General features: G+C 61.2%; 49 protein-coding genes (2 of these 49 running past the window's edge). 24 read left to right on the forward strand and 25 right to left on the reverse strand.

Annotation, left to right across the window (positions count from 1 at the left end):
• On the reverse strand, positions 1 to 1264 hold the 5' portion of the coding sequence (locus tag CAF74_RS10370) for an ABC transporter permease (RefSeq protein ID WP_085746310.1). Its footprint begins 335 nt before the window's first position; 1264 of the gene's 1599 nt are visible here — the first part of the coding sequence; its start codon is at positions 1262 to 1264; its stop codon lies beyond the left edge, outside the window.
• Between the two features lie 304 nt (positions 1265 to 1568).
• On the opposite strand from CAF74_RS10370, the gene CAF74_RS10375 reads away from it, so the two are divergent.
• Positions 1569 to 2582 carry an ABC transporter substrate-binding protein gene (locus CAF74_RS10375; RefSeq protein ID WP_011331920.1) on the forward strand — a complete coding sequence of 338 codons (1014 nt, stop codon included), beginning with the start codon at positions 1569 to 1571 and terminating at the stop codon, positions 2580 to 2582.
• A gap of 39 nt (positions 2583 to 2621) precedes the next feature.
• On the opposite strand, the gene CAF74_RS10380 is transcribed toward CAF74_RS10375, so the two are convergent.
• Positions 2622 to 3542, reverse strand: a complete 921-nt coding sequence (locus CAF74_RS10380; protein WP_041475105.1) for a LysR family transcriptional regulator — start codon at positions 3540 to 3542, stop codon at positions 2622 to 2624.
• Positions 3543 to 3722: 180 nt separating this feature from the next.
• On the opposite strand from CAF74_RS10380, the gene CAF74_RS10385 reads away from it, so the two are divergent.
• A complete protein-coding gene (locus tag CAF74_RS10385; RefSeq protein ID WP_085746311.1) occupies positions 3723 to 4631 on the forward strand; it encodes a TauD/TfdA family dioxygenase in 909 nt (302 codons plus the stop codon).
• A gap of 222 nt (positions 4632 to 4853) precedes the next feature.
• On the opposite strand, the gene CAF74_RS10390 is transcribed toward CAF74_RS10385, so the two are convergent.
• A complete protein-coding gene (locus CAF74_RS10390; RefSeq protein ID WP_085746312.1) occupies positions 4854 to 6464 on the reverse strand; it encodes an alkaline phosphatase family protein in 1611 nt (536 codons plus the stop codon).
• Between the two features lie 101 nt (positions 6465 to 6565).
• Positions 6566 to 7510 (reverse strand): LysR family transcriptional regulator, encoded by a 945-nt coding sequence (locus tag CAF74_RS10395; RefSeq protein ID WP_039764502.1) that lies wholly within the window; start codon positions 7508 to 7510, stop codon positions 6566 to 6568.
• Positions 7511 to 7675: 165 nt separating this feature from the next.
• On the opposite strand from CAF74_RS10395, the gene CAF74_RS10400 reads away from it, so the two are divergent.
• The 13 genes from CAF74_RS10400 to CAF74_RS10460 all read left to right on the forward strand — a co-directional run bounded on the left by CAF74_RS10400 (position 7676) and on the right by CAF74_RS10460 (position 20418).
• Entirely contained in the window at positions 7676 to 10036 is a 2361-nt protein-coding gene (locus tag CAF74_RS10400) for a TonB-dependent receptor (protein WP_085746313.1), read from the forward strand.
• Between the two features lie 23 nt (positions 10037 to 10059).
• Entirely contained in the window at positions 10060 to 11403 is a 1344-nt protein-coding gene (locus CAF74_RS10405; protein ID WP_085746314.1) for an aryl-sulfate sulfotransferase, read from the forward strand.
• 181 nt (positions 11404 to 11584) lie between these two features.
• Positions 11585 to 11911, forward strand: coding sequence for a hypothetical protein (locus CAF74_RS10410; protein WP_039764506.1), 327 nt, complete (start codon positions 11585 to 11587; stop codon positions 11909 to 11911).
• A 379-nt stretch (positions 11912 to 12290) separates the two neighbouring features.
• Positions 12291 to 13103, forward strand: coding sequence for an energy transducer TonB (locus CAF74_RS10415; RefSeq protein ID WP_085746315.1), 813 nt, complete (start codon positions 12291 to 12293; stop codon positions 13101 to 13103).
• Positions 13104 to 13148: 45 nt separating this feature from the next.
• The gene (locus CAF74_RS10420; protein ID WP_007952775.1) at positions 13149 to 13874 is read left to right on the forward strand and encodes a MotA/TolQ/ExbB proton channel family protein; all 726 of its coding nucleotides are present in this window, start codon (positions 13149 to 13151) and stop codon (positions 13872 to 13874) included.
• A gap of 1 nt (position 13875) precedes the next feature.
• On the forward strand, positions 13876 to 14277 hold the full coding sequence (locus CAF74_RS10425) for a biopolymer transporter ExbD (RefSeq protein WP_003220570.1): 402 nt from the start codon (positions 13876 to 13878) through the stop codon (positions 14275 to 14277).
• Positions 14278 to 14446: 169 nt separating this feature from the next.
• Positions 14447 to 15028 carry an alpha/beta hydrolase gene (locus CAF74_RS10430; protein ID WP_007952774.1) on the forward strand — a complete coding sequence of 194 codons (582 nt, stop codon included), beginning with the start codon at positions 14447 to 14449 and terminating at the stop codon, positions 15026 to 15028.
• 56 nt (positions 15029 to 15084) lie between these two features.
• A complete protein-coding gene (locus tag CAF74_RS10435) occupies positions 15085 to 16017 on the forward strand; it encodes a sigma 54-interacting transcriptional regulator (protein WP_085746316.1) in 933 nt (310 codons plus the stop codon).
• Between the two features lie 166 nt (positions 16018 to 16183).
• A complete protein-coding gene (locus CAF74_RS10440) occupies positions 16184 to 16981 on the forward strand; it encodes a MetQ/NlpA family ABC transporter substrate-binding protein (protein ID WP_085746317.1) in 798 nt (265 codons plus the stop codon).
• Between the two features lie 462 nt (positions 16982 to 17443).
• Positions 17444 to 18109: an amino acid ABC transporter permease gene (locus tag CAF74_RS10445; RefSeq protein ID WP_074689410.1), complete on the forward strand. Its 666-nt coding sequence runs from the start codon at positions 17444 to 17446 to the stop codon at positions 18107 to 18109.
• A complete protein-coding gene (locus CAF74_RS10450; RefSeq protein WP_007952770.1) occupies positions 18090 to 18749 on the forward strand; it encodes an amino acid ABC transporter permease in 660 nt (219 codons plus the stop codon). Before CAF74_RS10445 ends, CAF74_RS10450 begins: the two co-directional genes overlap by 20 nt.
• On the forward strand, positions 18746 to 19543 hold the full coding sequence (locus tag CAF74_RS10455; RefSeq protein WP_085746318.1) for an amino acid ABC transporter ATP-binding protein: 798 nt from the start codon (positions 18746 to 18748) through the stop codon (positions 19541 to 19543). The genes CAF74_RS10450 and CAF74_RS10455 overlap by 4 nt, the downstream gene beginning before the upstream one ends.
• Positions 19540 to 20418 carry a transporter substrate-binding domain-containing protein gene (locus CAF74_RS10460; RefSeq protein WP_085746319.1) on the forward strand — a complete coding sequence of 293 codons (879 nt, stop codon included), beginning with the start codon at positions 19540 to 19542 and terminating at the stop codon, positions 20416 to 20418. The genes CAF74_RS10455 and CAF74_RS10460 overlap by 4 nt, the downstream gene beginning before the upstream one ends.
• A gap of 245 nt (positions 20419 to 20663) precedes the next feature.
• Here the strand turns inward: CAF74_RS10460 and CAF74_RS10465 are convergent, their stop codons facing one another.
• The gene (locus tag CAF74_RS10465; RefSeq protein WP_085746320.1) at positions 20664 to 21824 is read right to left on the reverse strand and encodes an AAA family ATPase; all 1161 of its coding nucleotides are present in this window, start codon (positions 21822 to 21824) and stop codon (positions 20664 to 20666) included.
• Positions 21825 to 21968: 144 nt separating this feature from the next.
• Between CAF74_RS10465 and CAF74_RS10470 the strand changes: the two genes are divergently transcribed.
• The 4 genes from CAF74_RS10470 (at position 21969) to CAF74_RS10485 (ending at position 29538) form a co-directional block, all read left to right on the forward strand.
• The gene (locus CAF74_RS10470; RefSeq protein ID WP_085608591.1) at positions 21969 to 23072 is read left to right on the forward strand and encodes an efflux RND transporter periplasmic adaptor subunit; all 1104 of its coding nucleotides are present in this window, start codon (positions 21969 to 21971) and stop codon (positions 23070 to 23072) included.
• On the forward strand, positions 23069 to 24133 hold the full coding sequence (locus tag CAF74_RS10475; RefSeq protein WP_085746321.1) for an efflux RND transporter periplasmic adaptor subunit: 1065 nt from the start codon (positions 23069 to 23071) through the stop codon (positions 24131 to 24133). The genes CAF74_RS10470 and CAF74_RS10475 overlap by 4 nt, the downstream gene beginning before the upstream one ends.
• Positions 24130 to 27195 carry an efflux RND transporter permease subunit gene (locus CAF74_RS10480; RefSeq protein WP_085746322.1) on the forward strand — a complete coding sequence of 1022 codons (3066 nt, stop codon included), beginning with the start codon at positions 24130 to 24132 and terminating at the stop codon, positions 27193 to 27195. Before CAF74_RS10475 ends, CAF74_RS10480 begins: the two co-directional genes overlap by 4 nt.
• Positions 27196 to 27285: 90 nt before the next feature.
• Positions 27286 to 29538 carry a glycoside hydrolase gene (locus CAF74_RS10485; protein ID WP_085746323.1) on the forward strand — a complete coding sequence of 751 codons (2253 nt, stop codon included), beginning with the start codon at positions 27286 to 27288 and terminating at the stop codon, positions 29536 to 29538.
• Between the two features lie 3 nt (positions 29539 to 29541).
• Here CAF74_RS10485 and CAF74_RS10490 read toward each other — a convergent pair whose 3' ends face one another.
• From CAF74_RS10490 to CAF74_RS10545, 12 genes are all read right to left on the reverse strand, one after another.
• On the reverse strand, positions 29542 to 30168 hold the full coding sequence (locus tag CAF74_RS10490; RefSeq protein ID WP_085746324.1) for a bifunctional 2-polyprenyl-6-hydroxyphenol methylase/3-demethylubiquinol 3-O-methyltransferase UbiG: 627 nt from the start codon (positions 30166 to 30168) through the stop codon (positions 29542 to 29544).
• Positions 30169 to 30216: 48 nt separating this feature from the next.
• A complete protein-coding gene (locus CAF74_RS10495; protein WP_085746325.1) occupies positions 30217 to 30861 on the reverse strand; it encodes a methionine ABC transporter permease in 645 nt (214 codons plus the stop codon).
• Complete coding sequence (locus CAF74_RS10500) at positions 30851 to 31975, reverse strand: methionine ABC transporter ATP-binding protein (protein ID WP_085746326.1); 1125 nt, start codon at positions 31973 to 31975, stop codon at positions 30851 to 30853. The genes CAF74_RS10495 and CAF74_RS10500 overlap by 11 nt, the downstream gene beginning before the upstream one ends.
• Positions 31976 to 31977: 2 nt before the next feature.
• Positions 31978 to 32787, reverse strand: coding sequence for a MetQ/NlpA family ABC transporter substrate-binding protein (locus CAF74_RS10505; protein WP_007952748.1), 810 nt, complete (start codon positions 32785 to 32787; stop codon positions 31978 to 31980).
• Between the two features lie 13 nt (positions 32788 to 32800).
• Complete coding sequence (locus CAF74_RS10510; RefSeq protein ID WP_085746327.1) at positions 32801 to 34165, reverse strand: LLM class flavin-dependent oxidoreductase; 1365 nt, start codon at positions 34163 to 34165, stop codon at positions 32801 to 32803.
• Positions 34165 to 35358, reverse strand: coding sequence for an SfnB family sulfur acquisition oxidoreductase (locus tag CAF74_RS10515; RefSeq protein WP_085746328.1), 1194 nt, complete (start codon positions 35356 to 35358; stop codon positions 34165 to 34167). Before CAF74_RS10515 ends, CAF74_RS10510 begins: the two co-directional genes overlap by 1 nt.
• A gap of 38 nt (positions 35359 to 35396) precedes the next feature.
• Positions 35397 to 36638: an SfnB family sulfur acquisition oxidoreductase gene (locus tag CAF74_RS10520; RefSeq protein ID WP_085746329.1), complete on the reverse strand. Its 1242-nt coding sequence runs from the start codon at positions 36636 to 36638 to the stop codon at positions 35397 to 35399.
• Between the two features lie 174 nt (positions 36639 to 36812).
• A complete protein-coding gene (locus CAF74_RS10525; protein WP_256578365.1) occupies positions 36813 to 37670 on the reverse strand; it encodes a hypothetical protein in 858 nt (285 codons plus the stop codon).
• 457 nt (positions 37671 to 38127) lie between these two features.
• The gene (gene tcyN, locus CAF74_RS10530; RefSeq protein ID WP_085746330.1) at positions 38128 to 38877 is read right to left on the reverse strand and encodes an L-cystine ABC transporter ATP-binding protein TcyN; all 750 of its coding nucleotides are present in this window, start codon (positions 38875 to 38877) and stop codon (positions 38128 to 38130) included.
• A 4-nt stretch (positions 38878 to 38881) separates the two neighbouring features.
• A complete protein-coding gene (gene tcyL / locus CAF74_RS10535; protein ID WP_085746331.1) occupies positions 38882 to 39547 on the reverse strand; it encodes a cystine ABC transporter permease in 666 nt (221 codons plus the stop codon).
• On the reverse strand, positions 39547 to 40347 hold the full coding sequence (tcyJ, locus tag CAF74_RS10540; protein WP_085746332.1) for a cystine ABC transporter substrate-binding protein: 801 nt from the start codon (positions 40345 to 40347) through the stop codon (positions 39547 to 39549). Before tcyJ ends, tcyL begins: the two co-directional genes overlap by 1 nt.
• Before the next feature lie 245 nt (positions 40348 to 40592).
• The gene (locus tag CAF74_RS10545; protein WP_007952732.1) at positions 40593 to 41597 is read right to left on the reverse strand and encodes a D-cysteine desulfhydrase; all 1005 of its coding nucleotides are present in this window, start codon (positions 41595 to 41597) and stop codon (positions 40593 to 40595) included.
• Between the two features lie 190 nt (positions 41598 to 41787).
• Here CAF74_RS10545 and epsC point away from each other — a divergent pair, with 190 nt between their 5' ends.
• Both epsC and betT read left to right on the forward strand, forming a co-directional pair.
• On the forward strand, positions 41788 to 42714 hold the full coding sequence (gene epsC, locus CAF74_RS10550; RefSeq protein WP_007952730.1) for a serine O-acetyltransferase EpsC: 927 nt from the start codon (positions 41788 to 41790) through the stop codon (positions 42712 to 42714).
• A gap of 582 nt (positions 42715 to 43296) precedes the next feature.
• Positions 43297 to 45258 (forward strand): choline transporter BetT, encoded by a 1962-nt coding sequence (betT, locus tag CAF74_RS10555; RefSeq protein WP_165369568.1) that lies wholly within the window; start codon positions 43297 to 43299, stop codon positions 45256 to 45258.
• Positions 45259 to 45281: 23 nt separating this feature from the next.
• Here the strand turns inward: betT and CAF74_RS10560 are convergent, their stop codons facing one another.
• Together CAF74_RS10560 and CAF74_RS10565 are read right to left on the reverse strand one after the other, a co-directional pair.
• Complete coding sequence (locus CAF74_RS10560; protein ID WP_007952727.1) at positions 45282 to 45542, reverse strand: hypothetical protein; 261 nt, start codon at positions 45540 to 45542, stop codon at positions 45282 to 45284.
• 113 nt (positions 45543 to 45655) lie between these two features.
• Entirely contained in the window at positions 45656 to 46693 is a 1038-nt protein-coding gene (locus CAF74_RS10565) for a LacI family DNA-binding transcriptional regulator (RefSeq protein ID WP_085746334.1), read from the reverse strand.
• Between the two features lie 206 nt (positions 46694 to 46899).
• Here CAF74_RS10565 and CAF74_RS10570 point away from each other — a divergent pair, with 206 nt between their 5' ends.
• Genes CAF74_RS10570 through mgrA form a run of 3 tightly spaced genes read left to right on the forward strand, consistent with a single transcriptional unit; the run spans position 46900 to position 51520 of the window.
• Positions 46900 to 49122, forward strand: coding sequence for a TonB-dependent receptor (locus CAF74_RS10570; RefSeq protein ID WP_085746335.1), 2223 nt, complete (start codon positions 46900 to 46902; stop codon positions 49120 to 49122).
• Position 49123: 1 nt separating this feature from the next.
• The gene (locus CAF74_RS10575) at positions 49124 to 50443 is read left to right on the forward strand and encodes an LLM class flavin-dependent oxidoreductase (RefSeq protein WP_085746336.1); all 1320 of its coding nucleotides are present in this window, start codon (positions 49124 to 49126) and stop codon (positions 50441 to 50443) included.
• Between the two features lie 39 nt (positions 50444 to 50482).
• Positions 50483 to 51520 carry an L-glyceraldehyde 3-phosphate reductase gene (mgrA, locus tag CAF74_RS10580; RefSeq protein WP_085746337.1) on the forward strand — a complete coding sequence of 346 codons (1038 nt, stop codon included), beginning with the start codon at positions 50483 to 50485 and terminating at the stop codon, positions 51518 to 51520.
• A gap of 234 nt (positions 51521 to 51754) precedes the next feature.
• Here the strand turns inward: mgrA and tauD are convergent, their stop codons facing one another.
• From tauD to CAF74_RS10610, 6 genes are all read right to left on the reverse strand, one after another.
• A complete protein-coding gene (gene tauD, locus CAF74_RS10585) occupies positions 51755 to 52597 on the reverse strand; it encodes a taurine dioxygenase (RefSeq protein ID WP_085746338.1) in 843 nt (280 codons plus the stop codon).
• A 57-nt stretch (positions 52598 to 52654) separates the two neighbouring features.
• Positions 52655 to 53494: a taurine ABC transporter permease TauC gene (gene tauC / locus CAF74_RS10590; RefSeq protein WP_064382739.1), complete on the reverse strand. Its 840-nt coding sequence runs from the start codon at positions 53492 to 53494 to the stop codon at positions 52655 to 52657.
• Entirely contained in the window at positions 53491 to 54285 is a 795-nt protein-coding gene (tauB, locus tag CAF74_RS10595; protein ID WP_011331959.1) for a taurine ABC transporter ATP-binding subunit, read from the reverse strand. The genes tauC and tauB overlap by 4 nt, the downstream gene beginning before the upstream one ends.
• Before the next feature lie 16 nt (positions 54286 to 54301).
• Positions 54302 to 55279 (reverse strand): taurine ABC transporter substrate-binding protein, encoded by a 978-nt coding sequence (tauA, locus tag CAF74_RS10600; RefSeq protein ID WP_007952702.1) that lies wholly within the window; start codon positions 55277 to 55279, stop codon positions 54302 to 54304.
• A 346-nt stretch (positions 55280 to 55625) separates the two neighbouring features.
• Positions 55626 to 57209, reverse strand: coding sequence for a glutamate--cysteine ligase (gshA, locus tag CAF74_RS10605; protein WP_085746339.1), 1584 nt, complete (start codon positions 57207 to 57209; stop codon positions 55626 to 55628).
• A 214-nt stretch (positions 57210 to 57423) separates the two neighbouring features.
• Positions 57424 to 57671 carry the 3' portion of a PaaI family thioesterase gene (locus tag CAF74_RS10610; protein WP_085746340.1) on the reverse strand. It continues 136 nt past the right edge of the window, so 248 of the gene's 384 nt are visible here — the last part of the coding sequence; the start codon falls outside the window, past its right edge; it ends in the stop codon at positions 57424 to 57426.

The following is a 57671-nucleotide window of genomic DNA, read 5'->3' on the forward strand; positions in this document are numbered from 1 at the left end:
TGCGTTGAGTCGCGACAAACAATGGAAAGAAAGCGGCGAGGGCGACGAACACCCACTTCGCCAGTTCGCCTAGACCGAACCAGGCGGTGAGCAGCGGCACCCAGGCGAAAATCGCGATCTGGCGCAGGGCGGCGAGGGTCGGGCCGAGCACGCGTTCGCTGGTGCGCGACAGACCCAGCAGCAAACCCAGCACGAGGCCGAGGCCGCCGCCAATCAACAGACCACCTAGTGTGCGGCCCAGGCTCAGGGCCATGCCCGAGATCAACGTGCCGTCGAGCAATCCGTTTTTCGTCGCCTCAAGCACCACCCACGGACTGACCAGAATGTTGGCATCGATCCATTGCTGATCGACCGCCAGTTGCCACAGCGCAAACAGCGCCAGCGGCAGCAGCCACGGCTGTACGCGTTGCCAGCCTTCGTAGCGTGGGCCGCGACGGATTTCTGCCGTGGCCGGGTGCGGCCAGTGCACCAGTTTTTTGTCCAGCAGACCGATGCCGCGATCCATCGCCACGCCGATCAGGCCGATTACGACGATGCACACGAAGACGATGTCGAGCATGAACAGCTGTCGCGCCCAGACCATCAGGTAACCGATGCCTTCGCTGGAGGCCAGCAGCTCGACGGCAAGCAATGAAGTCCAGCCAGCGGCGAGCGCCAAGCGTACGCCGGCCATGAATGCGGGGAGGGCGGCGGGCAGCACCAGTCGGCGGATCAACAGTCGTGGAGGCAAACGTAAAACAGCGGCGGCTTCGCGCAGCTTGGGTTGCGCATCGCGCACGCCGACCAGCGTATGCAAGGTCACCGGAACCACGATGGCCTTGATCAGCACCACCAGTTTCAGCGTTTCGCCGATGCCGAAAAACACCATGAACAGTGGAATCCACGCCAGCGTCGGCACCTGGGCCAGGCCGGCGAAAGTCGGGAAGATCAAGCGTTCGAGACGACGGCTGAAACCCAGCGCCGCACCGAGTACCGCGCCGGCGGTAACGCCCGCCAGCAAGCCCCAGAACAACCGTTGCAGGCTGATCCACAAATGACTCCACAACTCGCCCTGGGACAGCTCGATCGCGCTGTTCCACACCAGCGATGGCGCCGGCAGAATCTGTTCGCTCATCCATTGATTGCGCGCCGCCAGCCACCACAGGGCGAACAGTCCGAGCGGTAATATCCAGGGTAAAACGCGGTGGCTCAGGCTTGGCCAGGTACGCCGGCTTTTCAACGGCGGTGCGGCCAGTGGCAGGCTGAGAAGGGATTCACGGGCCATGGGTGACCTCCGTTGTCGGGTTGGATCGAGTCAGCGGAATTAGCTAAAAACCAATTGTTATAAGTGAGTTAGAAAATAATCATTTTGGAGATAAGCAGCGCCATTTAAGGCCTCCAGCCCTGCGCGCATCCAATGCATTCGAAGAATATTTTCGATGCTCTCCATGCATACGGCTCTGCATGTCCCGACTTTGCTGGCTTAGCTTGAAAAGCTATAAAAATGTGCTTTTTAAGTATTTAAGCGCTGATACGGATTGCGCCTACTTTCGGCTCCTCAATGCCCGCCGTGATCAGGAGCCGCACCCATGAACCTTCCCTTCAAACGTGTCATCAGTCTGTTTGCCGCGCCGGCACTGGCGGGTCTGCTGGCGTTCTCTGCCCAGGCCGACGAGCTCAAGGAAATCAGGATTGCCGTGCCTGATCTGAGCGCCGGTACCCAGCACAGCGGCGGGGGCATCGTGGACGTGCTGCGCGATCAGCAGATTTTCGAAAAGGCTTTCGCCGATCAGGGCATCAAGATTCAGTGGAGCTTCTTCAAGGGCGCCGGACCTGTGATCAACGAGGCGTTCGCCAACGGTCAGGTGGATCTGGCCTATCTCGGAGATCTGGCGGCCATCATCGGCAAGTCCAACGGTCTGGATACGCGCCTGCTCAGCGCCAGCGCCCGGGGTGTGAAGCAATACCTGGGCGTGGTGCCGGGTTCGGGGATCAAGACGCTGCAGGATCTCAAAGGCAAGCGCGTGGCGATCTTCCGGGGCACCGCGACCCAGTTGTCGTTCGATGCGGCGCTGGCCAGCGTGGGCCTGAGCGAGAAGGACGTGAAAGTGATCAACCTCGATTTCAACGCAGCGGTAGCGGCGCTGGCGGCGAAGCAGATCGATGCGTCGTGGGGCAGCTCCGGGCTGACTGCATTGCAGGCCAAAGGCTTGGCCGAGTTGCCGCTTAACACCAAAGACCTCGGTGGCGCCGGCAGTGTGCAGTCGGTGCTGGTGGGTACCGGCAAGTTTGTCGATGGGCATCCGGAAGCCGTGGCAAAACTGCTCAAGGCGCAGCAGCAGGCGGTGGAGTGGTTGACTCAGGACAGCAACAAGGACGCTTACGTGCAGCTTGTGTCGGGACTGGCTAGTTATCCGCCAGTGATCCTCACCCAGGATCTGAAGGATCAGAATCTGAGCGAAGTGTTCCCGTCGACACTGGACCCGCTGTTCCTCGAAAACCTGCAGGGCAAGGTGGACCTGGCGGCGCAGCAGAAGCTGATCCGCAAGCCGTTCAAGGTGAACGAGTGGGTCGCGCCTGAGCTGGCGGCTGCGAAGCTCTGAGTCATGTGGTCATTCCCGCGCAGAGCGTGGGAATGACCCTCAAACCGCGACGCTGATCGCCTGTTTATCCACCGCCACCAACGTCTCGATCATCGCCCGCGCTGCCGGTGACAGCCGGAATCCCGTGCGGCTCACAATCCCGCACCGCGCATTCATGCTCTCCAGATTCTGCGGCAGATTGCGCCAATGCAGCAGCGCCAGCGAGCCTTGGGCGATGTCCTCGACAAACGCCTCTTCAGTGCCGACACCAATCGCGTTGGATTGCAGCACCACTTTCACCAGCGCCGGAAAGTGCTCGGTCTCGATGGTAGGCGAAAAGTCGATCCGTCCGCTGAGATTCGCCAGCAGTTTGCGAATGCCGGGCGGGATCAGCGTGGTCGCCAGCGGGTAGTCGAACATGTCGTTGGTCGACAGGCTTTCCTTGGCCAGCAGCGGATGCCCCGGCCGGCAGAAAAACACCCCGCGCTTGGGCGTCAGCGGCTGGGTCTGGAAGTTCGGGTCGGACTCGAAATGGCGGATGTCGGCGATGAAGAATTCGATCTCTTCGCGGCTCAGGGCGCGGCTGAGTTTTTCCCAGTTATCCACCTGAAAACAGGTGCGCACTTTCGGGTGCGCATTGATGAATTGCGCCACCGCGTCCGGCACCAGTTTCACCGCCGGCGCCGGGCCGCAACCGAAATGCAGTTCGCCGGCGTCGAGCTTGGTCATCTGCGTCACTTCGGCGCTGAGCAACGCCGCGCCCTGCACCAGGGTCAGGGCGTGTTGCAGCACCACTTGGCCTTCGGGTGTCGGGCGCAGATCCTTGTTGCCGCGATCCACCAGCACGCAGCCGAACTCCTGCTCCAGCCCTTGGATGCTGCGGCTGAATGCCGGTTGAGTGATGCCCATGGCGTCGGCTGCGCGGACAAAACTGCGGTGTTCGTTGAGGGCGATGAAGTAGCGCAACTGGCGAAGATCCATATGCTTTTCCGGCATCCTAAAAATAGCTCGAAGGCATTTGCGACGAGGTTGCTTGAGGTTTTAAATGCAAGCTCTTATTCCGTCAACGAAGCATGTGAATATCTATTAGATGTAAATGGAATATAGATAGAGCGTTGTTTCGCTGCCGTCCAACCGCAAGCAGTCGATGAGGGTCTACCCATGAGCAATGCCGCACTCGCTGTAAAACCCGCTGTCCACACGCTGGACATTCATCCGGTGGCCGGCCGTATCGGCGCCGAAATCCGTGGCGTGCAGCTGTCCGGTGAGCTGGATGCCGCGACGGTTGAAGCCATTCAACAGGCGCTGATCCAGTACAAGGTGGTGTTCTTTCGCGAGCAGACCCAGCTCGACGATCAACGTCAGGAAGCCTTCGCGCATCTGCTCGGCGAGCCGGTGGCGCACCCGACCGTGCCGTCCCGCGAGGGCACCCGTTATCTGCTGGAGCTGGACGGCGCCGAAGGGCAGCGCGCCAATTCGTGGCACACCGACGTGACCTTCGTCGATGCCTACCCGAAAGCCTCGATCCTGCGCTCGGTGGTGGCCCCGGCGTTCGGTGGCGACACGCTGTGGGCGAACACCGCGACCGCGTACAACGAACTGCCGACTGAATTGCGTGAGCTGGCAGACAAACTGGTGGCCGTGCACAGCAACGAGTACGACTACGCCTCCGTGAAGCCGGACGTGTCGGCGGAGAAGCTCGAGCGCTATCGCAAGATCTTCACCTCGACCGTCTACGAGACCGAGCACCCGGTGGTGCGTGTGCACCCGATCAGCGGCGAAAAGAGCTTGCTGCTGGGGCATTTCGTCAAACGCATCAAGGGCTATTCCCAGGCCGATTCGGCGCACCTGTTCGGCTTGCTGCAAAGTCATGTGATCCGCCAGGAGAACGTCGTGCGCTGGCGCTGGAAGGCCGGTGATGTGGCGATCTGGGATAACCGTTCGACGCAGCATTATGCGATTGATGATTACGGCACTCAGGATCGTGTGGTGCGTCGGGTGACGCTGAAAGGAGAAGTGCCGGTCGGGGCGAATGGGCAGCGTAGCCAGACCATCAAAGGGCGTGAGTAAGAGCAGAAGATCAAAAGCCCCTCACCCCCGCCCTCTCCCGGAGGGAGAGGGAGCTGACCGAGATGTCTGGCGCCATACATCGACCTGAAGGATCAAGTCGATTATGGATTCAGCAAAGCTCATACAGGTCAGCGCAAATCACCAATATCCCGCGGTCAGTCCCCTCTCCCTCCGGGAGAGGGTTAGGGTGAGGGGGCTCTTGCTCTTGCCTTCGCTCGATCACTACCAAACGCCAATCTGAACGAGCTTCTCGGTCTCGGGCTCCCCATAGCGAAACCGCTGCCCGCGCAAATCAATCTCCTGATGACTGATCGTCGTGCGCCGCTTCAGCCCGCGCACCCACTCGAACAGATACCCCGCATGCTCCTCGCGCACCGCCGCATACGCCGGATCCGCGCCCAGATCCTGCAGCTCCTGCGGATCATTCAACAGATCAAACAACTGCGGCCTAAAGCCGTCGTACCCCAGGTATTTCCAGCGTTCGCTGCGCACCATGGTCATGCGGCAACGGTCGATCGGCTGGCCCAGTCGCTCCCGCGCCGGGGCCTGGAAGGCGTAGTCGTATTCGCTGATCGCATAGCGGCGCCAGTCCGGGTTTTCACCGTGCAGCAGCGGAATCAGCGAGCGACCTTCCAGGCGATGCTCGGCCCCCGTCACGCCCAGCGCTTCGAGAAAGGTCGGCACGCCGTCGATGGTTTCCGCCAGTCGCTCGTCCACGGTGCCCCGTGTGACATCCGCCGCCGCACGCGGGTCGCGCACGATCAATGGAACGCCCACCGCCTGCTCCAGCAAAAACTCCTTCTCGCCCAGCCAGTGATCGCCCAAGAAATCGCCGTGATCGCTGGTGAACACGATCAGCGTGTCCTCCCAGCGGCCGTTGCTTTGCAGGAAATCGAACAGCCGCCCCAACTGATCATCGACCTGTTTGACCAGACCCATGTACGTCGGGATCACGTTCAGTCGTACCGGATCTTTGGAGAAATTCAGGCTTTCCTCATGCTGGCGAAAGGCCTGATAGACCGGGTGGTCGCTGGGAGAGGCATTACGTACCGGTTCGAGAATCGATTTCGTACTGTACAAAGTGTGGTACGGCGCCGGTACGATGTAGGGCCAGTGGGGTTTGATATAGGACAGGTGTAAAAACCACGGTTTTTCACCTTGCTCACCGATGAAGTCGATGGCCCGATTTGTAGTGTAGACAGTCTCAGAATGTTGCTCGGGAATTCGTGCCGGCAAATGGGCATTACGCATTTTCCAGCCGCTGAGGATTTCGCCGTTGTCGCCTTCGGCCGCGTTGGCCCAGTCATGCCAGGGGTTACGCCCTTCGAAACCCTGCTCGCGCAGGTAATGGGTGTAGGGCGCGGATTCGCGTTTGTCATCGAACAGCGGGTCGTCGGGGAAGATGCCGTCGTGACGGAAGTACGGCTCGAAGCCGACTTCGTTGAGCACTTCGGCCTGGGCGCTTTCGGGGTTGATCGCCAACCGCTGCAAGGCATCGACGTTGGCCGTGGCGTGGGTCTTGCCGACCAGCGCAGTACGAATGCCGTGGGGGCGCAGGTAATCGCCGATGGTCAGTTCTTCCAGCGGCAGCGGCACGGCGTTCCACGCCACTTGATGGCTACTGACATAGCGCCCGGTGTAGGCCGACATCCGTGATGGGCCGCAAATCGTGCCCTGTGTATAGGCGCGGCTGAAGCGCACGCCGGCGGCGGCCAGGCGATCAATGTTCGGGGTGTGCAGGTGCGGGTGGCCGTAGCACGACAGGTAATCGCGGCGCAGCTGATCGCACATGATGTACAGCACATTGCGCACGGGGTTTTGCGGGTTGGACATGGGGTTCACCAGTCAGAAAGACAGGCGAGGTTTTTCGCTTTCGGCGAGGGTGTTCGGCAAGTGCATTCGGGGAATGCTTGCCATGCATGAAACGCATGGGCTCAGACGGCGAGGTTCGCCAGTGAACACACCTCCTCATCCACCGCATCGATCGCCTTGATCTGCTCGATCATCGCCTCGGCCAACGGTGACAACCGATACCCGGCGCGGCTGACAATTCCGTAACGGGTGTAAAGCTCCTCCAGATCATCCGCCAACCCTTCGACCTTCAAGCACACCAGTTCACCCCGCGCTTGATGCAGTGCATCCGAATAGGCACCGACGATGCCGATCGCATCGGAGCGCAGCACCACGCCGAGCAGGCTGGCGCTGTTCTCGCACTCCACGTTCGGAACGAAATCCGGGCGGCCACTGAGGTCAACGATGACCTTGCGCAGGTTTGGCGGGCGAATGCTGACGGCCAGTGGATAACTCATCAATTGCTCGGCGGTGACCCGATCCGATGCGGCCAGCGGATGCCCGGCGCGGCAGCAGAAATGCCATTTGCGCGGCCTCAACCGGTGGGTCAGATAATCCGGATCTGCCTCGAAGTGCCGAGTGTCGGCAACGAAGAATTCGAACTCTTCGCTCAGCAGCCGTTTGCTCAGGCTCTGCCAGTCATCGACCTGGTAATGCACTCGCGCTTTCGGGTAGCGGCCGATGAAGCTGCCGATCGCTCGGGGGATCAATCCTGCCGCTGGCGCCGGGCCACAACCGAAGCGCAATTCCCCCGCCTCCAATCCGTTGAACTGGCTGATCTCGTTGGCCATCTGCTGCGCACCGCTGACCAGTCGCCGCGCGTGTTCAAGCAGCACCTGGCCCTGTTTGGTCGGCGGCAATTCCTTGCGTCCGCGATCCACCAACTGACAACCGACGCTGTGTTCCAGCGCCTGAATGCTGCGGCTGAATGCCGACTGCGACAGGTTCACCGCCTGCGCGCCCGCGACGAAGCTGCGTTGTTCGGCGAGGGCGATGAAGTGTCTGAGTTGGCGCAAGTCGATATGCATTTTTCACATAAAAAATATCCGGGAAATGCATTGGATATGCATTAGGTCGACTCCTTATAAAGGCAATCTCTTATGCAGTAAATCTTTGTAAAAACATAAATAAATAACTCAAAAGAATATGCGGCACGGAAGATGTCTGCGTGTTTTTTGACCAGGAGCAGCCCCATGAGTCCGTTGAACCTCGCTTCACCGCCGCCGCCACGACGGCTCAAACGTCTGCCTCTGGCCCTGTTGCTGGCGGGGAGTGCCAGCTGGACCCACGGCTACGCCGCTGAAACGCAAACCCCTGTGCCAGCACCGGCCGGCAAGACCGCGACCGCCACTTCGCAACTGGAAACCGTGACCGTCACCACCCGCCGTCGCGAAGAAAGCTCTCAGGATGTGCCGACGCCAATGAGCGTGGTGAGCGGCACGACTTTGGAGACGCAACGGGTCTACCGAATCCAGGATCTTCAGCAACTGGTGCCCAGCGTCAACGTCGCCTACATGCATGCGCGTCAGTCCAGCGTGTCGATCCGGGGGCTGGGCAACAACCCGGCCAGCGATGGTCTGGAAGGCAGCGTCGGCCTGTACATCGACAACGTTTACCTGGGTCGCCCGGGGATGGCGGTGTTCGATCTAATGGACATCGAACAGCTCGAAGTCCTGCGCGGGCCGCAGGGGACGTTGTTCGGCAAGAACACTACCGCTGGGGTAATCAACATCAGCACCCGCGCGCCGAGTTTTACCCCGGAGCGCAGCATCGAAACCTCGGTCGGCGAGGACGGTTATTTCCAGACCAAGGGCACGATTTCCGGGCCGCTCAACGATGTGCTGGCCGGGCGTTTGTCGGCCTATCGCACTCGTAGCGCCGGCGACATCAAGAACGAATTCAACGGCCATGATCTGAACGGCGGTTCCCGCGACGGTTTCCGTGCGCAGTTGCTGTTCAAGCCCAACGAAAACTTCAACCTGCGCTGGATCGGTGATTACAACGAAGAGGATTCCAGCGCCGGCACCCGCGTGCTGTACAACACCGGGCCGACCATCAATGGCGTCAATCTCTACTCGGCCCGCGCCGCCGCTGCCGGCGCGACGCTGGTCAACGGCTCGCACCGCAAGGTCAATCTGGACAATGACCAGCACGTCACCGTGCATCAGGGCGGCACGTCGGTGGAGGCCAACTGGACCCTGCCGAGCGACTTCACCCTGACCTCGGTCAGCTCCTACCGCTTCTGGAATTTCACCCCGCGCAACGATGATGGCCTCAACGTGCCGGCAACCTACAACGCCGGGGTGTCGGTGGAGGACAAACAGTATTCCCAGGAATTTCGTCTCGCCTCGCCCAAGGGCGAGTTCTTCGATTACGTCCTCGGTGCCTACTATTTCGGCTCGGACCTGGACAACAAATCCTTCGCCTATTACGGCCCGCAGGCAGACATCTGGAACGGCACGCCACGGGGCGCGCTGGCCAACGTCAACAGCGTCGGCCGTGGCCATATCAAGACCGACAGCTTCGCGCTGTTCGCCCAAGGCACCTGGCACCTGACCCCGCGTCTGGATTTCACCGCCGGGGTGCGTGGCACCTATGAAGAGAAGAACGCCTGGGTCAATCGCGACGCGCCGGTTGGTGGTGCTGCTGTCACGGGTGCCGCCGCCACCGCGCGACGCGGCCGGACTGGCGCCTACGATTCCGGCGACCTGAACCAGTACAGCTCCAGCCCATCCGGATTGCTCAACCTCAGCTATCGCTTCACCGATGATCTGCTCGGCTACGCCACCTTGTCTCACGGTGAAAAATCCGGTGGGGTCAACCTTGTGGTCGGCTCGGCCCCGACCGCTGGTGCCGACTCGTTGCTTATCGGTACCGAGCGCGCCAACAACGCCGAACTCGGTTTCAAGAGCACGCTGTGGGATCGCCGTTTGCAGCTCAACGCCAACGTGTTCTGGACTCAGGTCAACGCTTACCAGACCAACGCCTACGACGACGTCAACCGTGTGCAATACCTGACCAACGCCGGTTCGGTGCGCTCGCGCGGCGTGGAGTTCGAGAGCACCGTGATCCCGTTGCGCGGCCTGACGCTGAACTTCAACGGCTCGTACAACGACGTCAGTTACCTCTCGTACAAGGACGCGCCGTGCCCGCCGGAAGTCAGCCAGGCACCGGGTGCTCCGGCCTCTTGCGACCTCAGCGGCCATCAGGTGGTCGGCGCCTCGAAGTGGATCGGCAACGCCAACGGCAAGTACGAATGGAATCTGGATAACGGCCTGCAGCCTTACGTCACCGGCAGCTACGCGTTCCGCTCCAAAGCGGTGGGCACGGTCGAAGATTCCGACTATGGCCAGATCCCGAGCTATGCGGTGGTCAATCTCTCCACCGGCCTGCGCGGCGATTTCAACCAGGGTCAGTGGGACATCTCGCTGTGGCTGAAAAACGCCTTCGACAAAACCTACTACACGACCCTGTGGACCGGCGGCAACGGCGGCTATGAAGGTTTGCTCGGAACGCCGCGCACCCTCGGCGTCACCGGTCGCTACGACTTCTGATCGATCCTTCAAGGAGCTGCATCATGTTGCGCATCAAAACCGCTATACCGGTGTTGTTGTCCGGCGCAGTGCTCAGTGCCGGGGCGCTCGCCGCGCCCAGCGTCTACCCCACCGGCGTCACCCGTTACGACCCGGCCAAGGCCTTCAATCAATATGTGATCTTCAGCGGTGCCGACAAGCAGACGCACCTGATCGACATGAACGGCCACGAGGTGAAGAACTGGCCGCAATCAGGTTTTCCCTCGGCGATCATCGACCCGCAACTGGTCGGTGGCGAGCGCGGTCATGTGTTGCTGCAACTGAGCGAAAAGGATCCGGGCAAGCTCGGTTCCGCCGGCAACGGCCTCGGCAATCAGAGCGTCGGTGAACTGGACTGGAACGGCAAAGTCGTCTGGCAGTGGGGCGACAAGGCCCCCGGTGGCGCTGCGCAACAGCATCACGATCAGCGTCGCCTGAGCAACGGCAACACCGTGGTGCTGGCGAACAAGGTGCACCAGGTCAAAGGCTTCAAAGTGCCCGAGGTGATTGACGATGCGATCTATGAAGTCAGCCCCGCCGGCGAGGTGAAATGGCAGTGGCTGGCGTCGGATCACTTGAACGAATTCGGCTTCACCGCCGAGCAGTTGAAGCTGGTTCGCGCCAGTGAAAATCCGGATTACCTGCACATCAACAACCTCAGCCTGGTCGGGCCGAACAAATGGTTCGATGCCGGCGACAAGCGCTTCAATCCGGACAACCTGCTGATCGATTCGCGCAACGCCAACTTCATCGCGATCATCGACAGGCACAGCGGCAAAGTGGTCTGGCGCCTGGGGCCGAATCTGCCGCTGGCCAATCCGAAAACCGCGCAGAAAATCCCGCGCCCGGTGGACCAGTTCGTCGGCCAGCATGACGCGCACATCATCCCGGCCGGACTGCCCGGCGCGGGCAATCTGCTGGTGTTCGACAACCAGGGTTCGGCGGGTTACCCGAACGTCACGCTGGGGCTGATTTCCGGCTCGCGGGTGCTGGAGATCGACCCGGTGAAAAATGAAATCGTCTGGCAGTACAGCGCGGCGAATTCGAAGCAGCCGGGGTGGGCGTTCTACAGCTCGTTCATCAGCAGCGCGCGGCGCTTGCCCAACGGCAATACGCTGATCGATGAAGGCATGAACGGGCGGTTCTTCCAGGTGACAGCCAGCGGTGAAAACGTCTGGGAATACGTCAGCCCTTATCTGGGCAAGGCGCCGGGCAGCGACGCGATCAGCAACTGGGTCTATCGGGCCCTTCCTGTGAGTTATGACTGGGTGCCGGCAGGAACGCCGCGCTCGGAAACGGCAGTGATTGCGCCGGCCATTGGTGTACAGCAGACCAATGCCAGTCGTTAGTTATTAAGAGTCTTCCGAATCGAAATAAGTTATGAGTGACATGAATAGTGCATATAGCAATTTCGTTGAAAAGTCGCGTGGACAATAAATGAATGTCCAACCATCCTGAGTGTCGTGAGTTTCCAGGAGGAAACTTGCTCTCATCGGAAGACACTTATCCAACGATAAAGGAAATCTCGTTATGTCGAGCATTAATGGCACTTATGTGAATGCCAACTCTGGCGCCAAGCTGGTTATCACCGACGGTAATGATTCCAATGGCAGCTTCAGCGGCACCCTCAGCCAGGGTGGCGTGAATTACGACATCCGTTACGGGAACTACCACTTCCAGAACAGCACCGGCAACCCGACCACAATCGCGGTGCTGGCTCAGAACGGAAATAGTGGTTATCAGACCTGGACGCTGTTTTCGCCTGATCACAACTACGCGAAACTCCGGGCTACCGGCTCCCGCGTGAACTTCGATGGTGAAGTTGTGAACTTGGGTGGTGAGTTTCTGAAGCAATAAGAAATTCCGTAAATCGAAGGCCGATGCATTAAACATGCATCGGCCTTTTTGTTTGCCTTTTAAAAAGTTCGTCAACTATCAACTTGGTATTAGTTGTCACTGAATCCCGGGTCACCGATAACCCGATGCCTTGGATGAATACTTTTTATGCCGGGAAAGCATGTCGATTCCGGCGAATCGCTGAAAGCCTTGCGGGCCGTGGCTTTGGCGGAAATGACTGTTTCGTATATTCCATAAACATCTATTCATAACATGAAAGATTACTTTCGGAGATAAGCGTCTAGCCCAATGATTGACCCATCGATCACGCCGTGGGGGATTCAACAAGCGGCGAATCGGCTACGCGAAAAAACGCAAAGAGACCGCAGGGAGTAAAGCAATGGGCAATGTCCAGACCGCCGCCAGTGCACAGGAGGTGCTGTGGCGCCAAGCGCCGAGTGGCGAGTTGGTCGATCTCGGCCGGCCCCATCGCGTGCCGTTGGGGCAGCTGCGTTTGCAGCGCGCGCCCAAGGGCATTCTGAGCCGCCGCGAAACGATTCTGCTCGGCGTTCTGGCGCTGGTGGTGCACGGCGCGGTGATCTACTGGATCAACCAGCATCCGACACCGGCGCTGCCGATCGTGCCGCCGGAAATTCCTCCGATGACCATCGAATTTTCGCGCCCGGCGCCACCGGCACCACCTGTGGTTGTACCGCCGCCACCGGCACCGGTGGTCGAGCCTCCGCCACCGGTGGAGGACGAACTGGCAACCAAGCCGCCACCAAAACCGAAGCCGATTCCCAAACCGAAACCGGTCGCCAAACCCGTACCGAAACCGGCGCCAAAAGCCGTCGAGCAACCACCGGCTCCGCCACAACCGGCAGACCCGGTCGCCGCGCCCGCGCCACCTGCACCACCGGCACCTGCTCCGGTGACGCCGGCCTCGGCCAACGCGGCGTACCTGAAGAACCCGGCGCCGGAGTATCCGTCGCTGGCCCAGCGTCGCGGTTGGGAAGGCACGGTGTTGCTCCGGGTGCACGTACTGGCCAGCGGCAAACCGGGCGAGATCCAGATTCAGAAAAGCAGTGGCCGGCAACAGCTCGACGACGCGGCGCTGGACGCCGTGAGGCGCTGGAGCTTCGTGCCGGCCAAGCAGGGTGATGTCGCCCAGGACGGCTGGGTCAGCGTACCCATCGATTTCAAGATTCATTAAACCGAAACCAATTTCGCGCTAAACGTTTACACGAGGGAATACATCATGACGTTACTGGCATCTCCACTGGAATCCATCGAAAGCGCGGTGATCTGGCTGCTGGTGGTCTTCTCTGTCGCCACTTGGGGCCTGGCATTGCTCAAGGCTTTGCAGTTCGGCCGGTTGAAGGCGCAGGACCGAAAATTTCACAAACGCTTCTGGGCGGCGTCGAGTCTGGACTCCGCCGCCGAGTTGAGCGAAACCCAGCCCGGCGCGGCAGCGCGGGTGGCACAGGCCGGTTATGCGGCGATACAAGTGGGCGAGGCGCCGCAGGCCAATGACCTGAGCCAGGCGATCAACCATCAGGATCGCCTCGAACGTGCCTTGCGCCAGCAGATCGTCCGCGAGCGCCGTTCGCTGGAAACCGGTCTGGCGGTGGTCGCGAGTATTGGCAGCACCTCGCCGTTCATTGGTCTGTTCGGCACGGTGTGGGGAATCATGGAAGCGTTGAAAGGCATCAGCGCGGCAGGTTCGGCGAGCCTGGAAACGGTCGCAGGGCCCATCGGTGCAGCGCTGGTCGCCACCGGGGTGGGGATCGCGGTCGCGGTGCCGGCGGTGCTGGTTTACAACTACTTTTTGCGTCGTCTGAAACTGACGGCGGCGGACCTGGACGACTTTGCCCACGACTTCTACAGCCTGGCGCAAAAGAGCTCGTTCCGCGTACTGATCCACCCGACCGCGCACAAGGCTGCGGCCCAGGGCAACGCAACAAAAGTGAAGGAGGCGTCCTGATATGGCCTTCTCCACGCAAGACAGCGACGAGGTGCTGAGCGAGATCAACGTGACGCCGCTGGTGGACGTGATGCTGGTGCTGTTGGTGGTGTTCATCGTCACCGCGCCGCTTTTGACCAACGCGATACCGATCAACCTGCCGAAAACCGAAGCGGTGGCGCCGGTCGAGCAGAAAGACCCGTTGGTGGTGAGCATCGACGGTGCTGGAAAACTGTTTATCAACAAGGACGAAATCCAGCCGGACCTGCTGGAGTTCAACCTCAAGTCGGCCAAGGCCAAGGACCCGGAAGTGCGCGTGCAATTGCAGGCCGACGACGGGGTGAATTACGGCGAAGTGGCGCGAGCCATGGCTTCGATTGAGCGGGCGGGCATCACCAAGCTGTCGGTGATCACTGCACGATAAGGGTTTCACGTTTTTCCGGGGCCGTCTCCTTGGCAGGGTGCGGCCCCTTTTTTTGCCGAATGCTTAATATGCTTTTCAGGTCTTAATAAATAGCTTCTTATTCCTTAACGAATATATATCCCGTCCCTATACTCGTTCAGGAACAGACACGACGCAGGAGAGCTCCCCCATGCGCAACGAATCAATCCGTTATCTGATTGTGCCGGGCTGGCAAGGATCGCCAGAAGATCATTGGCAAACCCACTGGCAGAACAGCCTGCCCAACAGCGCGCGGGTGGAGCAGGCCGACTGGCTGACGCCGCGTCGTGAAGACTGGGTCGCGGCGCTGGCCGAGGCGATTGCCGCCGACAGCTCGCCGGTGATTCTCATTGCTCACAGCCTGGGCTGCATCACCGTGGCGCACTGGGCTGCTACTGCGCCACTGCATCATTTGCGTCAGGTGCGCGGGGCGCTGCTGGTTGCGCCGGCAGATGTCGAGCGCCCGGCGTGCGTGCCGGCACTGCGCAATTTCGCACCGATCCCGACCGATCTGCTGCCATTCCCGAGCCAGGTCGTCAGCTCCGACAATGACGCCGCCGTCAGTGCGCCGCGTGCGCTGGAACTGGCGCGCAACTGGGGCGCCGAGGCGGGGATTCTCGCGGGCGCCGGCCATATCAACGTGAAGTCCGGGCATCAACGCTGGGAGCAGGGATTCGCTTATCTGTATCGCCTGCAAAACCGCATGGAACACCACGCCCGGCGCCGTGCCTGATCACTTTTATTTTTTCAACGCCCCCGTCTCCCGGCGATTTGGGGCGGGAGTCTGCCATGAGTTTTGAAACCTTCGGCCAGCCGTTGCTGACCTTTCCCGATGCGGAAAAAAGTCCCCTGAGCATTCGCGCCAAGGCGCTGGTGTTTGTCGATCCACGCTCGCGCCAGTTGCGCGAGGAAATGGCGCAGCTCGCACCACGCTCGATCTCGGTGTTGATTCGCGGCGAGACCGGCACCGGCAAGGAATTGCTCGCCCGCCACATCCACCGCGCCAGTGATCGCAGCGGGCTGTTTGTCTCGGTCAATTGCGGCGCCATCAGCCCGACCTACGCCGATGCCGAATTGTTCGGCTACGCCGCCGGCAGCTACAGCGGCTCGGCCAGCAGTCGCGCCGGCTGGTTCGGCTCGGCCAACGGCGGCACCTTGTACCTGGACGAGATCGGCGACCTGCCGCTGCCGATCCAGATCAAGTTGCTTTCCGCCCTGGAAAACCACGAAGTCACCCGCGTCGGTGCGCATCAACCGAGCCCGGTGGACGTGCGCCTGGTAGCGGCGACCAGCATCGATCTGGCGCAAGCGGTGGCGGCAGGGAAATTCCACGAGCGGCTTTATCACTATCTCAGCGAAGGCCATCTGGAACTGCCAGCGTTGCGCGCTCGGGTCGGCGACATTCTGTCGTTGGCCGAGTACTTCCTCGGCATTTACAGCCAGCGCCTGGACCTGCCGGTGCCGCTGATCAGCGAGGCGGCGCAACAGGTGCTGGAGCAACACAGCTGGCCGGGCAACACCCGGGAGCTGGAAAACGTCATTCATTTTGCGCTGCTGGTGAGCACCGGCGACGAAATCCTGCCGGAGCACCTGAACCTGCCCGAGGTGTCTGGGCCGCTGGTTCAGATCGAACGTCAGGTGGCGAGCGTCAGCCTCAACGGCACCGTCGACGAACGTAAGGCATTGAAAGAATTGCTGTTGAGCCTGAGCGAGGCGTTGTAACCATTTTGTTCAACATGAACAAAATGGAATATGAAGCTGAATAAACGTTATTGTCCGGGAATAAAAAATCCCGGTATTGTCCGCTTCACGCCAGCAGTAGCACATCGCTGGCACACGTATTAATGCCGTCGTCGATGACGACCGTGATTTTCGATAAGGACACTGCATGAAAAAGGTTCTGTTGTTTACCGCATTGGCGGCTGCTCTGACTGCTTCCCTGGCCCAGGCCGGCGAGAAACTGGTGATTGCTGCGACGCCGGTACCGCACGCCGAGATCCTCGAACTGATCAAACCGACCCTCGCCAAAGAAGGCGTGGATCTGGAAATCAAGGTCTTCACCGACTACGTACAGCCGAACGTACAGGTGGGCGAGAAGCGTCTGGACGCCAACTACTTCCAGACCAAGCCTTACCTGGACAGCTTCAACGCCGGCAAATACAAGGACGACAAGGCCAAGTACTTGGTGACCGTGCAAGGCGTTCACGTTGAACCGTTCGGTGGCTATTCGAGCAAGTACAAGGCCCTGGCTGAACTGCCGGACGGCGCCACCATCGCCATTCCGAACGAAGGCAGCAACAGCGGTCGCGCTCTGATCCTGCTGCAGAAGGCTGGCCTGATCGAGCTGAAAGATCCGAAGAACGCCCTGGCGACTCCAAAAGACATCGCCAAGAACCCGCACAACTTCAAGTTCAAGGAACTGGAGTCGGCCCTGCTGCCGCGCGTTCTGAAAGAAGTCGACCTGGACATGATCAACACCAACTATGCACTGGAAGCCAAGCTGAACCCGACCAAGGACGCCCTGGTGATCGAAGGTGCTGATTCGCCTTACGTGAACTTCCTGGTTGCCCGTGAAGACAACAAGAACAGCGACGCCATCAAGAAACTGGCCGCTGCCCTGACCAGCCCTGAAGTCAAAGCGTTCATCGAGAAGAAGTACAACGGCGCGGTACTGCCGGCGTTCTGATCCGACGCAACAGCAACCCCCTTCAAGGTTGAAAAAAACGCCGATGATCAGCGATGGTCATCGGCGTTTTTTTTTGCGTGTGGATAACTCAGGCAGCGCTGGTTTTCAGCGCCCTGCGCAAGGCCACCAGCCATTTCACGAAATCCTGCGGGTCCGGTCGCTGCGGCACTTTTACGTCCATGTTCTCTTCCTTGTTATGGGGTTGGCCGGGGGAGTCTGGCCAAAAGCTGTTCGTCCTTGGAGGGCTTTTACGAAAAAAAGATCCGTCCTACAGCGAAAGGAAAAATAGCCTTCTTATTCTGTCGGAGCAAACCCGCAGGATAGTTTTTTGCGTGATATCAATATGCTTTAACGGTATTTAAATTCTTTTTCTTATACCTTTAAAGTCGGTGCCTGCCGGACAGTTACCCGCTGTCCATGGACTGCACCACCGTCGCTTACCGAGCGGCGTCAGGATGTTTCATGACCTTCGATTACGCATTTATCCTCAGCACCCTGCCGGCGTTTCTCAAGGCCGTGGGCGTGACGCTGCAGGTCGGTTTGATTGCCATTGGCACCTCGCTACTGGTGGCGCTGCTCAATGCGACGATTCTGGTGTTCCGCACGCCTTACCTGCAAAAACTGGTCGGGCTGTATGTGGAACTGGCGCGCAACACGCCGCTGCTGATCCAGTTGTTCTTCGTCTACTTCGCGCTGCCGGCCCTGGGGATCAAGGTTTCCGGATTCAGCGCCGCGATCATCACCATGACGTTTCTCGGCGGCGCCTACCTCACCGAAGTGCTGCGCGCCGGTGTCGATGCGGTGCCTCAGGCGCAGCTTGAATCGGGCCGCTCAATCGGCCTGTCCCACGGTCAGCTGCTGCGCTACGTGATCCTGCCGCAAGCGGGGATCCTCAGCCTGCCGTCGCTGTTCGCCAATTTCATTTTCCTGCTCAAGGAGACCACCGTGGTCTCGGCAGTGGCGGTGCCGGAAATTCTCTACACCACCAAAAGCTACATCGCGCTCTACTACAAAACCTACGAAATGCTCGCCGTGCTGACGCTGATCTGCGTGCTGCTGTTCCTGCCGCTGTCGCTGCTGTTGAGCCGTCTGGAAAGGAGGCTCCAGCATGGCCAGTTCGGGTCTTGAACTGCTCTGGGTGTCGTTGCCGCAACTGGCCAAAGGCGCCGGGCAAACCCTGTCGATCTCGTTCCTCAGTATCGCCATCAGCACCGTCGGCGGCGTGCTCTACGGCGTGCTGCGCACGCTCAACGTGACGTGGCTGAACGCGCTGCTGCGGATCTATCTGGAGCTGTTCCGGGCAATCCCGGTGCTGGTCTGGTTGTACCTGCTGTTTTTCGGCCTGCCTATTTTCTTCGGCCTGAGCCTGCCGAGCTTCTGGTGCGCGGTGCTGGTGCTGTCGCTGTGGGGCGCCAGCGAGGTTGGCGAAGTGGCGCGCGGTGCGCTGCATTCGTTGCCGCGCGGGCAGCGTGAGGCGGGGCTGTCGATCGGTCTGAACGCGGCGCAGCTCTACGGCTACGTGTTGCTGCCTCAGGCGCTGAAACGCATGACGCCGCCGACCATCAACGTCTACACGCGGATCATCAAGACCAGTTCGCTGGCGGTGCTGATCGGCGTTGTCGATGTGATCAAGGTCGGCCAGCAGATCATCGAGCGCACCTACGAATCGGTGCTGATCTACGGCGCGCTGTTTCTGTTTTTCTTTTTTATCTGCTACCCGCTGTCGGCCGCCTCGCGCGTGCTGGAGCGGCGCTGGACGCAAGCATGAGCGCATTGATCGAGTTTCAGGGTTTCAACAAATTCTTCGGCGAACAGCAGGTGCTCAAGGGCATCGACCTGCAGGTGAAGTCCGGCGAAGTCATCGTCATCCTCGGCCCCAGCGGCTGCGGCAAAAGCACCTTGCTGCGCTGCCTCAACGGTCTGGAAACCGCCCACAGCGGTCACCTGAAGTTCGCCGGCCGTGAATTGCTGGACAAGGCCACCGACTGGCGCGAAGTGCGTCAGCAGATTGGCATGGTGTTCCAGAGTTATCACCTGTTTCCGCACATGAGCGTGCTCGACAATTTGCTGCTCGGCCCGCTGAAAGTGCAGAAGCGCGAACGCCGCGAAGCACAGCAACAAGCCGAAGCGTTGCTCGCGCGCGTCGGCCTGGCGGACAAGCGCGACTCCTTCCCGCGCCAGCTCTCCGGCGGCCAGCAGCAACGCATCGCCATCGTCCGTTCGTTGTGCATGAACCCGCGGGTCATGCTCTTCGACGAAGTCACTGCCGCCCTTGATCCGGAGATGGTCAAGGAGGTGCTGGAAGTGATTCAGGGCCTGGCCCGCGAAGGCATGACCCTGTTGATCGTCACCCACGAAATGGCCTTCGCCCGCGCGGTGGCCGATCGCATCGTGTTCATGGATGGCGGGCGCATCCTTGAGCAGAACCCGCCCGAGCTTTTCTTTACGAACCCGCAAACCGCACGCGCGCAGCAGTTCCTGGAGAAGTTCTCCTACGTCGAAGCGCTGACTTCAACGACTTCGCCCACAACGTCTCAAACCAAGGAACTGGAACTGCCATGAAAACTGCGAAAGCCTTATTTGCTTTACCGCTGATCAGCCTTGCGTTGCTGGCCGGCTGCAACAAGACCGAAGAACCGGCCAAGCCGAAAGTCGCCACCGAAAGCACAGCACCGGCCGGTTACCTGGACAAGATCAAAGCCCGCGACAAGCTGATCGTCGGCGTATTCACCGACAAGCCGCCGTTCGGTTTCGTCAACGAAGCGGGGCGTTACGTCGGCTTCGATACCGACATCGGCCGTCAATTCGCCAAGGATCTGCTGGGCGATGAAAACAAGGTCGAGTTCGTGGCCGTGGAACCGGCGAGCCGTATTCCGTTCCTGCAAAGCGACAAGGTCGACCTGATCCTCGCCAACATGACCGTGACCCCGGAGCGCAAGGAAGCGGTGGAATTCACCAACCCGAACCTCAAGGTCGCGGTGCAGGCGCTGGTGCCCCAAGGCAGTGAGGTGAAAAAGCTGGATGACCTGGCGACCCGCACCACCATCGTCACCACCGGCACCACCGCCGATATCTGGCTGACCAAGAACCACCCGGACTGGAAACTGCTGAAGTTCGAGAAAAACTCCGAGTCCCTGCAAGCCCTGGCCAACGGCCGTGGCGATGCCTACGCGCAGGACAATCTGGTGCTGTTCAGCTGGGCCAAGCAGAACCCGGGCTACCGCGTGCTGGACGAAAAACTTGGCGCCGAAGCGCCGATTGCCCCGGCGGTGAAGAAGGGCAATATCGAATTGCGCGACTGGGTGAATACTGAACTGGCCAAGCTTGGTGAGGAGAAATATCTGCTCAAGCTGTATGACCAATATGTGCGTAAAGAGCTGAGTGATGACACCAAGCCCGAGAGCGTGATTGTTGAGGGTGGGAAGTGGCAGGGCTGATTGCCTGACAGGTCGGCGGTGAGGATGCAGAGCAACCCCTCACCCCAGCCCTCCCGAAACGTCGGACCGCCCGGAGGGAGAGGGAGCCGACCGAGGTGTTTTGAGAGTTACATCGACCTGAGACACCGAGTCGATTATGGATTCACAGAAGCACTTTCAGGTCGGCGTAACTCTTGAGCTTTCCCCAATCGGTTCCCTCTCCCTCTGGGAGAGGGTTAGGGTGAGGGGCTCTCCAACTGACACACCTAATCAGGCCAATTCCACGCCGGCTCATCCAGAACCCTCTGCCCGACGATCCCCGTCTGGCCGAGGGTTTTTTCCAGCACGATGCAATTGCATTCCGGGTCTTCCTGCAACGCCGAAATCAATCGCCGGGCATGGGACACCACCCACACCTGACACTGCTCCGACACCCGGATAATCAAGCGCGCCAGCGCCGGCAGCAGATCCGGATGCAGGCTGGTTTCCGGTTCGTTCAGCACCATCAGCGACGGCGGGCGTGGCGTCAGGAGCGCGGCGACCAGCAGCAGATAGCGCAACGTGCCATCCGACAGTTCCGCCGCCGACAACGGCCGCAGCAATCCTTCCTGAAAGAACTCGATAGCGAAGCGTCCGCCTGCCAGCGGCGCAATGTTCAGCCGTGCACCGGGAAACGCATCGCTGATCGCCGCCTGCAGCGCCTCGGGATCGCCGATCTCGCGGATGGTCTGCAACGCCGCCGCCAGATCGCGCCCGTCGTGATGTAGCACCGGCGTGCGCGTGCCCAGTTGCGGCTGGCGCACCGGGGCGTCGGCGTCGCTGCGAAAGTGGTCGTAGAAGCGCCAGCGGCGGATGAACTCACGCATCTGGAAAACTTCCGGCGAGGTACGCAGGCTGCCGACCTGATCGAACAGGCTGTCGAAGTTCGGCGTGTATTGCGCCAGAACATCCCAGCCACGACCTTCACGGGTACGGATCATCGGCCCGTCGCGATCCACCAGCAGACTGGCCGGACGATAGAGCGGCCCGGCCCAGATGCATTCCTTTTTGATTTCCGGGTCGAGGGAAAAAAACGAGAGGCTTGGCTCCGGCAAACCCAGGGCGATCGAATAGCTGAAATCTTCCCCGGCAAAGCCCAGACGCAGGCGTTTCACACCCTGGCGCACGGTGGACTGGATCGGCACCTCGCCGTTGCGCATGCGCCGGCTGATGGTTTCCGGTCCGGCCCAGAAGGTCGAGTCGAGACCACCCTCACGGGCCAGCGCATTGACCACGCCGCCCTGAGCGGTTTCCGCCAGCAGCCGCAGCGCCCGATAAAGGTTGGACTTGCCGCTGCCGTTGGGGCCGGTGATCAGGTTCAGACGGCCCAGCGGAATCACCAATTTATTGATCGAGCGGTAATTGGCCACCGCGAGGGTCTTGAGCATGAAAATCCTTCTTGGGTGCCCCGAAATCCGGATCAGGATACTCGCTGCACAGAAATGCATATATCGCCCGGACGAAGGTTGAACCCTGTTCTAAGCTCACAGTCGTATCGTCACTTGCACGTTCGTACACAGGAAGGAGTCTGCATGGCGAGTCCCGGATTGAAAACAGCGGTCATGCTGAGTCTGTTCGCTTTATTGAGCGCCTGCGGCGAGAAAAAGGCCCCTGCGGAATACCTGCCCCGGGTCTTCGTGCAGGAGGTGAACCCCGCCAATTACGCCGCCGCCGTGACCCTCACCGGCGATGTTCAGGCACGGGTGCAGACCGAACTGTCGTTCCGGGTCGGCGGCAAGATCATCCAGCGCATGGTCGATGTCGGTGATCGTGTCTCGGCCAAACAAGTGCTGGCCAAGCTCGATCCGAAGGATTTGCAGACCAACGTCGATTCCGCCCAGGCTCAGGTAGTGGCCGAGCAGGCGCGGGTCAAACAGAGCGCCGCCGCGTTCGTTCGCCAGCAGAAACTGTTGCCCAAGGGCTACACCAGCCAGAGCGAATACGATTCCGCGCAGGCCGCCTTGCGCAGCAGCCAGAGTGCCTTGAGTGCAGCCCAGGCGCAGTTGGCCAATGCCAAGGATCAATTGAGCTACACCTCGCTGATCGCCGATGCACCCGGCGTCATCACCGAGCGTCAGGCCGAAGTCGGCCAGGTGGTTCAGGCTACGGCGCCGATATTCAGCCTGGCCCGTGACGGCGACCGCGACGCCGTGTTCAACGTTTATGAATCCCTGCTGGCCGAACGTCCGGCGGAGCGTTCGATCGTCGTCAGCCTGCTCGACAACCCCGCCATCAAGACCACCGGCACCGTGCGCGAAATCACCCCGGCGGTGTCCGCGCAATCCGGCACGGTGCAGGTCAAAGTCAGCCTCGACAGCCTGCCGCAAGGGATGCAACTGGGCTCGGTGGTGAGCGCCACGGCCAAGGGCACCGGCAAGTCGGCGGTTGAATTGCCTTGGTCGGCGCTGACCAAGAACGTCAGCGATCCAGCCGTGTGGATGGTCGACGATAAAGGCGAAGCGCAGTTGCACAACGTCACCGTCAGCCGCTATCTGATCGGCAAGGTCATCATCAGCGAGGGCCTCAAGGGCGGGGAAAAAGTCATTGTCGCGGGTGGGCAGTTGCTGCATCCGGGCATGAAGGTCGAAATTGCCGAAAACACCTACAAGGATCTGCAACCGGGAGCACAGCCATGAAGCGTCTGGGGCTGTTATCCATTGGCGTGTTGCTCGCCGCCTGCTCGAAAAGCGAGCCACCGCCGGAGCCGGTACGGCCGGTGTTGTCGGTCAAGGTCGAAGCGATGAGCGAGGAAAACCTCGGGCGTTTCGCCGGCAGCATTCAGGCACGCTATGAAAGCAACACCGGTTTTCGTGTCGGCGGGCGCATTGCCAGTCGTAACGTCGATGTCGGTACCGAGGTGCAGAAGGGCACGCTGCTCGCTACCCTCGATCCGACCGACCAGCAGAACCAGTTGCGTTCGGCCCAGGGCGACCTGGCCAGGGTTCAGGCACAGCTGATCAACGCCCAGGCCAATGCCCGCCGTCAGCAAGCGCTGTTCGACCGTGGTGTCGGCGCGCAGGCGCAACTGGACATTGCCATGACGGACCTGAAAACCACCCAGGCTTCGCTGGATCAGGCGCGGGCGGCGGTCAACCAGAGCAAGGATCAACTCGATTACACCCAGCTACGCTCCGACCACAAGGCGGTGGTCACCGCGTGGAACGCCGAGGCCGGACAAGTGGTGACGGCGGGCCAGCAGGTGGTGACCCTGGCGCAACCGGATATCAAGGAAGCCGTGATCGATCTGCCGGACACCCTGGTCGATGAGATACCTCCTGACGTGGTGTTTCTGGTGGCCGGGCAGCTCGACCCGAGCATCAACTCCACGGCCACCCTGCGCGAGATCGAACCCCAGGCACAAAGTGCGACGCGCACCCGCCGCGCACGGTTGACCCTGGCCAATACGCCCGACGGCTTTCGCCTCGGCACCGCGATCAGCGTCACCCTCAGCTCGGCGATCAAGCCGCGTATCGAATTGCCCGTCACCGCGTTGCAGGAGGTCGACGGAAAAGCGCGGATCTGGGTCATCGACACCCAGAGCAAAACCGTCAACCCGCGCGACGTCAGCGTGATCAGCCGCACCGATAGCAGTGTTGTACTTGCGGGGGGCGTGAAGAACGGCGAGCGTGTGGTCAGCGCCGGCGTCAACAGTCTCAAACCCGGACAATCCGTGAAACTTGACGAGGACAGTCAATGAAAGGCTCTTTCAATCTCTCCGAATGGGCCCTCAAGCATCAGTCTTTCGTCTGGTATCTGATGTTCGTCGCATTGCTCATGGGGGTGTTCTCCTACTTCAATCTGGGGCGCGAGGAAGACCCGTCGTTCACCATCAAGACCATGGTGATCCAGACCAAATGGCCGGGCGCGACCCAGGAAGAAACCCTCAAGCAGGTCACCGACCGCATCGAGAAAAAGCTCGAAGAACTCGATTCCCTCGACTACGTGAAAAGCTACACGCGCCCCGGCGAATCGACGGTATACGTGTACCTGCGCGACACCACCAGCGCCAAGGACATTCCGGAAATCTGGTACCAGGTGCGCAAGAAGATCGACGATATTCGCGGGCAGTTTCCTCAAGGCATTCAGGGGCCGGGATTCAACGACGAATTCGGTGATGTTTTCGGCTCGGTCTACGCCTTCACCGCCGACGGCCTGACCATGCGCCAGTTGCGCGATTATGTGGAACAGGCGCGGGCCGAGATCCGCAATGTGCCGGGGCTGGGCAAGATCGAAATGATCGGCCAGCAGGACGAAGTGATTTACCTGAACTTCTCCACCCGCAAACTCGCGGCGCTGGGCATTGATCAGCGCCAGGTGGTGCAGAGCCTGCAATCGCAGAACGCCGTGACTCCGGCCGGTGTCATCGAGGCCGGCCCCGAGCGGATTTCCGTGCGGACTTCGGGGCAGTTCGCTTCGGAGAAAGACCTGGCCGAGGTCAATCTCAAACTCAACGACCGCTTCTATCGCCTGGCAGACGTCGCCGACATCACTCGCGGTTACACCGATCCGGCCACGCCGGAATTCCGTTTCGACGGCAAACCGGCGATTGGGCTGGCAATTGCCATGCAGAAGGGCGGCAACGTTCAGGAATTCGGCAAGGCTCTGCACAAGCGCATCGATGAACTGACGGCGGATCTACCAGTCGGCGTCGGGGTGCACACGGTGTCGGATCAGGCCGTGGTGGTGGAGGAAGCCGTCGGCGGCTTCACCAGTGCGTTGTTCGAAGCAGTGGTGATCGTGCTGGTGGTCAGCTTCATCAGCCTCGGCGTGCGCGCCGGGCTGGTGGTGGCGTGCTCGATCCCGCTGGTGCTGGCGATGGTGTTCGTATTTATGGAATACAGCGGCATCACCATGCAGCGGATTTCCCTCGGCGCTCTGATCATTGCCCTCGGCCTGTTGGTGGACGATGCGATGATCACCGTGGAAATGATGGTCACGCGCCTGGAAATGGGCGAGAGCAAGGAGGAGGCCGCGACATTCGCCTACACCTCGACCGCGTTCCCGATGCTCACCGGTACGCTGGTGACGGTCGCCGGTTTCGTCCCCATCGGTCTCAACGCCAGTTCTGCCGGCGAGTACACCTACACGCTGTTCGCGGTGATTGCCGTGGCGATGATCGTGTCCTGGATCGTGGCGGTGTTCTTCGCCCCGGTGATCGGCGTGCACATTCTCAGTACCAACGTGAAAGCCCATGAGGCCGAACCGGGGCGCGTTGGCCGCGCATTCAATGGCGGTTTGCTGTGGTGCATGCGCAATCGCTGGTGGGCCATCGGCATCACCGTGCTGTTGTTTGTGCTGGCGGTGTTCTGCATGCGTTTTGTGCAGAATCAGTTCTTCCCGTCCTCGGATCGACCGGAAATCCTGGTCGACCTCAACCTGCCGCAAAACGCCTCGATCGACGAGACCCGCAAGGCCGTCGACAAGCTCGAGGCCACGCTCAAGGGCGACGCGGACATCGTGCGCTGGAGCACCTACATCGGTCAGGGTGCGATCCGTTTCTACCTGCCACTCGACCAGCAATTGCAGAACCCGTACTACGCGCAACTGGTGATCGTCAGCAAAGACTTCGAAGCCCGCGAGGCCCTGAGCCAGCGCCTGCGCGAACGGCTGCACAAGGACTTCGTCGGCATCGGCAGTTACGTGCAGGCGCTGGAAATGGGCCCGCCGGTGGGGCGTCCGATCCAGTACCGGATCAGCGGCAAGGACATCGACCAGGTGCGCAAACACGCCATCGACCTGGCGACTGAACTGGACAGGAACGAGCACATCGGCGAGATCATTTACGACTGGAACGAGCCGGGCAAGGTCCTGCGAATCGACATCGCCCAGGACAAGGCGCGCCAGCTCGGGCTGTCGTCCGAGGACGTGGCGAACCTGATGAACAGCATCGTCAGTGGCGCGCCGCTGACCCAGGTCAACGACGACATCTACCTGATCAATGTGGTCGGTCGCGCGGTGAGTTCGGAACGCGGTACGCCAGAAACCCTGCAGAACCTGCAGATCGTCACGCCCAACGGCACGTCGATTCCGCTGCTGGCCTTCGCCACGGTTCGTTATGAGCTGGAGCAGCCGCTGGTGTGGCGTCGTGATCGCCTTCCGACCATCACCATCAAGGCGTCGGTGCGTGACGAGATTCAGCCGACCGATCTGGTGAAACTGTTGAAGCCGTCCATCGACGCGTTCGCCGAAAAACTGCCCGTTGGCTACAAGGTCGCCACCGGCGGTACGGTCGAGGAGAGTGGCAAGGCCCAAGGGCCGATTGCGAAAGTGCTGCCGTTGATGCTGTTTTTGATGGCGACTTTCCTGATGATCCAGCTGCACAGCGTGCAGAAGCTGTTCCTGGTGGCCAGTGTCGCGCCGCTTGGGCTGATCGGCGTGGTGCTGGCGCTGGTGCCGACCGGTACGCCGATGGGCTTCGTGGCAATCCTCGGGATCCTGGCGCTGATCGGCATCATCATCCGCAACTCGGTGATCCTCGTGACCCAGATCGACGAGTTCGAGCGCAAAGGCTACGCGCCGTGGGATGCGGTGGTGGAAGCCACCGAGCACCGACGTCGCCCGATCCTGCTCACCGCCGCGGCGGCGAGCATGGGCATGATCCCGATCGCCCGGGAAGTGTTCTGGGGGCCGATGGCCTACGCGATGATCGGCGGGATCGTGATTGCGACCCTGCTGACGCTGCTGTTTCTGCCAGCGCTGTACGTGGCCTGGTACAAGATTCGCGAGCCGAAGAAGGACGCTTCGCCATCGGCACAGTGAGTACGCCTGTTACATATTTGCGAAGGGCCTGACTTACAGCGTCGGCGTATTCGGTTAACGTCCCTCCTCCTTTAGGAGAAGGGACGTCTGATGCTTACCGTTACCTGCTGGCTGCGCGCGCTATTGCTGATTGCCGGTTTATGCCTGTCGTCCCTGTCCTGGGCCGACACATTATTGGAAAACTCGTTGTGGCACGTGCAACTCGATCCGGCAACGCTGGCTGTCCGTGTCACGCCTGCAAACGATGCGACGGTGCAGGTCTCGGCGGGCGTTGCCGCACATAAGGTCAGCCACTTGATCAGGCGTGGTGATCGCATCGATTGGCAATGGGATGACGGGGCCTGGACCCTCAGCGCGAGCCTGGATCAACATGAACTGTCCTTCTCGATCACCGCGCGTGAACCCGCGGAACTGGAATTTCTTCGTCAGCCCGCCAGCGTGATGGGCAAGGGACTGATCTGGCCCCTGGCCGAGGGGCACTATGTGCCGCGTGGCGATCCGGTGTGGCAGGCATTCCTTTTGAGTCAGGGCGAATTCAATACCACTCAGGATCTGAGCCTGCCGCTGTGGGGTGTTGAGCATGACGGATTCAGCCTGCATTGGCTGATGACCAATCCCTTCAACAATCGGCTGTTGTTCAGTGCCCAAGGCGAGGCTTTGGCACTTTCCGCCCGGCATCGCTTCACCTCACTCGATCCGTCCGCACCATTGACGTTCACGCTGTTCCTCGCGGCGGACGACCCGTTGGCTGGTGCCAAACGCTACCGGCAATGGCTGATCGATAACGGTCGCTATGAAACTCTGAGCAGCAAATTCGAGAAAACGCCTCAGGCGAAGCGGCTGCTGGGTGCCAGTCATCTGTACCTTTGGGGCAACGATCTGCTGGGGGCCAAAGATGTGCGCAGTTGGCCCTTGCTGCTCGACACCTTGCGTGGCGGTGGCCCACTGGCCCGTGAGCTGAAAACGGGAATGGACCGTGAGGCGTTGCAGACTCTCGTCACCGACAGGGAGTTGAGCGGGTATCAGAAAACCGTGCTTTTACGCGGTCTCAACCGTGCCGTGAATACCCTGGCGCGCAAGACCTGGCAGGCCCGAGCGGTGCCGGACATGCAGGCTCTCGTCAACGGTTACGCTGAAGTCCGCGCGAAAGTGGCGTCCGACCTCGGTGAGGCGCTGACGCCCGAACCCGAACGCTGGGGCAGCACCTTGTCACTGGATACGATCAAGCAATTACAGAACGCCGGGCTGTCCCGTTTGTGGTTGGGACTGGGTGAAGGCTGGGAGGGTGGCCTCTGGCACCCCGAGACGATCAAGGCCGGCGTGGCGGCGGGTTATCTGATCGCGCCTTACGATTCCTATGAGACGGCGCTGAGCCGCAGCGAGAACCCTGATTGGACCACTGCACATCTGGGGGACAAGGCGAATCTCGAGTGCGCAATCGTGAAGGGCGACGGAACGTTGAAAAGCGGTTTCCAGCAATCGGGGCATTACACCGACCCCCGTTGCGTGCGACCGCTGCTTGAGCAGCGCGTCGAAGCGATTCGCGACGCCGCCGGTTTCAACAGCTGGTTTCTCGATGCCTATGCCACCGGCATGCTGTTCGACAGCTACCGTCCCGGAGCAACGATGACCCAGGCACAAAATGCCGAAGGCAACATCGGCGCATCACGCTGGATCAATGAAGTATTGAAACTGCCCACCGGTTCAGAAGATGGCAACGCAACGACCGCGCAAGGCGTGCTGTTCGCCCATGGCATGCAGACGCCAGTGATCGGTTGGGGTGACGTCGAAATGAGCAAGAACACCAAGTCCAGGTATTTTGCAGGCAAGTGGTATCCGCCGGAGCAGCCAGAGGTTTTCTTCAAACCTGTGCCGATCAAAGAGTCGTTGCGGCGTATTCACTTTGATCCGGCCAGCCGTTTGCCGCTGTACCAAGCGGTTTTTCATGGCTCGGTGATCACGTCCCACCATTGGCTGTTCGATAGCCTGAAATTGACCAACGTTCGGGCGGACAACGAGCTCGCTCAGCTTCTCTACAACGTTGCGCCGCTGTATCACCTCAGTGTCGATACGTTTGCGCAGCGATTGCCGCAGATTGCCCGTCAGGATGCGTTCTTCCGGCCTTTGCATGAACGTCTGGCAACTCAGGCGCTCACCGGTTTCGAATGGTTGAGTGCGGACCGGCTGGTTCAGCAGACATCCTTTGAAGACGGCACGCGATTGCTGGCCAATTTTGATGTGCAGGCGCGTGAGGTGCAGGGGCTGACATTGCCCGCACGGAGCATCACTGTGCGCTCGCCCGAGCAAGCGCCAGCTTACTTTCAGGTTGAGACGGGGCCCTGAGTCTCAGGTCTTGCGCCAGACACTCGCCAGCCAGGGCTGCTGCTCACGCGGCAGCCCCGCCGGCCGGTAGTAGTGCTCCAGCTCGACGAACCCGGCAGCGGTCAACAATCCGCGCCACGCTTGCAGGTCGTGATACGAGCCATAACGCGGCCCGTTCCAGCCCTCACGGTTATCCCCGCGCGGATTGGAACTGAACAACACGCCGCCCGGTTTCAATGTCTCGTGCAGCTGTTTCAAGACCCGGGGCAATTCCTGCAACGGCACATGAAACAGCACCGCATTGGCGAAGATCCCGTCGAAGCGTTCTGCCGGCAGATCCAGCTTCAAAAAGTCCTGGCACCACACTTCACAGCCACTGTCTTCCCGAGCCATCTGCGCGAATTTCTCCGCGCCGTCGAGGCCGACGGCGACGTGTCCCATCCGGGTGAATGTCTGCAAATCCCGCCCCGGCCCACAGCCGAAATCGAGGATGGAAAACGGCGCCTCACCAAGGATGTGCCGCAACAGGGCGTCGATGTTCTGGCTGACATCGTGATCGCGGGTGCCTTCACGAAAATCTTCGGCCACCGCGTTGTAGTGGCCGAGGGTGGTGGAGGTGATCTGCTCCAGATCGGTGGGGGTCTGCTTCATGGTCGGGCTGCGCTGGCAAAGGAATCTGCCGACTATACGCCATGCCATTCAGCGCTTGTTCAACCCTCGCGCCAGGCGATCACCGCCCAGCTGAATCACTGCCACCAGCGCCACCAGCAACACGATCACCGTCAGCATGATCTGGCTGTCGAAGCGCTGATAGCCGTAGCGATAGGCAATGTCGCCCAGACCGCCGGCGCCGATCGCTCCGGCCATGGCCGAGGAGTTGATCATCGTCACCAGGGTGATGGTGAAACCGCCGACGATCCCCGGCAGCGCCTCGGGCAGCAGCACATGCCAGACGATGTGCCAGCGCCGGCAGCCCATGGCTTGCGCTGCTTCGATCAGGCCGTAGTCGACTTCACGCAGGCTCACTTCGGCGATCCGCGCAAAGAACGGCGTGGCCGCGATGGTCAAGGGCACGACGGCTGCCCACACGCCGTAGGTGGTGCCGACGATCAGCCGGGTGAACGGAATCAGCGCGACCATCAGGATCAGAAACGGGATCGAGCGAAACAGGTTCACGAACGCGCCCAGAGCGCGGTTCAGAAGTGGCGCTTCGTAGATCCCGCCCTTGTCGCTGGTGACCAGAATCACTGCCATCGGGATACCCGCCAGCAGTGCGATCAGCGACGACACGCCGACCATCAGAAACGTGTCGATAAAACCCTGCAGCAAGCGATCAAACCACATAACCCAGCACCTCCGTGCGTTGTGCCCACTGGCTGGCACGCTGACGCAATTGCTCGGCGTTCAGCTTTGATCCCGCCACCGCCAGCAGCAGTTGCCCGAGCGCGTGGCCCTGAATCCGTTCCACACCGCCCTGGAGCAATTTCACCCGGCCACCGAGGGCGGCGAACAGTGCGGCCAGATCCGGTTCGTCCTGCTGACTGCCGGTGAACTGCAAGCGCAGCACCACGGCCGCGTCCGCCGACAAAGGCTGTGCCTGCAAACGGCTTTGCAACTCTTCGGGCAAGGCGTGTTGCAGCGGCGCGAGCAAGGTCTGGCTGACCTCGTGCTGTGGGTTGCCGAACACTTCCCAGACCGGGCCTTGCTCGACGATGCGACCATGTTCGAGCACGACGACGCGGTCGCAGATTTCCCGGATCACCGCCATCTCGTGAGTGATCAGCACGATGGTCAGGCCAAGGCGTTTGTTGATCTCGCGCAGCAGGCCGAGGATCGACTGAGTGGTTTCCGGATCGAGGGCCGAAGTGGCTTCGTCACACAGCAGAATGTCCGGGTCATGCACCAGCGCGCGGGCGATGCCGACACGTTGTTTCTGGCCACCGGAAAGCTGCGCCGGATACGCCTTGTGCTTGGCTTGCAGGCCCACCAGTTCCAGCAGTTCGCGAACCTTTTTCTCCCGTTGTTCTTTCGGGACACCGGCGACTTTCAGTGGCAGTTCGACGTTCTGCCACACCGTTTTCGCCGACATCAGGTTGAAGTGCTGAAAAATCATGCCGATCCGCCGACGCAGAGCGACGAGGCGATCCTCGTCGTACTCGCCGATATCCACCTGATCGATCAGCACCCGGCCCGAGGTCGGTTGTTCGAGACGGTTGATGGTGCGGATCAGCGACGACTTGCCGGCGCCGCTGCGGCCGATGATGCCGAACACTTCACCGCGCTGGATCGCCAGGTCGATGCCTTGCAGGGCGGCGACCGGGCCTTGTTTGCCGTCGTAGGTTTTGCCGAGCCCGACGAAACGCACGTGGGCGCGGTTCAGTTCGGGATGCAGTTCGGTGCGTTGCGCAAGCGCGGGTGGCTCTGGAAGATCCAGTCGCCGTTGAATGGCTGCCGTCATCCTCAGCTTTCCCAACCGGCCTGGTACAGCTTGCCGTGGGCCTTGTCCAGTGCGGCGCGAACGGCCGGCGAATGCTGGTAGATGTCGACGAACTTGATCAGGCGCGGGTCGGTCTTGCTCTTCGGCTGGATCACGAACTGGATCACGTATTCCTTGTGGTCGAGGCCATCGAACAGCAGCGCGGAGCCGGCATCGAAGGTCTTCGCCAGACGGATGTAGGCCGGGTAGCCCTGGACCAGATCGGCGTCATCGTAGGCGCGCACCAGTTGCACGGCTTCGACTTGCAGGATCTTGATCTTCTTCGGATTGGCGACGATATCGTCTTCGGTAGCCTTGTAGCCGACACCCGGTTTGAGGGTGATCAGACCGGCCTTGGCCAACAGTTGCAGGCCGCGTCCGCTGTTGATCGGGTCGTTGGCGATGGCGACGCTAGCGCCTTCCGGCAGTTCGTCGAAGCTTTTGTATTTCTTCGAGTACAGGCCGACGTTGTTGATGATCCCCGGGGCGAACGGTACCAGGTCGAAACCGGAGGCGGCCTTGGCGTTTTCCAGGAACGGGATGTGCTGGAAGTAGTTCACGTCGATGTCACCGGCGGCGAGGCTGACGTTCGGTGCGATCCAGTCGGTGAACTCCACCAGCTCGACTTTCAGGCCCTGTTTGGAGGCCTCTTCGACGGCGGCTTCCAGCGGAATCGCGAAGGCGGCGGTGGTGCCGATTTTCAACGGGGCATCGGCGGCGAACACCGCCGAGCTGAACAGGCCGAAGGCCAGGGCCAGTGCTTTGACTGGGTGGGACAGGAGCTTCTTGGTCATGGTGGTTTTCCAGTCAGTGCGAGGAGGAGTGTCGGTAGTGGGCGCCGGTGTGTTGCTGCGGCAGGTGCGCTTCGCCGTGAAACAGTTTTTCCCGCAGGCTGCCGGTGTCGTACGCGGTCTTGTACGAGCCGCGCCGTTGCAGCTCCGGAATCACCAGATCGATGAAATCCACATAGCTTTCCGGGGTGACGATGCGAGTCAGGTTGAAGCCGTCGAGGCCGGTTTCGGCGATCCACGATTCCAGTTCATCCGCCACTTGCTGCGGCGAGCCGACCACGGTGATGTAGCGCCCACCCAGAGCGTGCTGGTCGAGCAACTTGCGCCGGGTCCAGTCGTTGTTCTGCAGGTTTTTGGTGGCGGACTGGATCGCGTTGCTCTTCACGTACTGGATCGGTTCGTCGATTTCGTACTGGGAAAAGTCGATGCCAGTGGACGCCGAAAAATGCGCCACGCCCGCTTCGGCGCTGGCGTAGCTCAGGTATTCGGCGTGCTTGGCCCAGGCCGCTTCCTCGGTCTCGCCGACGATCACGTTGAGACCCATGAACACCTTGATGTCCTCGGGGTTGCGACCCGCTTCGACGGCGCTGGCGCGGACCTTGTCCACCTGCACCTTGGTCGATGGCTTGTTCTGGCCGCTGATGAACACGCACTCGGCATGACGCCCGGCGAACAGCAGACCGCGATCCGAACTGCCGGCCTGGAACAGTACCGGCGTGCGCTGCGGCGACGGTTCGCACAGGTGATAACCCTCGACCTGATAGAACTCGCCCTTGTGTTCGACCTTGTGCACCTTGTCCGGCTGCGCGTAGATCCGCTGCTGCGGATCGTTGAGCACCGCGCCGTTTTCCCAGCTGCCTTCCCAGAGTTTGTAGAGCACTTCGAGGTACTCGTCGGCCTGGTCGTAACGCCGGTCGTGCTCGACCTGTTCACTGAGGCCCATGGCCTTGGCGGCGCTGTCCAGATAGCCGGTGACGATGTTCCAGCCCACCCGTCCACGGCTCAGGTGATCGAGGGTCGACATGCGTCGGGCGAACAAATATGGGGGCTCGTAGGTGAGGTTGGCGGTCAGGCCGAAACCGAGGTTTTTGGTTACCGCGGACATCGCCGATACCAGCAGCAACGGATCGTTGACCGGCAGCTGGATCGACTCTTTCAGGGTGACGTCCACCGAGTTCTGATAGACGTCGTACACGCCGACGATGTCGGCGATGAAAAGCCCGTCGAACAGCCCGCGCTCCAGCAGTTGCGCCAGTTCGGTCCAGTATTCGATGGTCTTGTATCGGGTCGAGATGTCGCGGGGATGGGTCCACAGCCCATGGTTGATGTGGCCGATGCAGTTCATGTTGAACGCATTGAGCAGGATCTTTTTCTTGCTCATCAGATGGTCCCTCGCAGCGGAGGGTTTTCATCGTTGAGGTAGTAATTGCCGATCGCGTGATACTTCCAGCGCACCGGGTCATGCAGGGTGTGCACCCGGGCGTTGCGCCAGTGGCGGTCAAGGCCGTGCTCGATCAGGGTGGCCTGGCTGCCGGCCAGTTCGAACAGGGTGCTGCCGGCGGCCAGAGAGATTTCGGTGCTGATCGCCCGTGCTTCGGCGACGGCAATCGAGGCCGCTGCAACCGTCTCGGCATTGGTCTCGACCTGGGCCGCATCGAGGAATTCGCCGGCGCGTTCGAGCAGGGCTTCGGTGGCGTGCAGGCGAATGCTCAGGTGGCCGAAGCTCTTGAGGGTCAGCGGGTCTTCGGTGGCTTTGTCGTTACCCGAATCGATCCATGGCCGGGTCTTGCTGCGCACGAAGTGCAGTGCATCTTCGTAAGCGGCGCGGGCGATGCCGGTGTCGATGGCGGCGTGAAGGATCTGCGCCAGCGGGCCGACCGGGGTCGGGCGCTCGAAAGCACTCTGGAACGGGATGACATCTTCGGCAGCGACATACACGTCTTCGAACACCACCGAACCGCTGCCGGTGGTGCGCTGGCCGAAGCCGCTCCAGTCGTCGATCACGGTCAGGCCTTTGCTATCGCGCGGGACGAAGGCCAACTGCTGCACGCCGTTTTCATCGACTACGGACGTTGGAATCCGTTGGGCGTAGATCGCACCGGTCGCATAGAACTTGCGACCGTTGATGCGATAACCGCTGCCGTCGCGTTTCAGGCTGGTGACACGGTCGTGGGCGGTCTTGGTGCCCAGCTCTGCCAAGGCGTTGCCGAAGCGCTGACCGGCGAGGACTTCGGCGTACAGCCGTTGTTTCTGCTCGTGGCTGCCGTTCACCCGAAGCACTTCCAGGGCATAGAAATGGTTCTGTGGAATCTGCCCCAGCGAGCCGTCGGCCCGGGCAATCAGGGCGATGACTTTGGCCAGGGTCACGTTGGATACGCCGGCGCCGCCGTACTCCTTGGGCACGCTGATGCCCCACAGGCCGGAGCGGGAAAACACGTCGAGCTCCGGCAGCGGCAGGCGGCGTTCGCGGTCGCGCAGGTTGCTGTCACGCTGGAAATCTTCGGCCAGGTCGCTGGCGACGATCAGGGCTTGCTCGTCGCTGGTGATGAGCGCGACGGGATGGGAAAGAGTCATGTGTTTCTCCAGAGATCTGGTCAAAAGTGTTCGGGTCGTCAGATCCAGGAATGGCGAGCCGGCAACTTGCCGTTGAGGCGATAGGCGCCGACCGCGTGGTACTTCCAGCGCACCGGGTCGTGCAAGGTGTGCACCCGGGCGTTGCGCCAGTGACGGTCGAGGTTGAATTCGGCGAGGGTCGCGCGGCTGCCGGCCAGTTCGAAGAGTTTTTCGCTGGCCAGCAGCGAGATCTCGGTGGTCAGCACCTTGGCTTCGGCCACGGCAATCGAGGCGCGGGCGGCGGATTCGGCGGTCAGTGGCGCGGCGTGCACCTGATCCAGCACCTGCCCGGCCTTGCGCAGCAGCGCTTCAGCGGCGTGCAGTTCGATTTTCAGTTTGCCGATATCGGCGATCACGTAGAGATCGTCGCTGGCGCGTTCGACGTTGGCGTCGATCCACGGCCGGGCGCGAGTCTTGACGAATTCGATGGCGTCATCGATCGCGCCACGGGCGATGCCGGCGTCGATCGCGGCCTGAATCAGCTGCGACACCGCGCCTTGGGTGTTGGGCTTTTCGTTGATCTTCCAGTTGTCCACCACGAGGCCGGCATCGACCCGCACGTTGTTCAACAGGATCGTGCCGCTGGCGGTGGTGCGCTGGCCGAAACCGGACCAGTCATCGACGATGCGCAATCCCGGCGTGCCGCGACGGACGAAGGCCAGGACTTGCTTGCCGTCATCGTTGAGCGCCTTGACCGCCACCCAGTGGGCGAACAGGGCGCCGGTGGAATAGAACTTCTGGCCGTTGATCACGTAGTCATCGCCGTCAGCGGTGATGCGCGCTTTCAGTTCCAGGGTGTCCTTGGTGCCGCGTTCAGGCCCGGCATTACCGATGCGCCAGCCTTCGAGCACGCTCTGCAACAGTTGTTTTTTCTGCTGTTCGGTGGCGCTGCCGAGGATCAGGTTGATGATGCCGAACTGGTTTTGCGGGATCTGTCCCAGTGCCGGGTCGGCCGCGGAAATGATCGCGAACACTTCGGCCAGGGTCACGAAGGAAACCTGCGGGCCGCCGTACTCGCGCGGAATCGCGATGCTGCCGAGGCCGCTGCGGGTGAACTGTTCGATTTCCGACCACGGCAGCTTGCGCTGACGGTCACGTTTGGCGGCCTGCACGCGGGCGACCTGCGCCAGCTCATGGGCGGCCTTGATGGCTTGAGCGTCGTTGCGCAGCACTTGTGCGGGCAACAACAACGGGGCGATATCCAGGTCACTCTGGACGTTTGCGTCTGCCAGACTGGACATCAGTGCCGCTCCTTGGCTGCACGCAATGCCCTGGCGATCCGCACTGGGGTGATTGTGTTCCGGACCATGTTACCTACCTCACATCTCATGAAAAACGCCGCAAAAGTGCGGCGAACGAAAGAATGTCCGGTGGTCCGGTTCATATACCCTAAGCGCGTATAAAATTTAAATAAACTAACTTTTAGGAATATGTATAGAAGGGGGCGTGGTCCGTCTGGTTAAGTTCGCGGCGGCGAGGGAGGACGCCTCTCGCCGAGCGAGGTGTGTCATTTTTTTTCGGTGCTCTGCGGCCTTCAGCGTTTCCTTGAGCGGCACCTTGAGGTAGGGATTCACACAACCGATCTTCAGTGTTCGCGGCGGCGCCCAGCGCGAGTTGTTGCCGACCCGGTCGAGGATGCAGTAGGTCACATCCAGCCGCAGGTCCTCGCCGGCCTCGGTGATGATCGCCGGCGGCACCCAGACCTGAATCGGCTTGTCGATATCGGCCGTGGTGATGCGCGCCAGATCCATCCGTACATCGCCCCAGCGCAGGGTGATGGCATCGCCTTCAGCCATGTTCAGGTACGGCTCGATGGTCAGTGGTACGCCACGCTTGATCTGGTTCGCGTTGACCCCCTGACGGCGAATGGTCTCGGGCAGGGTCACAGGGGCCAGTTGCTGGTTTTCGTCACCACACACCGCGGGGGGCTGCCCGCCGGGGCAGTCGAGTTTCACCGTGACGCGCGCCGCCGCCGACAGCGATGGCCCGTGACCCACCCGCATGACCCGGTAGTGGATGCGAGACGGACCGCTGGCGATAAAGCTCTCCGGCACACGCAGACTGACGGGGGTGGCGACGTCCTGCGCTGTCAGCACGTGAGAGGCGACATAGCAGTTGTTCCAGAACAGTTCGATCAGATCGCCGATGTCCATGTCCGGGTAGGGCGGCACATCGACCAGCAGATGAGCCGCTGCTGCGAGGTTGATGCCGTGGTTTTGGGATGGCGCCAGGCTCGGCGCGGCCAGTTCGGGGATGTGCGAAGTGCGGGTCATGAAATCCTCTCCTTGAAGCCTTGCAGCGAAATCCGTTTCTGAAAGTTCAAAAGGCCAGAATTGCCTGGTAATAAGAACAGGATCTTTCGGCCAGTCGTTATTGGGTCTTGTTGATGTAGCGGGTTGCGATGAGTGACTAGATAAAAGTTCGCCGAATGGCATGTCAACGGACAGGATTATTTAATTGAAGAATTACGGATTTATCAGAAGCTTCCTACGCGGATAAGGCACTCTACCTATTCTCCATAGCGAATCGGGCCACAGCTTTTGCCGGATTTTATTGCTCTGCCGTCGGTCGGTTTGTACAGCTGGAAATTTGGAGGGGACGAACTTTAATCGCGGGGGAGACTGTTGCAGGACATATATATGTAATGCAGTCACTTGATTAAGTTTTTATTTGGGAGGGTGTAAGCGAAACTTCCGTCCATGGAAGTTTGTATTCGGGGAAGTTTGCAGGTCAGCCGTTGTTTCTGAACTTGCTGAGGAACTGTCGAGTGCGTTCTTCTTGCGGATTGGCAAACAACGCTTTCGCTTCACCTTGTTCGACGATCACGCCTTTATCGAAAAACACCACGCGGTTGGCCACGTCACGGGCGAACGCCATTTCGTGGGTGACGATCACCATGGTGCGTTTCTCCTCGGCGAGGCCGCGGATGGTCGCCAGCACTTCACCTACCAGCTCCGGATCGAGGGCCGAGGTTGGCTCGTCGAACAGGATCACTTCCGGCTCCATCGCCAGCGCCCGGGCGATCGCCACGCGCTGTTGCTGGCCACCGGACAGGCGCCGTGGGTAGGCGTCTTCCTTGCCCGCCAGGCCGACCTTGGCCAGCAGCTTCTTGCCCAGGGCAATGGCTGCATCGCGAGGCGTCTTCTTGACCACGATCGGGCCTTCGATGACGTTTTCCAGCGCGGTGCGGTGGGGGAACAGGTTGAAGTTCTGGAACACGAAGCCCACGTGCTGGCGCAGGTTGCGCACCAGGCTCTGCTGCTGGTTCAGCGGGCGACTGGTATCGATCTCGATCTCGCCGACCTTGATCCGGCCGCTGGTGGGTTGCTCGAGGAAGTTCAGGCAACGCAGGAACGTGGTCTTGCCCGAGCCGCTGGGGCCGATGATTGCCACGACCTCGCCTTCCTTCACCTCCAGATCAATGCCGTTGAGCACGACTTGACCCTTGAACTGCTTTGTCAGTTTTTCCACGACAATCATGGGGTCAGGACTCCTGGTCGTGCCGATTGACCCGCTCTTCCAACTTGTTCTGGAAGTGCGACAGCACCGTGGCCAGAATCCAGTAGATCAGCGCGGCGGCAAGATACATGGTGAAGACTTCGAAAGTCCGGGCGGTAATCAGCTGTGCCTGACGGAACAGCTCCGGCACCTGAATGGTGGCGGCCAGTGCGGTGTCCTTGACCAGCGAAATGAAGCTGTTGCCCAGCGGCGGCAAGGCCGTGCGCATGGCCTGCGGCAGGATGGCCCGGCGCAGGGTCTGCGCGCGGGTCATGCCGATGCTCGCAGCGGCTTCCCACTGGCCGCGTTCGATCGAACCGATCGCGGACCGCAGGATTTCACAGGCGTAGGCGGCCATGTTCAGCGAGAAGCCGATCAGCGCCGCCGGCAGCGGGTCGAGTTCCAGACCCATTTGCGGCAAGCCGTAATAGATCACGAACAGCTGGACCAGCAACGGCGTGCCGCGAAAGAACGACACGTAGATGCGGGCCAGCCAGCTGACCGACTTGAAGCGCGACAGGCGCATCAACGCCAGGCCAAAGCCCAGCAGCAGGCCGAAGAACATGCCGCCCAGGCTGAGGATTACCGTGTAGTACGCGCCCTTCAACAGGAAGGGCGCGGAGTCCAGAGCGAGTTGGAAAGCTTCTTCCATTATTGGGTGACGTCAGCGTTGAAGTATTTCTTGGACAGCTTCTCAAGGGTGCCGTCGGCACGCAGTTCGTCGAGGGCCTTGTTCACGGCGGCCAGCAGTTCAGGCTCGCCTTTGCGCAGGGCGATACCGGCTTCCTGACGCGAGAAGGCTTCACCGGCGGCGACGGTTTTCGGCGCTTTCTTGGCGTATTCCAGTGCAGCCAGACGGTCGATCAGGATCGCGTCGGTACGGCCGTTGTTCAGGTCGGCGAACTTGGTCGGATCATCGTCGTAGGTGCGCACGTCGGCCCCCGGCACGTTGGCGCGGACCCATTGTTCGTAGTTGGTGCCCAGGCCTACGCCGACTTTCTTGCCGGACAGGTCAGCGGCGGACTTGATGTTCAGCGCAGCTTCCTTGTCCTTCAGCACCAGCGCCTGAATCCCGGAGATGGTGTAGGGCTCGGAGAAGTCATACTTCTTCTTGCGCTCGTCGGAGATGGTCACTTGGTTGACCACAACGTCCAGACGCTTGGATTCCAGGGCCGCGAGGATGCCGTCCCATTTGGTCGGCTGAATCTTGGCCTTCACGCCCAGCTTCTTGGCCAGGGCTTCGGACAGCTCGACTTCGAAACCCGACAGCTTGCCGTCGGCATCGACGAAGCTGAACGGTGGGTAAGTGCCTTCCAGGCCGACGTTGATAACGCCTTTGTCCTTGATCTGTTGCAGTTGCTCACCGGCAACGGCGTTGCTGATCAGACCGGCGCTCAGTGCCAGGCCCAGCGAACCTACCAGCAGATTTCGACGTAGTGCGGAAAGAATCATGACAAGCCCCTGTGTTTTCTTATGGAAGACGCTTAAGGAAAGTTGGCGAATCCGGGAATTGGACGACAGCGCTATCCTGCCTTAAAGCAGCTTATGCGTCTCTCGCGAAATTCGCCTGCGGCGAGACTATATGACGGTTCTTTTAGAATGGAAAATAATGAATTTTCCGTTTGTTATTCATGTGTGGAATATGTGTTTTTCGTATTCCGGGATGCATTCCCACGCAGAGCGTGGGAACGAGCGCGTCAGAGAAAATCCTTGTACGCAAACAGCGCCGGGGCGCCGCCGGTGTGCAGGAAGATGATCGGACCGTCGTCGAAACGCCCGCGACCGATGCCGTCGAGCAACCCGGCCATGGCCTTGCCGGTGTAGACCGGATCGAGCAGCACGGCGTCCTGACTCGCCAGCAGTTTCACCGCCGCCAGGGTTCCGGCATTCGGCTCGCCGTAGCGCGGGCCGAAGTATTCGTCCCACAACTCGACCTTGAAGCTGTCCGGCAGCGCCACGCCCAGCAGGTCGGCAGTGCGTTCGGCAAGGCCCTGGACTTTCGGGCGCTGATCTTCTTCGCTGCGCGACACCGTCACGCCGATCACCGGCAGTTGTGGCAGGGCTTCACTCAACGCCAGCGCCAGACCGCTGTGAGTGCCGGCACTGCCCGAGGCCAGGACCACGGCGGAAAATTGCAGGCCGGTGTCCTTGATCTGTTCCGCCAGTTCCAGGCCGGCACGCACATAACCCAGCGCGCCGAGGGCGTTTGAGCCGCCGATCGGCACCAGATACGGCTTCTTGCCGTTGCTGCGCAGGCGCACGGCGAGGGCGGCCAGTTGTTCGTCGGCGTTGTCGAGGTTGTCGACCAGCTCGACCTTGGTGTCGAACAGGTCCAGCAGCAGGCGATTGCCGTTGCCGGTGTAGTTGCTGTCATCGGTGCCCAGCGGGTTTTCCAGCAGGGCCACGCAGCCCAGACCCAGTTTCGCGGCCAGCGCTGCGGTCTGGCGAACGTGGTTCGATTGCAGTGCGCCGGCGGTGATCAAGGTGTCCGCGCCTTGGGCGAGGGCATCGGCGGCGAGGTATTCGAGCTTGCGCAGCTTGTTGCCGCCCATGGCCAGCGGCGTCAGGTCATCACGCTTGATGTAGACATCGCGGCCGAGCCAGGTGGACAGGCGCTCGAGTTTTTCCAGTGGGGTCGGTTGGCCGAGCAGGTCGAGGCGGTTAAAGCGGTCCAGCTGTTGTTTGATCGGTTGTGTGGACATGGTTCCGTACTGATGCAAGGAGATGTCAGGACTATAGGCACGCCGATTTACCGGGGCAACCGCCAATCGCTTATAGCCAAATGTGCTTAAGCCAGCACTATCGGTTCTTAATTCGCCCCGGTGGGCTTGCCGTAAAGTAGTCGCCGTTGACGCGGCCAGACAGTCCGGCCGCCCGTGAGGAGTCTTTACCGTGAGCGAGCGTTCCAGCCATTGGCAATTGCAGACCATCGTCAGCCAGCTGCGTACTGCGCGGGATCAGTGGCGGGCACAAAATGGCCGTGCTTCCGGAGAGCAGGGCGGACGCGAATTGCCGTCCCGCGATGCGATGGCGCAGATCCTTGAAGCCCTGTGCGGCGCACTGTTTCCGATGCGGCTGGGGCCGGTGGATCTGCGTGAAGAGAGCGAGGATTTTTACGTCGGTCATACCCTCGATGTCGCGCTGAATGCGTTGTTGGCCCAGGCACGACTCGAACTGCGTTACGTCGCCCGTCACAGTGCTCAGGCCGACACTGAAGTCGAGGCGCAGGCGATCAGGATCATCCAGGATTTCGCCCTCGCGCTGCCGGGCCTGCGCAGCCTGCTCGACACCGATGTGCTGGCGGCCTACCACGGCGATCCGGCGGCGCGCAGCGTCGATGAAGTGCTGCTGTGCTATCCGGGGATTCTGGCGGTGATTCACCATCGTCTGGCTCACCATTTGTATCGCGCGGGCCTGCCGTTGCTGGCGCGGATCAGTTCGGAAATCGCCCACTCGGCGACCGGCATCGATATTCACCCGGGCGCGCAGATCGGCCGCAGTTTCTTCATCGACCACGGGACGGGTGTGGTGATCGGCGAGACCGCGATCATCGGCGAGCGCGTCAGGATTTATCAGGCGGTAACCCTCGGCGCCAAACGCTTCCCGGCGGACGAGGACGGCCAGTTGCAGAAAGGCCATCCACGCCATCCGATCGTCGAGGACGACGTGGTGATTTACGCCGGGGCGACGATCCTCGGACGGATCACCATTGGCAAAGGCTCGACCATCGGCGGCAATGTGTGGCTGACCCGCAGCGTGCCGGCCGGGTGCAACCTGACTCAGGCCAACCTGCAGCATGATGACGGGACGCAGAAGTAAAACATCAAAAGCCACCCTCACCCCAGCCCTCTCCCGGAGGGAGAGGGAGCCGACCGAGGTGTCTGGCGCTGTACATCGACCTGAAACACCGAGTCGATTATGGATTCAGCGAAGCACTTTCACGTCGGCGTATTTCTTGAATATCCCCTAATCAGTCCCTCTCCCTGAGGTGAGGGGGCCTATACATCGATCTGAAAAAACCAGTCGATTATGGATTCGGTACAGCAAGATCAGGTCGGCGAAACTCTCAAGCATCCCCCAATCAGTCCCCTCTCCCCCCGGGAGAGGGTTAGGGTGAGGGCGCTTTTGACTTTGATTTTTCCACTGAACGAATCCGCCCAAACCCCCGTCATACCCAACCTTGAGCTAGCGTACGAAAGGTACCGCTGAGCCCTGCGATTAGTCCTGAGCGTACTATCCATGTTTAACTTGAACGTTCATTCAAGTTAAACCGGCGGTTCGCTGCCCGCTCACAACAGGAGGCTTGCCTTTGCTGAGTCCGATCATTTCAGCCATTTTCCAACCCCTTGAGGTGCACCGTTCATGAGTGCATCGTCCACCCCCGCCAGCGGTCTGGTGCGCATGAATCCGCCGGTGTTCTGGTTCGCCGCGACGGTGATCCTGCTGTTTGGGCTGACGGTCATCGCCATGCCGGAACAGGCCGGCGCCTGGCTTCTCGAAGCGCAAAACTGGGCGGCCAATACGGTCGGCTGGTACTACATGCTCGCGATGACCCTGTATCTGGTCTTCGTGGTGGTCACCGCGTTATCGGGCTACGGCAAGATCAAGCTCGGTGCCGACCACGACGAACCCGAATTCAGTTACCTGTCCTGGGCCGGCATGCTGTTCGCCGCCGGGATCAGCATCACGCTGTTTTTCTTCTGCGTGTCCGAACCGCTGACCCACATGCTTCAGCCGCCCCAAGGCGAGGCTGGCACCCCGGAGGCGGCGCGTCAGGCGATGCAGATTCTCTTTCTGCACTGGGGCCTGCACGGCTGGGGCGTGTTCGCCTTTGTCGGCATGGCGCTGGCGTATTTCGCCTACCGGCATAACCTGCCGCTGGCGCTGCGCTCGGCGCTGTACCCGCTGATCGGCAAGCGCATCAACGGCCCCATCGGCTACGCCGTGGACGGCTTCGGCATCATCGCCACGGTGTTCGGCCTCGGTGCGGACATGGGCTTCGGCGTGCTCCATCTCAACTCCGGTCTGGACTATCTGTTCGGCATCGCCCACACCCAGTGGATTCAGGTCGGCCTGATCACGCTGATGATGGGCGCGGCGATCATCGTCGCCGTCTCGGGTGTGGATAAAGGCGTGCGGGTCATGTCCGACATCAACATGCTGCTGGCCTGTGCGCTGCTGCTGTTCGTGTTGTTCGCCGGCCCCACCCAGCATTTGCTCAACACCCTGATCCAGAACCTGGGCGACTACCTCGGCGCCTTGCCGATGAAGAGTTTCGACCTCTACGCCTACGACAAACCGAGCGACTGGCTCGGCGGCTGGACGGTGTTCTACTGGGCCTGGTGGATCGCGTGGTCGCCGTTCGTGGGCCTGTTCATCGCACGGATTTCCCGTGGTCGGACCATCCGCGAATTCGTCTTCGGCGTGTTGCTGATTCCGCTCGGTTTCACCCTGGCGTGGATGTCGATCTTCGGCAACAGCGCCATCGACCAGGTGCTCAATCACGGTATGTCGGCACTTGGCATGTCGGCCCTCGACAACCCGTCGATGACCCTTTACCTGCTGCTGGAAACCTACCCGTGGAGCAAGACCGTCATCGCGGTAACGGTGTTCATCAGCTTCGTGTTCTTCGTCACCTCCGCCGACTCCGGCACCGTGGTGCTCTCGACCCTGTCGGCGAAGGGCGGTAACCCGGATGAAGACGGGCCGAAATGGCTGCGGGTGTTCTGGGGCGCGATGACCGCGCTGATCACCAGCGCGCTGCTGTTCTCCGGCAGCATCGATGCGCTGAAGTCGGCGGTGGTGCTGACCTCCTTGCCGTTCTCGCTGATTCTGCTGCTGATGATGTGGGGCCTGCACAAGGCGTTCTACCTGGAGTCGCAGAAGCAGATCGCGCAACTGCATTCGCTGGCGCCGGTGTCCGGTTCACGGCGGGGCAAGGGCGGCTGGCGTCAGCGTCTGAGCCAGGCCGTGCACTTCCCGTCGCGCGACGAGGTGTACCGCTTCATGGACACCACGGTGAAACCGGCCATCGAAGAAGTGACGGCCGTGTTCGCCGAGAAAGGCCTGAACGTGGTCACCCAACCGGATCCGGCGCACGACAGCGTCAGCCTGGAAATCGGTCACGGTGAACAGCACCCGTTCATCTACCAGGTGCAGATGCGCGGCTACTTCACGCCGTCGTTCGCCCGTGGCGGCATGGGCTCCAAGCAGCTCAACAATCGCCGCTACTACCGCGCTGAAGTGCACTTGAGCGAGGGCAGTCAGGACTACGATCTGGTCGGTTACACGAAAGAGCAGATCATCAACGACATCCTCGACCAGTACGAACGGCACATGCAGTTCCTGCATCTGGTGCGTTGATCGGGGCAGGGCGCCGGGACGATTCAGGTCTCGGCGCTCAGCACCATGAACAACACCATCGCCGCCAGCGGCACGCCATAAACGGCGCTGCCGATCGCAATCTCCGAACCCAACGGCTGCCCGGCGTGGACCACACCGACCGCACCATTGATCACCGTCAACGCCAGCCACAACGCCGCGAAACCATAGGCCAGCGTCTGCCGACTGAAGCCGATGCGCTCGCCGATGTAAAACATCAGCGCCAGCAGGATCAGGCCGAAGAAGATGATGATTGCGGTGTGCATGGATGTGCCTGCGGGATGTGCGGTGTTTGATCGGACGATTTCGCGGGCAAGCCCGCGAAGGCGCCACCTCGGTTTCATTTAGAGCATAGCCAAACCCGCCCACGCCATATTCGTCAGGTACTTTCCCGCTCAATGACCGTGCACTGCAGCAGGTTCAGCCGCTGCACCTCATCGCTCGGCAACACGCCAAGGCTTTCCAGCACCCGCGTCGCTGCCAGTACGCCGATCTCCAGCGCCGGCGGTTTGATCGTGCTCAGGCTCGGCAGCAGCATCTCGGCGAACGGGTAGTCGCCAAAGCCGAGGACGGCGCAGTCTTCGGGGATGTTGAGGCCGGCGCGTTGTCCGGCGAGCAGGCCGCCGGCGGCGAGGTTGTCGTTGGCGAAGATGATCGCGTCCGGGCGTGGGGAGGCGTTCATCAGTGCTTCCATCGCTTGCTTGCCGGCCTCGAACGGGGCGCGATCGGCGTCGGGTGCGAATACCCAGGGCTCAAGTCCTAGCTTGCGCACGGTCGCGGCGTAACCGTCGCGGCGTTCCAGTGCGCTGAAGTCGCCGGGTGCGCTGTTCTGCACGAAGGCGATGCGTCGATAGCCTTTGTCGTGCAGATAACGAGCGGCGCTGACACCTACTTCGAAGTGAGAAAAGCCGATCTGCATCGGCTCACGCTCCGGTTGGTAATCCCAGGTTTCGATCACCGGGATATCTGCCTCGGCGAGCATCTTTTCCGTGCCCGCGCTATGGAAGTGACTGGTGACCACCAACGCTGCCGGCGACCAGCCGAGGAATGCCCGCACCGCGTTTTCTTCCTGCTCGGCGCTGAAGTAACTCGAGGCCAGAAGTAGCTGATAGCCGTGACGGCTGAGGGTGTCGCTGAAGCCCTGAATGGTGTTGGCGAAGATCGGCCCGGAGATGTTCGGGATCACCATGCCGACGATTTTCCCCCGCGCCGAGGCGAGCCCGCCGGCCACCAGATTCGGCACGTATCCCAGCTCGGCGACCACCGCCGCGATCCGTTCGCGGCGTTCGGGCGAGACCTGTTCCGGCTGGTTGAAGTAGCGCGACACGGTGATCGCCGAAACACCGGCCTGGCGCGCCACCGCGTTGAGGGTCACGCGACCGGCGCCACGGCGTTTGCGGGGCTTTTCTTCGCTCAAGGCTCGATCCTTCTTAAAAACCAAAACGCATATAAAAGTAATTTTTCAGTATTGGACGGTCTATGTCCGGCTTGCCAATACTGGCGATGTTAGCGCTAACAAAGCGCGTTGTCTGCTACTCGCTCGAGCGAATGCCCAAGACACCGAGACAGGCGCTGTCGTCGCAGAACGGCAGCGGTTCAGGGCAACTTTTCGAGCGGGCAAACATGCACAACATTCCTGGGGCGACACATAAACTGGCGCAATCGATCCGCGCTGCGGGCTGGCTACTCACCGGGCTGGCTGCGCTGCCGCTGCCCGCCGCGTTCGCCGCGGACAGCACCGATCAGGAGCCGACACTCAAGTCCGTCACGGTCACCGCCACCCGCCGCGAAGAGTCGCTGCAAAAGGTGCCGGTGGCGGTGTCGGTGATCGACGGCGAGCAGCTGGAACGCGACAACCGCAACAGCGTGGCGAGCATCGTCCAGCAGGTGCCGTCGCTGAATTTCCGCACTGGCGCATCGAACAAGGACACCTCGTTGTTCGTGCGCGGCGTGGGGACGATTTCCACCTCGTCGGGCGTCGAACCGACGGTGGCCACGGTGATTGATGGCGTGGTTTATGCGCGCCCCGGCCAATCCACTCTCGATCTGCTGGACCTGGAACGCGTCGAAGTCCTGCGCGGCCCGCAAGGCACGCTGTTCGGCAAGAACGCCTCGGCCGGTGTGCTGAACATCACCAGCAAGGCGCCGACCGCCGAGACCCACGGCTACATCGATCAGTCGTACTACAGCGGCAACGAAAGCCGCACCCGTTTCGGCATTGGCGGCAGCCTGATTCCGGACACGCTCAAGGGCTCGATCAGCACCTTGTTCGGCAGCTACGACGGCAACGTCGACAACCAGCACAACGGTCAGGAGGTCAACGGCTACAACCATCGCGGCGTGCGCGGCAAACTGGAATTCACTCCGAACGACGACATCACCTTCACCCTGATTGCCGACTACATGCAGTCCCACGATGACGGCCCGAACGGCGTCGTGACCAAGGCACTGACCCCGGCCTTCGCCAATGCGCTGAGTCCGGTGAGTGCCACCAGCCACAATCGCGACATCAACACCGACACCCGCTCCCACGTCGAGGACACCAACAAGGGCCTGTCCGGCCAGCTCGACTGGCAACTGGGGAATTACACCCTGACCTCGATCACCGCGTGGCGTGGCTGGGACAACACTCAGTATCAGGACGGCGACCGCCTCGGTACGGTAACGGCCGCGTTCCCCGGCACAGCGGACAAGGGCGATCTGGCGTTCGACCAGTACTCGCAGGAGCTGCGTCTGGCGTCGCCGAAAGGCGAGTTCCTCGAATACGTCGGCGGCCTGTTCTACATGCACGGCAAGGACGAGGAAACCTATCAGCGCACGCTGACCACCACACGGACAGATCGCGGCGTCGCCGATTACAGCACCACCAGCGACAGCTATGCGGTGTTCGGCGAGAGCACGCTGAATTTCACCTCGAACTTTCGTGGCATCGCCGGCCTGCGCTACACCCACGACAATCTCGAATACGATCACCGTCGCGTCTCTACGTCCGCCACCACCGTCAGCGGCATTCAACCGGCCACCCGCAGTTCCGGTTCGGTGGACGAGGACGGCTGGTCCGGCCGGCTCGGTTTGCAGTACGACCTGAGCGATACCGTCACCACCTACCTGACCTATTCGCGTGGCTACAAAGGTCCGGCCTACAACGTGTTCTTCAACATGCAGCCACGCGACACCGAAGCACTGAAACCGGAAACCTCCAACACCTGGGAGGCGGGGATCAAAGCCTCGTCCTGGAACAATCGCCTGACCACCAACCTGGCGGTTTTCCACAGCGACTACGACAACTATCAGGCGAACTTTTTCGACACCGTCGCCGGGCAAGTCGTAACGCGCCTGATCAACGCCGGCAGCGTCAGCACCGAGGGTGTGGAACTTGATTTCGCCCTGCAGGCGACCCAGCAACTGAAGTTCTCCGGCGCGCTGGCCTACACCCGCGCCCGCATCGACGAGTTCGCCTGCCCGGCGGGCGCGGCGGCGTCGTGCAACGTCAACGGCAAACCGCTGCCGTTCAGCCCGGACTGGAAAAGCTACGTGCGCGCCGACTACACCATCCCGCTGGATAACGGCCTGGATATCGAACTCGGCACCGATTACAGCTGGCAGAGCGAAGTGCAGTACGACATCAGCCAGAACGCCGACACCAAACAGGGCGCCTACGGCCTCTGGAATGCCAGTGTGGCCCTGGCCGATTACACCAATGGCTGGCGCGTGGCATTACTCGGCAAGAACCTCACCGACAAGTCGTATTCGCCATTGCTCGCCAGCGGTGGCAACTACATCTACCGCGCCGTGCCGCGTGACGACGAGCGCTACTTCGGCGTGCAACTGCGCAAGGACTTCTGAGATGAGCAGACAGCTGAAACTCGGCGCGTTCCTCATGGCCACCGGGCACCACGTTGCCGCGTGGCGTCACCCGGAAGTGCCGGCCAACGCCGGGCTGGATTTCGCCCATTACAAACGGCTGGCGCAGATTGCCGAGGCAGCGAAGTTCGACACTCTGTTCGTCGCCGACAGCGTCGCCGCCCCGACCCAGGAAATCGCCAGCCGCATGGCCCGTTCGGATCACTTCGAACCGCTGACGTTGCTCTCGGCGTTGAGCGCAGTGACCGAGCACATCGGCCTGATCGCCACCGCCACCACCAGCTACAACGAGCCGTACCACGTGGCGCGCAAGTTCGCTTCGCTCGATCACCTGTCGGGCGGGCGAGCGGGGTGGAATCTGGTGACCTCGGACAACGCCGCCGAAGCGCAGAATTTTGGCCGCGACGAACACATCGGCCATGCCGAACGCTACAGCCGCGCCCGGGAATTTCATCAGGTGGTCACGGGTCTCTGGGACAGTTGGCAGGACGATGCCTTCATTCGCGACAAAGCCAGCGGCGCGTATTACGACCCGGAAAAACTGCACGTGCTGAATCACGTCGGCGAGCACTTCAAGGTCAAAGGCCCGCTGAATGTCGCGCGTTCGCCACAGGGGCAGCCAGTGATCGTGCAGGCCGGCTCGTCGGAAACCGGGCGTGAACTGGCGGCGCAGACGGCCGAAGTGGTGTTCACCGCGCAGACTTCACTGGCCAGCGCCCAAGCCTTCTACGCCGACCTCAAGGGCCGCTTGCCGAAGTACGGACGCAGTGCCGATTCGCTGAAAATCATGCCCGGCGTGTTTGTCGTGGTCGGGCAGACGGAAGCCCAAGCGCAGGAAAAATGTGAAACGTTTCAGCAATTGGTCGAACCCGAGGTTGGCGTCGCCCTTCTTGGGCGTATGCTGGGCAACTTCGATCTGTCGAAGTACCCGCTGGACGGGCCGCTGCCGGAATTGCCGCTGACTGACAGCGGCCAGCAAAGCCGACAGAAACTGCTGACCGAACTGGCCGGCCGGGAGCATCTGACCCTGGCCGAACTGGGTCGCAGAATCGCTGGCGGTCGCGGGCATTACAGCGTCGTCGGCACTCCGGCGCAGATTGCCGACCGCTTGCAGGAGTGGTTCGAGCAGGGCGCGGCGGACGGCTTCAATGTGCTGGTGCCGCACCTGCCCGGCGGGCTCGAAGACTTCGCCAATGGCGTGGTCCCGGAACTGCAACGGCGTGGGCTGTTCAGAACCGAATACGAGGGCCGGACCTTGCGCCAGAACCTTGGCCTCGCCCGGCCCGGCAATAGATTTGCGTAGCAATCGACACCCGATTCAAGACCGACAAGAGAGGATTCGATGACTTACACCGCTGCCGAGAATCGCTACAACTCCATCCCTTACCGCCGCGTCGGACGCAGCGGTCTGGTGCTGCCGGCGCTGTCCCTGGGCCTGTGGCACAACTTCGGCGACAGCACGCCGATCGACACCCAGCGCTCGTTGCTGCGCACGGCGTTCGACCTGGGCATCAACCACTTCGACCTGGCCAACAACTATGGCCCGCCCTACGGCAGCGCCGAGATCAACTTCGGCCGTCTGCTACGCGAAGACTTCAAGCAGTACCGCGATGAACTGATCATCTCCAGCAAGGCCGGCTGGGACATGTGGCCCGGTCCTTACGGCCAGGGTGGTGGTTCGCGCAAATACGTGCTGGCGAGCCTCGACCAGAGCCTGCAACGCCTGGGCCTGGACTATGTGGATATCTTCTATTCGCACCGCTTCGATCCGGACACCCCGCTGGAAGAAACCGCCAGCGCCCTCGCCACTGCGGTGCAGCAGGGCAAGGCGTTGTACATCGGTATCTCGTCGTACTCCGGGGTGAAAACCCGCGAAATCGCCGCGTTGCTCAAAGAGTGGAAAGTGCCGCTGTTGATTCACCAACCGGCGTACAACCTGCTCAACCGCTGGGTGGAAAAGGACCTGCTCGACACCACCGACGAACTCGGCACCGGCGTGATTGCATTCACTCCGCTGGCGCAAGGTTTGCTGACCGACAAATACCTCAACGGCGTGCCGGCGGATGCGCGGGTCAATCGTCCGGGCGGTGGCTCGTTGCTGTCTTCGCACTTGTCCGAGGCCAACATTGCTCATGTGCGGGCGTTGAATGAAATCGCCAAACGTCGTGGGCAGAGCCTGGCGCAACTGGCGCTGGCGTGGACACTTCGGGATCCTCGGGTGACTTCGGCGCTGATCGGCGCGAGCCGGCCGGAGCAGATTGTCGAGAACGTCGGGGCGTTGAAGAATCTGAGCTTCAGTGCGGAAGAGTTGGCGGAGATTGACCGGTTTGCTCAGGAGGGCGGGATCAATCTTTGGGAGAAGCCTTCGACGGCGGAGTGATCGAAACTGGGGGGTGGGTCAGATAGATCCCCCCTCACCCCAGCCCTCCCGAAACGTCGGACCGCCCCCAGGGGGGCGAGGGGGAAAGGGAGCAAATCTCCGTGCTTTTCAAACCTGAGTTCGATTCGATATTTCAGGTCGGTGTATAGCGACAAAACACCTCGGTCAGTCCCCTCTCCCTCCGGGAGAGGGTTAGGGTGAGGGGGCTCTTGATTTTGCTCTGGCGTTAAAGGCTCAACGAAAAAACGGCACATCCCCCAACACCGTAGCCCGCTGCATCACCCGCCGCGCCGGCCGGTAGTCATCCACCGCGTAATGCTGGGTCACGCGGTTGTCCCAGAACGCAATGTCGTCCTTCTGCCAGCGCCAGCGAATGGTGAACTCCGGCCGCGTCGCATGCGCGAACAAGAACTTCAACACCGCTTCGCTCTCGGATTCCGACAGCTCATTGATCTTCGACGTGAACCCTTCACTGACGAACAGCGAACGCCGTCCGCTCACCGGATGCGTGCGAATCACCGGGTGCGACAGCGGTGGATTCTTGCGCCGTGCCGCTTCCCACTGCGCCAGTGCTTCCGGCGTGTTGCCGTAGCGTTCCAGCGGAAACGAGCGGGTGAAATCGTGAGTTGCGGTCAGCCCTTCGAGCAGCGCTTTCATCGGCGCCGACAGCGCCTCATACGCGGCAATCCCGCTGGCCCACAATGTGTCGCCACCGAATTCCGGCAGCAGCTTGGCGCTGAGCACCGCGCCCATGGCCGGGGTCGGCAGGAAGGTCACGTCGGTGTGCCAGATCGCGTTGTCGCGCACGTCGGTGACGGCGGTGTCGAGGATCAGCACTTCCGGCTGTTCCGGCACGTTCGGGTAGATCGGGTGAATGTGCAGATCGCCGAAGTAAGCGGCGAAACGCGCCTGCTGCGACGGCTCGATCGGTTGATTACGGAAGAACAGCACCTGGTATTTGAGCAGTGCCTGCTCGATGGTGTCGCGCTGTTCCAGGTTCAGCGGCTGGCTGATGTCGACGCCGCTGATCTGTGCGCCGAGGGCCGAGCTTAAAGGGGTGATGTTCAGGCTGCTCATGGTGGTTCTCTTCAATTCCGGGGCCCCGAAACTGTCGGGGTAGTCAGTGCTGAAAAATCAGTGGGCCTGGCCGTGCCACGGCACCAGTTTGCGTTGCAGGGCGCGCAGGCCCATCTCCATCGCGAAGGCGATCAGGGCGATGACCAGAATCCCCAGCACCACCACATCGGTGACCAGGAACTGCGCCGCCGACTGCACCATGAAGCCCAGGCCGCTGGTGGCCGCGATCAGTTCGGCAGCGACCAGAGTCGACCAGCCGACACCCAGACCAATGCGCACACCGGTCAGAATGTCTGGCAGGGCGCTTGGCAAAATCACATGGCGGATCAGTTGTGCGCGAGTGGCGCCCAGCGACTGTGCGGCGCGCAATTTGGCCGGGTCGACGGTGCGCACGCCGGTGGCGGTGGCAATCGCGATCGGGGCAAAAATCGCCAGATAGATCAGCAGCACTTTCGACAACTCGCCGATGCCGCACCAGATCACGATCAGCGGCAAATAGGCGAGCGGCGGAATCGGCCGGTAGAACTCGATCAGCGGATCGAGCACACCACGGGCGATGCGGTTGGCGCCGATGGCAATGCCCACCGGCACCGCGGTCAGAATCGCAAAACCGAGGCCCAGGCCGATGCGGCTCAGACTGGCGCCCAGGTGCTGCCACAACGTCGAATCCATGTAGCCCGTGGTCGCCAGCAACCAGCCTTTTTGCAGCACGGCGGACGGTGGCGGCAGGAACAGCGGTTCGATCAGGCCGGTGGCGGTCACGGCCCACCAGATCACCAGCAACGCGAACAGGGTCAGCAGGCTGATCCAGCGGGTGCTGAGGCTGCGGCGCACGGGAATCACCACCGATGTGGCGGCGGGTTTCACGGCGGTGGCGGAAACGTCGTAACTGCTCATGCGCGCTCCTGCCGCTGAACGGCGCTGCGTTGCGAGAACACTTTGGCCAGCACGTGTTCGCGGGTTTCGATGAAGCGCGGATCGGACTTGATCGCCCGCGCCGATTCGCCGGCGGCGTAGCGCTGGCCGAAGTCGAGGTGCAGGCGCTCGACGATCTGCCCCGGATTCGGCGCGAGCAGAATCAGGTCAGTGGCGAGGAACACCGCTTCTTCAATGTCGTGGGTAATCAGGAACACCGGTTTGGCGGTGCGTTGCCAGACTTGCAGCAACAGCTCCTGCATCTGTTCGCGGGTGAAGGCGTCGAGGGCGCCGAAGGGTTCGTCCATCAGCAACACACGCGGATCGGCGGCGAGGGCGCGGGCCAGGCCAACGCGTTGCTTCTGGCCGCCGGAAAGCTGCCAGATGCGACGGTGTTCAAAACCGGAAAGGTCGACCAGTGCGAGCATTTCCCGAGCGCGCTGTTCGCGTTTGTCCTTGGCCACACCGGCCAGTTCCAGACCGAAAGCGACGTTGGCCAGCACGTCCTGCCAGGGCAACAGGGCGTCGTCCTGGAACACCACGCCGCGTTCGGCGCTCGGACCTTTGACCGGCACGTTGTCGAGGGTGATGCGGCCGGCGCTCGGTTCGACGAAACCGGCAATCAGGTTCAACAGCGAAGTCTTGCCACTGCCGGACGGGCCGAGGGCCACCAGCAATTGCTGAGGGCCGAGGGTCAGGGAAATGTCGGACAGTACCGGTTCCGGGCTGCCGGGATACTGTGCGCTGATGCGCTCCAGCTGTAGCAAGGCCATCGCAGTTAACTCCCGATCAATTGGTGATGTACTTGGCGCTGACGTACGGCGCGTAGTCCGGCAGTACCGCTTCGACCTTGCCTTGCTCCTTGAGGAACGCAGCGGTGTCAGTGATGGCTTTGGTGGTCGGAGCGCCGAGGTCGCTGACTTGATCCGCTGCCAGCGGGTAGACGTTGCCTTGCAGCAGCAATGGGATGTCGCTGGCTTTGGCGCCGGAGAGTTTCACCAGCTTGTCGACGTTGCTCTGATTGGCCAGCCAGGCTTTCGGATCCTTGCGGTAGTCGGCGTAGGCGTCGAGGGTGACCTTGGCGAAGGCGGTGACGATTTCCGGGTGCTTCTCGGCGAAGTCCTTGCGCACGATCCAGGCGTCGAAGGTCGGTGCGCCGAACTTGGCCAGTTCACCGGAAGTGATCAGCACTTTGCCGTTTTCCTTGGCCACACCCAGCGCCGGATCCCAAACGTAGGTGGCGTCGATGTCACCGCGTTTCCACGCAGCAATGATCGCTGGCGGGGCGAGGTTGAGGACGGTGACTTTTGATGGGTCGATGTTCCAGTGCTTCAGCGCGGCGAGCAGGCTGTAGTGACCGGTGGACACAAACGGCACGGCGATTTTCTTGCCGACCAGATCCTGCGGGGTCTTGATGCCGGAGCCGTCGCGGGCGACCAGTGCTTCGGCGGCGCCGATCTGGGTGGCGATGAGGAAGGTTTCCACCGGGACTTTGCGGGTGATTGCAGCGGTCAGCGGGCTGGAACCGAGGTAGCCGATCTGCACGTCGCCGGAGGCGATGGCGGCGATGATGTCGGCACCGTTATCGAATTTGCGCCAGTTGATGTCGGCCTTGGTGGCTTTCTCATAGGCGCCGTCGGCCTGGGCGACTTTCGCCGGGTCAACGGTGGTCTGGTAGGCGACGGTGAGGTCGGCGGCCTGAGCCAGGAAACTCGCAGCAGCCAGAGAGGCCACGGCCAGCAGGCGAAGCGGGAAATTCAGTTTCATTGAAGAGCTCCATATCAGGCGACCGAGCGTCGGCGTGAAAGGAGACTAAATGATCTAAGAATCTAAAAATAAATAACTTTTTAGAATGAGCTTATGAGCGGAAAAATCTAAGCGTGGGAGAGTGGGGGCTTTTCGGATTATCGGTTCGGACTTGAAATCCTTACCCCCTCACCCCAGCCCTCTCCCCCAAGGGGGCGAGGGGGAAAGGGAGCCGATCGAGGGCTTTTCACAATCGGAGTTCGGCTCGGTATTTCAAGTCGGCGTAGCTCTGATAAACACTGCGGTCAGTCCCCTCTCCCACCGGGAGAGGGCTAGGGTGAGGGGGCTGCGATCCAACGCCGATCAATCAGTTGCTGATCGCTAAAATACTCGCCTGATACGACCCGACAAACACGTCGAAATCGCCCACCTCGTTCTGCTCAAGGTCAGCCTGTTGCGCCAGCGACGAACGCGCCAGTTCTTCAAACTTCGCCTGTTCCTCAGCCGCCAACGGTTCGCTGCGGAAGAACTCGGCGTGGGCCTGGCTCTGGCGCAGGGAGAATTGCGCGAAGCTTTCCTTGTGCGTGGCCATCGCCGCCAGCACCTGAGCCGAAGGCGTCAGGGACGAATCCTTGACCTTGGCCAGTTGCGCATCGAGCGCCTTGCTGTGGGCATCGCCGCCGTGGCTTTGATCCAGCAGCGCCGCCAGCGGAGCGATTTTTTCCAGCAGTTCGGCGGCCCATTCCTTCAGCTCCACCGGTTGGCCGTCGCGCTGCAATTGCAGGCCCGGACGGCGACCTTCCTTGACCACGCTGAGGAAGTTGGAGGTGGCGTTGCCGCAGGAGTTGTTGGTCAGCAGCGGGCTTTCGTTCAGCGCGCAGTACAGCAGGAACGCGTCGAGGAAGCGCGACTCGGTGAGGTCGATGCCCATCGGCAGGAACGGGTTGATGTCCAGGCAGCGTACTTCGACGTACTGAATGCCACGGGCCATCAAGGCCTGGATCGGCCGCTCGCCGGTGTAGGTCACGCGTTTCGGGCGGATGTTCGAGTAGTACTCGTTTTCGATCTGCAGGATGTTGGTGTTCAGTTGCACCCACTCGCCATCCTGGTGCGTGCCGACTTCGACGTACGGCGCGTACGGCGTGGCCACCGCTTTGCGCAGGCTGTCGGTGTAGCTCGCCAGGTCGTTGTAGCAAGGGGTCAGACCGGCCTGGGCGTTGCTCTGGTAACCGAGGTCGCTCATGCGCAGGCTGGTGGCGTAGGGCAGGTACAGGGTGTCGGGATCCAGCTGTTCCAACTGGTGCGCACGACCGCGCAGGAAACCCGCGTCCAGCGCCGGCGAGGCACCGAACAGGTACATCAGCAGCCAGCTGTAGCGGCGGAAGTTACGGATCAGCGCGATATAGGACGACGACTGGAAATCCCGGTCGGTGCCGATGAAGCCTTCGGCTTCCTTGAGCAACGGCCAGAGTTTTTCCGGCAGGGAGAAGTTGTAGTGAATCCCGGCGATGCACTGCATGGTCTTGCCGTAACGCAGGGCCAGGCCCTTGCGGTAGACGTACTTGAGCTGACCGATGTTGGAGGTGCCGTAATAGGCGATCGGGATATCTTCCTCGGCCGGCAACGGGCACGGCATCGATGGACTCCACAGGTACTCGTTGCCGAGCTTGCTGTAGGCGAAGCGATGAATCTTGTCCAGGCTCGCCAGGGTATCGGCCGGGTCTGGCAGGGCAGGCGTGATGAACTCCAGCAGCGACTCGGAATAGTCGGTCGTGATCTGTTCGTTGGTCAGCGCGGAACCCAGGGCTTCAGGGTGCGGCGTTTGGGCCAGGCGGCCTTCGCCGTTCACGCGCAGGCATTCACGTTCGATACCGTGAAGGCACTGCTCAAGCAGAGAGAGGTTAGCGCGCTCGCCGAGCAGAGCCAGGCGGCGGTTGAGAAGTTCGCTCAATTTGGATTCCTTCACGCGTCAGTCGCCCCAATATGGGGGTGGGCAGGACGGTCTACAAGGGTGAAGTTGAAACTGGCGTTTTCGCCTGGTTTTCGGGCCATGAAAGCCCCATTGGAAACGCCAACTTCAGTCCCTGAATCTGGCAGACGCGGGCGAGGAAAACTCCGACGCTGCGATCACAGCGCCGAAATTAACTCAAAATGATGAACAACATCTACAGGACAGCGAACGTGCCTTGCGCTTTTGCGACCAGTTTGTCGCCCTGCATCACGTCGGCTTCGACCACCAGCGTGCGCCGGCCCGGGTGGATCACCCGCGCCGTACACATCACCTCGCCCTCGGAGACGGCGCGGATGTAGTTGATCTTGCACTCGATGGTCGCGCTCTGCTGGTCGAAGCCGTGGGTGCTGGAACAGGCCAGCCCCATGGCGATGTCGACCAGACTGAACAGCGCGCCGCCGT

This window comes from Pseudomonas sp. R45(2017) (assembly GCF_002112305.1).
Taxonomy (GTDB): Bacteria; Pseudomonadota; Gammaproteobacteria; order Pseudomonadales; family Pseudomonadaceae; genus Aquipseudomonas; species Aquipseudomonas paraglycinae.

Bases quoted from the DNA above. Each gene is read 5' to 3' on its own strand.
- CAF74_RS10455 (WP_085746318.1), top strand. From the start codon at position 18,746: ATGAGCGCATTGATCGAGTTTCAGGGTTTCAACAAATTCTTCGGCGAA.
- CAF74_RS10545 (WP_007952732.1), bottom strand. From the start codon at position 41,597: ATGTCCACACAACCGATCAAACAACAGCTGGACCGCTTTAACCGCCTC.
- CAF74_RS10430 (WP_007952774.1), top strand. From the start codon at position 14,447: ATGCGCAACGAATCAATCCGTTATCTGATTGTGCCGGGCTGGCAAGGA.
- CAF74_RS10395 (WP_039764502.1), bottom strand. From the start codon at position 7,510: ATGCATATCGACTTGCGCCAACTCAGACACTTCATCGCCCTCGCCGAA.
- CAF74_RS10485 (WP_085746323.1), top strand. From the start codon at position 27,286: ATGCTTACCGTTACCTGCTGGCTGCGCGCGCTATTGCTGATTGCCGGT.
- CAF74_RS10475 (WP_085746321.1), top strand. From the start codon at position 23,069: ATGAAGCGTCTGGGGCTGTTATCCATTGGCGTGTTGCTCGCCGCCTGC.
- CAF74_RS10525 (WP_256578365.1), bottom strand. From the start codon at position 37,670: ATGACCCGCACTTCGCACATCCCCGAACTGGCCGCGCCGAGCCTGGCG.
- CAF74_RS10510 (WP_085746327.1), bottom strand. From the start codon at position 34,165: ATGAGCAAGAAAAAGATCCTGCTCAATGCGTTCAACATGAACTGCATC.
- CAF74_RS10435 (WP_085746316.1), top strand. From the start codon at position 15,085: ATGAGTTTTGAAACCTTCGGCCAGCCGTTGCTGACCTTTCCCGATGCG.
- tcyJ (WP_085746332.1), bottom strand. From the start codon at position 40,347: ATGATTCTTTCCGCACTACGTCGAAATCTGCTGGTAGGTTCGCTGGGC.
- tauB (WP_011331959.1), bottom strand. From the start codon at position 54,285: ATGGCCTTGCTACAGCTGGAGCGCATCAGCGCACAGTATCCCGGCAGC.
- CAF74_RS10460 (WP_085746319.1), top strand. From the start codon at position 19,540: ATGAAAACTGCGAAAGCCTTATTTGCTTTACCGCTGATCAGCCTTGCG.
- CAF74_RS10385 (WP_085746311.1), top strand. From the start codon at position 3,723: ATGAGCAATGCCGCACTCGCTGTAAAACCCGCTGTCCACACGCTGGAC.
- CAF74_RS10560 (WP_007952727.1), bottom strand. From the start codon at position 45,542: ATGCACACCGCAATCATCATCTTCTTCGGCCTGATCCTGCTGGCGCTG.
- CAF74_RS10445 (WP_074689410.1), top strand. From the start codon at position 17,444: ATGACCTTCGATTACGCATTTATCCTCAGCACCCTGCCGGCGTTTCTC.
- CAF74_RS10520 (WP_085746329.1), bottom strand. From the start codon at position 36,638: ATGTCCAGTCTGGCAGACGCAAACGTCCAGAGTGACCTGGATATCGCC.
- tauD (WP_085746338.1), bottom strand. From the start codon at position 52,597: ATGAGCAGCCTGAACATCACCCCTTTAAGCTCGGCCCTCGGCGCACAG.
- CAF74_RS10425 (WP_003220570.1), top strand. From the start codon at position 13,876: ATGGCCTTCTCCACGCAAGACAGCGACGAGGTGCTGAGCGAGATCAAC.
- tauA (WP_007952702.1), bottom strand. From the start codon at position 55,279: ATGAAACTGAATTTCCCGCTTCGCCTGCTGGCCGTGGCCTCTCTGGCT.
- CAF74_RS10500 (WP_085746326.1), bottom strand. From the start codon at position 31,975: ATGACGGCAGCCATTCAACGGCGACTGGATCTTCCAGAGCCACCCGCG.
- CAF74_RS10495 (WP_085746325.1), bottom strand. From the start codon at position 30,861: ATGTGGTTTGATCGCTTGCTGCAGGGTTTTATCGACACGTTTCTGATG.
- CAF74_RS10490 (WP_085746324.1), bottom strand. From the start codon at position 30,168: ATGAAGCAGACCCCCACCGATCTGGAGCAGATCACCTCCACCACCCTC.
- tauC (WP_064382739.1), bottom strand. From the start codon at position 53,494: ATGAGCAGTTACGACGTTTCCGCCACCGCCGTGAAACCCGCCGCCACA.
- CAF74_RS10420 (WP_007952775.1), top strand. From the start codon at position 13,149: ATGACGTTACTGGCATCTCCACTGGAATCCATCGAAAGCGCGGTGATC.
- CAF74_RS10480 (WP_085746322.1), top strand. From the start codon at position 24,130: ATGAAAGGCTCTTTCAATCTCTCCGAATGGGCCCTCAAGCATCAGTCT.
- CAF74_RS10575 (WP_085746336.1), top strand. From the start codon at position 49,124: ATGAGCAGACAGCTGAAACTCGGCGCGTTCCTCATGGCCACCGGGCAC.
- betT (WP_165369568.1), top strand. From the start codon at position 43,297: ATGAATCCGCCGGTGTTCTGGTTCGCCGCGACGGTGATCCTGCTGTTT.
- CAF74_RS10465 (WP_085746320.1), bottom strand. From the start codon at position 21,824: ATGCTCAAGACCCTCGCGGTGGCCAATTACCGCTCGATCAATAAATTG.
- CAF74_RS10440 (WP_085746317.1), top strand. From the start codon at position 16,184: ATGAAAAAGGTTCTGTTGTTTACCGCATTGGCGGCTGCTCTGACTGCT.
- CAF74_RS10450 (WP_007952770.1), top strand. From the start codon at position 18,090: ATGGCCAGTTCGGGTCTTGAACTGCTCTGGGTGTCGTTGCCGCAACTG.
- CAF74_RS10470 (WP_085608591.1), top strand. From the start codon at position 21,969: ATGGCGAGTCCCGGATTGAAAACAGCGGTCATGCTGAGTCTGTTCGCT.
- tcyL (WP_085746331.1), bottom strand. From the start codon at position 39,547: ATGGAAGAAGCTTTCCAACTCGCTCTGGACTCCGCGCCCTTCCTGTTG.
- mgrA (WP_085746337.1), top strand. From the start codon at position 50,483: ATGACTTACACCGCTGCCGAGAATCGCTACAACTCCATCCCTTACCGC.
- tcyN (WP_085746330.1), bottom strand. From the start codon at position 38,877: ATGATTGTCGTGGAAAAACTGACAAAGCAGTTCAAGGGTCAAGTCGTG.
- CAF74_RS10410 (WP_039764506.1), top strand. From the start codon at position 11,585: ATGTCGAGCATTAATGGCACTTATGTGAATGCCAACTCTGGCGCCAAG.
- CAF74_RS10405 (WP_085746314.1), top strand. From the start codon at position 10,060: ATGTTGCGCATCAAAACCGCTATACCGGTGTTGTTGTCCGGCGCAGTG.
- CAF74_RS10570 (WP_085746335.1), top strand. From the start codon at position 46,900: ATGCACAACATTCCTGGGGCGACACATAAACTGGCGCAATCGATCCGC.
- CAF74_RS10400 (WP_085746313.1), top strand. From the start codon at position 7,676: ATGAGTCCGTTGAACCTCGCTTCACCGCCGCCGCCACGACGGCTCAAA.
- CAF74_RS10380 (WP_041475105.1), bottom strand. From the start codon at position 3,542: ATGGATCTTCGCCAGTTGCGCTACTTCATCGCCCTCAACGAACACCGC.
- CAF74_RS10375 (WP_011331920.1), top strand. From the start codon at position 1,569: ATGAACCTTCCCTTCAAACGTGTCATCAGTCTGTTTGCCGCGCCGGCA.
- CAF74_RS10515 (WP_085746328.1), bottom strand. From the start codon at position 35,358: ATGACTCTTTCCCATCCCGTCGCGCTCATCACCAGCGACGAGCAAGCC.
- CAF74_RS10505 (WP_007952748.1), bottom strand. From the start codon at position 32,787: ATGACCAAGAAGCTCCTGTCCCACCCAGTCAAAGCACTGGCCCTGGCC.
- CAF74_RS10415 (WP_085746315.1), top strand. From the start codon at position 12,291: ATGGGCAATGTCCAGACCGCCGCCAGTGCACAGGAGGTGCTGTGGCGC.
- CAF74_RS10390 (WP_085746312.1), bottom strand. From the start codon at position 6,464: ATGTCCAACCCGCAAAACCCCGTGCGCAATGTGCTGTACATCATGTGC.